Raw genomic sequence first — 55,092 nt, forward strand, 5'->3', positions numbered from 1 at the left:
CGGCCTCAGCTTCAGTAATACCGGCGTTCACCTGGGCACGTTTTGCCTGCAGGTCAGAGTTATTGATGGAAACGAGCAGCTGACCTTTGCTAACTTTGTCTCCCATGCTCACGTGGATGTCATCGATGAAGCCCATCATACGGGTGCTGAGGTTGGCGCTGTTCACAGCTTCAATTTGTCCGCTGGCAGTGAGAAAACGATCTCCCATCCCCGATGGTGTTTCCACCTGCACAGGTACAACGGGACCTTCATTGACCGCCTGTTTTTTATCATCGCTGCCGCAGCTCGTTGCGAATAATCCCAAGGAAGCTAATGCTATTGTGTATATCGTTTTTTTCATGTCTATATAGTTTGTTGTTTTTGGTTTGTTGACCTCTCGACTCCCTTTTTCCCCCCGGCCCCCTAAAGGTGGAGAAGGGCATTGGTATTTCAATTATTTTTTAGTTAAAGATCTTTCCGCCTCCCTTTAGGGCAGGGGTAAAGCGGAAAGGTTCACTATTCACTACTCTCAGTTAAGAATTCTACGTATGCTAAAGCATAGTTATACTCATACATCGTCTGGTAATACTCCAGTTGTTTTTCTGAAAACAGGGTTTCGGCTCCTAAGAGATCGGTGGTTTTTTCCAGGCCTTGCTCGTAACGATTGTTTCTTATTCGCAGGGCTTCCTCTGATTGTTCCAGGACCAGTTGGGTGAGGTGCAGTTTGTTCTCTGCATCCTGTAAAGCACGGGTAGCGCGGTTCAGTTCCATCTGACTCTGTTGTAGGTGCCGTTCCAGTTCAAGTTCTGCCTGTTTGAATTCGGCTTTGGATTGCTGGGTCTTTCCGATGCGCTTACTCCCGTCAAAAATGTCCCAAGTCAAAGCAACTCCGGCCATGTAACCGTTGGCATCTCCCTGGAAGATCTCGTCGTCATAAAGCTCATAACTTCCAAAGGCATTAAGGTGTGGCAGAAATGTCATCTTTGAAGCGGTATACATTTTCTTCCGTGCCTTTGCAGCCAGTTCCATGGCTATGATGTCGGCACGATCACCGGGAAGTTCAGAAGTGGTGACAGGATTCATTTCCACTGTTAAGGAATCTTTTGGGATGAGCACTACATCAATGGAATCTCCCATGAGGAACATGAGGTAATCGCTCGCATTCTTCACATTGCTCCTGGCGTACTGTAACTGGTTGTTCACCTCGGTCACACGGACTTCCACCGCCAGCACATCAGAGCGCTGCAGGTATCCCTGTTTAAAATTGCTCTCGGCTAATCGGAGGTTTGCCTGGGCTGTTTCCAGCGCCTGCTCCAGTACGGTCACAGTTTTGTGGGCGAGCTGTAGCTGCATATAGGCTTTTTCAGTTTCGAGTTCCATGGCGTCCCCGGTGCGCAAGTTCTGTAGCTCGGTCGCCTCCATCTTGTGCTTTGCAGCGCCACGCTGCCAGAAGCCGTCAAGATTAATAAGTGGTTGCTGAACTTCTACTTTGGTAGCGAAATTGTCGATCCGGTCAGGATCATTGAGTCTTGCCGGATCAAAATCGCTTTGAGTGACGCTCTCCTGGTTCAGTTTAGAACCAAAGGCCATGAGAGGATTATTAGTGGTCATCCCGGTGTGGGAGACGCTTATGTTTGGTAAAAATACCAAGTTGGTCTGCCGGTACTGTGCCCGGGCCGCCAGGAACTCCTGTTGAGAGATTTTTAGCTGACTGTTATTCTCCTGTACTCTTTCCAGCACTTCCTCTTTTCCAATGGAAACATTTTGTTGGGCTTGTATCCATAATCCTGGCATTAATGCCAGCATCATTAGCTTATATTTTATTTTCATTATAGTATATTAATAATGATTAAAAGTTTTTGAAGAACCAGAATTTTTCATCCCACCACTTTGAAAAATGTCCCCATTGCGCCGGGGTTTTCATTTTCACATCATTCTTCCCGGTAGCCGAAAATTTTCCACCGATTTCACTGGCTTTTCCTTCCCCGGCTTCGACAAAGTATTTTCCTTCGGGCACAAACGTTTGATCCGGTTCCTGGTTTACCATTTTCCTACCTATATTGTGGGCAACAACCGCTGCCTGCTGCCTTGCAAATACTCCGATCTTTGGTAGTACAGATCCGTTATCAGCGCTTAAGTGCGTGCTGTCACCTATTGCGTAAACATCTTCAAATTTGGTTTCCAGGGTGTGGTTATTAACTTCTATCCATCCAGAATTTCCTGCTAAACCGCTATTTTTGATCACCTCCGGTAGCTGGTGCTTTGGAGTGTAAGCAAGGAGATCATAAGAATAAGTTTTTCCATTGCTGAATTCCAGTGAATTTCCTGAAACAGCTTTGAGGTCGTGGTTTGGATAAAAATTAATTCCTTTCTTTTCCAAAAGTGCCCTTAGTTCTATGGAAGCTTCAGCGCCGGCGAATTCCATGGGTCCGGCTTCAGGAGTATAAACAGAAACAGTGGTATTTCTTTGGAGGTTATTTTTCCGTACGAAATCTTCTATAAGCATAGCTGCCTCATATGGTGCCGCCGGACTTTTGAACGGAAGGGAAGAAACTAAAATGGCTATTTCGCCTCCTTTAAAAATTTTCAATTTAGAATGAAAATCCTGCGCTCCTTTTAGTTTGAAGAAATTGAATCCATATCTACGAAGATCAAAAGCATCTGTCTGTGCAACACCCAAGGAAATTACCATGTGATCTCCTTTGAACTGCTTTCCTTTTACAGTTACAGTAACATTTTCAGGATCAATGTTTTCTATTTGCCCTTTAATAACCTCCAGGCCTGAAGCGTCAAGCTTATCTGTACGCTCGGTTATTTCCGCTTCTTTGCTTTTGCCAACCATCACCCATGGGAGAGAAGGAGAATACACATTGGTTTCTTCCTTTTCAAAAACCAGGATCTTTACCAGATTTATATCTTCCTCGTTCCCGCTATGTTTGATAAGTTCTCTGGCAGTTACAATTCCGCCTTGTCCGGCTCCTAACACTAAGATGGTTTTCATTATTGGTTATTTTTAGATTTCACATTATTTTGCTGCTGAATTACCCGAGTAAGTCTGGGACGTAAATCATCTTCAGAATATAAAGCCGTAGCAGAACAGCAATTTTTATTTTCGGTCTTGACGGAAACAGGATTTTTAAAATCCTCCCGTATGTCCTTCAGCAGTTTTTTAAGTCTATATATCAGTTGGTTCATGATTTAATATTTAAGAGATTGGAAAAATTCATTTTTTTAACACAGGACAAAATTAGAGGAAGGCTATCCTTCTGAAAGCTACTTTTGTTACACAAAGCCTCTGCTTATTACGCCTCATAGTGTAACATTTGTTACTGTCCTATGATCAAAATCATGTTTTCTTTGCAGCCATAAAAAAATGACAATATGGAATGGATTTTTGAACCCTGGCCTTGGTACGTCGCCGGGCCGCTAATTGCGGGAATAATGTTTTTGCTTCTTTTTGGAGGTAAGAACTTCGGAATGTCTTCTAACTTGCGTACCATGTGTACTATTGGAGGTGCAGGAAAAAAAGCTGATTTCTTTAATTTTAACTGGAAGAGTCAACGTTGGAATTTAACCGTCGTCGCCGGCGCTATCATCGGCGGATTCATAGCCGCAAACTTCCTTAGCTACGATACAGCAGTTGACATCGATCCCGATACGGTTGCTACCCTGGAAAACCTCGGTTTCGCTAGCGCAGGGCAAGCATATCTTCCAGATGAACTTTTTGCTACAGATGCTTTGGCAGATCCTATGTCTTTGGTCATTTTGCTCATCGGAGGACTCTTAATAGGTTTTGGAGCTCGATATGCCGGCGGATGTACCTCAGGCCACGCAATCTCGGGACTGAGCAATTTACAGCTGCCCTCACTCATCGCAGTAATCGGATTTTTTATTGGCGGACTGGTTATGGTTCACCTGTTGTTTCCTTTAATATTTTAAAATATGAAATATCTTAAATTTTTAGTCATAGGCATCATCTTCGGAATCGTAATGTTTAAAAGTGAGGCCGCGTCCTGGTTCCGCATTTACGAGATGTTCCAGTTTCAGTCTTTTCACATGTATGGGATTATTGGTTCTGCACTCACTCTTGGTGTACTGGGAACCTGGCTTATCAAAAAATATAAATTAAAATCCTTTGACGGGGAACCCATAAAATTTACTCCGAAAAATAAAAGCTTTAGCCGGTATATGTATGGCGGAATTATTTTTGGATTGGGTTGGGCACTCGCAGGATCCTGTCCTGGTCCCATTTATACATTAATTGGTGCCGGATATGTCTCTATTCTCGTGGTCCTGTTGGGATCTCTAATAGGAACTTTTCTCTACGGACTACTAAGGGATAAATTACCACACTAAAATACTTTAATTCGAATAATATTTTAGCTTTTTTACCAAAGCAGTACCAAGAAATAAAAGCATAAGTCATTCTCGAGCGAATAGATAAAAAAACTTTCCATTTTTTAGAACCTTTTGGTTGCAGTAATGTTAATGTAATCCAAATTCTGAAATCTGTAGTATGAATTTCAAGCTTTGTGCCAAGGCATCTACGCATCAAAATTTAATAAAACACAGCAAATAAAACCATTTTTTACTAAAATTAGTAAAGTGTGCGTAAAGTGCGCGTTTTTTTTTGTAGACTAAAATGAGGCGGTTCCTAAAAACAACAAAACCCCTGGATTTCCAGAGGTTTCGTGGTGATCGCGCCAGGATTCGAACCTGGGACCGCCTGCTTAGAAGGCAGGTGCTCTATCCAGCTGAGCTACGCGACCGTTTTTGCGGTTGCAAATATAAACCTCTTTGCAGATAAAACAATAGTTTTCGTTTAAAAAAATTAAATAAATCAGAAAATTTTTTAGTTGAATACCGAAGCGCCTTATTATCAGACAATAAAAAAGCGGCTTTAGGAGCCGCTAAAATTCCTGGAGCAATTGCTGTTCCAGATGTTGGGAATTTATTATAAGTTGGTTTACAAGACTGGGAGTTTGTTCTTCCTCTTTTACAACGCGATTAAACAGTTCGTTGAAGCGTCTAATTAATTCAAGCGTCTTTAGTGGTAACTGAAAAAAATCCCCCTTTGAATAGACCTCATCTATTAAAATTTTTACAGAAGCAATTTGATTGTATTCTTCTTCTGTTGTTTGTATGTAATTAATTTCCTGAATCAAAGCTGACATGATTAAAGTCTTAGCTAAGCAGGCAGTAAGGTGTAGATTTGGAGTTGTAAATATATATTTTATTTCCTTTTAATATAAGAAGATATAAGGATAATCTTTAAAAAACTATGTTTTCTCGATGAAAAGTATTTCCCTTTTTTTTATCCTACTTTTTTCTCTCAAATAGGACTTTAATAGCACCACTTATTGAAATAGCTTAATTTTTATGTGAGGATTTTTAAAGCTATATTTGGTTTGACTAAACAAATCAAAAAAATCTATAATGGCAGATTACCCGTTAAAATTCACACCAATTCTAAAAGAAAAGATTTGGGGTGGAAATAAACTAAAGGATATTTTGAACAAACATTCTGTAGTTGAAAATCTTGGGGAGAGTTGGGAGATTTCTGGTGTGCCAGAGAATGTTTCAGTTATTGAAAACGGCTCTTTTCGGGGTACTTCTTTAAAAAAACTAATAGAAGAGAAGAAGGGGGAATTGCTTGGACAAAAGATTTACGAACAGTTTGGTAATGATTTTCCTTTGTTAATAAAGTTTATTGACGCCAGCACAGAACTTTCAGTTCAATTGCATCCAAACGACCGACTGGCGAAGAAGCGTCATAATTCTTTTGGAAAGACAGAAATGTGGTATATCATGCAGGCAGATGAAAATGCAAAAATAAATGTTGGTTTTAAAGAAACCATAAGCCGTGACGAATATTTACAGGCTCTTGAGGCTGGAGAAATCACTAAAATTTTAAATTTTGAAGAAGTAAAAAAAGGAGATAGTTTTTTCATTAATACAGGGAAAGTTCATGCCATAGGTGCGGGGGTTTTACTGGCAGAAATTCAGCAAACCTCAGACATTACTTATAGGATCTATGATTGGGACAGGAAGGATGCAGATGGAAATGGACGTGAGCTTCATACAGCACTGGCAATAGATGCTATAGATTTTGAAAGAAAAGATGATTTTAAGCTTACCTACGAAAAAGATGTTAATAAATCTTCCAATATTGCCCGCTGTCAATATTTTACCACGAATTTCCTTCCGGTGAAAGGGAAGCTGAAGAAGGATTATTCAGAGTTAGATTCTTTTGTAATCTACATGTGTGTTAGCGGTGAGGCTGAAATAACTGCTAAGGGAAATACAGAAAACATTAAGCAGGGACAAACAATTTTAATTCCGGCAAAAATTAAGAAAGTAGATATAGAGGGAGAAAATTGTGAACTTTTGGAGGTTTATATAAACTAAGCAGAAGGTTTTCATCAGGCATCCCGGTTCTCGTTTCCTGCTTCAGTTTCAGATGGAGGCTTCAAAATGGCAATTATCGACCTGTTTAAAGTATGAAGTAAGAGGTACAAAGTCTAATTTCTTTTCTCTTTCCTCTCGAAGAGCGGTGCTGAAATTGGCAGTTATCAACCTACAGTTTAACCACTAATCCACGAATAATTTTGAAGTGCTTCCGTAGAAGGTCTTTCAGAGAATATCCTTACTCTTATCTCCTGTTTCCTGCCTTAGTTCAAAAGGATTACTCGAAAATTGTAATTTTCGAGCTGAAATTATTGGTAAGCTTTAATTTCTCCCTCAAATCCCGCAGAATAGTGGAAACTTTCCTCTCTTCACTTTCCACTATTTAAAATAAATGCTTCAAAATGGCAATTATTGACCTGAAGTTTCACCACGAATCTACCAAAAATTTTTTAAATGCTTCCGGAAAAGATATTTTGGCAATCATCCTGGTTCTTTTCTCCTATTTCATGATTCAATTTAAATAACTACCTCTCTAATTCCTTTGTAAGAATTACTTCTATTTGCTGCAATTCGGCTTCAGAAAACTTCAGGTTATTGAGAGCGGCGATGTTATCTTCAAGTTGTGAAACTTTACTTACCCCAACAAGGACAGAAGTTACCCTCTCATCTTTTAAGAGCCACGCTACAGCCATTTGCGCCAGACTCTGATCCCTTGATTCTGCTATTTTATTTAATTCTTGTACCTGTTTTACAACTTCGGGTGTGATTTGAGATTCGTCCAGATAGCTTCCTTTGGTTGCTGCACGCGAATCTTTTGGGATTCCGTTGAGATATTTAGAGGTTAAAATTCCCTGTTCCAGTGGGGAAAATACGATGCTCCCAATGCCTTGCTGTTCCAGTGTGTTCAATAGACCATTTTCCACCCAACGATCCATCATATTGTAACGTGGCTGGTGAACAAGAAACGGGGTTCCCTGGTTCTCCAAAATTTCTGCAGCTCTCGCTGTGTCTTTTGAGGAATATTGTGAAATACCTACATATAAAGCTTTTCCAGATCTTACGATTTGATCAAGTGCACGCATGGTTTCTTCCAGAGGAGTATCGGGATCTGGCCTGTGATGATAGAAAATATCCACATAATCAAGCCCCATTCTTTTAAGAGATTGGTCAAGACTGGCAATAAGATATTTCCTGGACCCAAAATTACCATATGGGCCTGGCCACATATCCCAGCCGGCTTTGGTGGAGATAAGTAGTTCATCCCGATATTGTTTAAAATCTTCATTAAAGATTTTTCCGAAATTTTTCTCGGCAGATCCGTATGGAGGTCCATAATTATTAGCAAGGTCAAAGTGAGTGATTCCGTTATCGAAGGCGGTTCTCAGGATTTTCCTGGCATTGTCAAAATCGTCGTTATCGCCGAAGTTGTGCCAGAGACCAAGGGAAAGTAGGGGAAGTAGAATTCCGCTTTTTCCGCAACGGCGATATTGCATTTTTTCGTATCGGTCTTTATTGGCAGTATATTTTTCCATTCTTTTATTTTCTGGTTGATTAGCTTAAATGTTTGTGTGACTTCAGGTACAGGATGTTAAGAAGAACCTTTAGTCGATAATGATCTTTACTAAATTACGAAAATTGCCGTTTTAGGGCATAACTTTTTCATTCAGCAGTATTAAGTGCGATTTTGATCATATTTGAAAAGGATCTTTCCCTGTCTTCAGCAGTTAAACTTTCCCCGGTTACAAGTGAATCAGAAATTGTTAAAACTGAAAGCGCCGAGACGCCGTGTTGTGCTGCCACGGTGTAAATTCCTGCAGTTTCCATTTCTACACAGAGAATGTCGAATTTTGCCCATTTTCGATATTCATTTTCACCTTCTTCATAAAAAGCATCAGCAGAAAGTATATTCCCTGCATGTACCGGAATATTTTCTGAATGAGCATAATTTGCCGCGTTTAGAAAAAGCTTAAAATCTGCCGTAGGGGAGAAGTGGGCCCCCGGAAACCTGGCGGTATTTATTCCCGATGTGGAAGAAGCCGCCATCGCAAGCACAATATCATTAATTTTTACTTTTTCCTGGTAAGAACCCGCTGAACCAACCCGAATAAGATTTCTTACACCGAATTCATTTATGAGTTCGTGACAGTATATTAGTGTGGAAGGAATTCCCATGCCCGTACCCTGTACAGAGACTTTTTTTCCCTGGAAAGTGCCAGTATAGCCCAACATTCCTCTAACATTATTGTATTGAACGGCATTTTCGAGAAATTCTTCTGCTATCCATTTTGCCCTTAATGGATCTCCAGGTAAGAGGACGGTTTCTGCAATGTCCCCTTTTTCTGCATCTATATGAATGCTCATAAATTTTTAAATTAAGGATATTCCTGAAGAGGTGCCCAATCTGGCCACTCCCAGTTTGATATATTTTTCTGCTGTTTCGGTGTCTTTTATTCCGCCTGAAGCTTTAATCTGAAGTTCTTCTTTAACCACAGACTTCATGAGTTTTACATCCTCAAAAGTGGCGCCCGAAGGTCCGAAGCCTGTGGAGGTCTTTACGAAATTAGCTTTTGCCTGTAGTGCACATTCACATGCCGCTACTTTTTCTTCTTCAGTAAGGTAACAGGTTTCAATGATTACTTTCAGGATTTTTCTTCCGATAGCTTTTTTTATAAGAGCAATTTCATTTTGAACGAGCTCTACATTACCGGCTTTTAGTTGCCCTATGTTAATTACCATATCGATCTCATCTGCTCCCTGTGCGATGCATTGTTCAGCTTCAAAAATTTTGGAATTCGTATCCATAGCTCCCAACGGAAAACCTATGACGGCAGCCAGTTTTATTTCAGACGTCTTTAGCGCCTCATGTGCAAGTTTTACGTAACAGCCGTTTACACATACGGCATAAAATTTATGCTCTACAGCTTCAGCACATAAATCTTTTATATCCTGCGGCGTTGCTGTCGGTTTTAAATTGGTGTGATCAATAAATTTATTCAGCTGCATTTAAATGATTATTTTAAATGAATATTAGTTTTGTAAATTTATTCATTATTCGCAGAATAAATTTTTATTAGGTTTTTAAGATGTTCGTTTAGCTATTTATCTGGTAATTCCTATTTCGGGTAAATTTATAAAGAGTTGGAATACTGGTTTAAAAAAGTCAGATGATTATTATCATTTTATATCTATTTTTATTTTTCTTTAAAAAACGATTAGTTTTAGCACTTGAATTTTAGGTAGGCGCTATGGTGTTCTGATAATATAAGAAAATTCTATCATTTGTTTCCAATTAAGATCATAGGGAAGTGGAAACGTATGAAAGTTTAATTTTCCATTACTTTTCACAGGATTACTTATAATTTAAATTTTGAGATTTATGTGGCAGTACGGGATAAGTAAATTTGTAAGGCACCTAATAAAAAGATTTTTTCTATTTTTTTTCCTGTTTATTATAGGATGCGTTGAACCTGTGGAAATTAAAGAAGGGAAGTTTGAAAGTGCTTTAGTAGTAGAATCTACAATGACAGATGAATTGATTACGCAAAAAGTAAAGATATCCAAAGCCTATCCTTTAAGTGAGGAGGGACCTTTAACAGAAGTTGGTGCTACGGTAGAAGTCACAGATAACGAAGGAAATACTTATTCTTTTACTGAAGAAGGAAATGGGGTTTATCTCTCCACTGCTCCTTTTGCAGTAGCACCCGGCATAACTTATCAGTTAGAAATTAATACTTCAAATGGAAACTCTTATAACTCAGCTCCGGTTGTACTTCCTCATTCTTCAGTACCTATAGCAGATGTATATCCCACTCAAACAAATTATCAGGGAGGGAATGGGATAGGACTCATTGTTGATATAGGATCTGGAGAAGAGACAAATTACTTCAAATATGAATATGAAGAAACTTATAAAATAGTTTCGCGTTTTCCCAAAAACAGGGAATTAGTAGTCAATGATGAAGGAGATCCGGAATTAGTTTTAAAGAATTATGAAGATGAGACCTGTTTTAAAACTGTAGCTTCCAATAATATTATATTAAGAAATACAAGCAATATATCTTCTAACAGTCAGGATGGTTTTCTTATAAGGTTTCTCGCCAGCGATGATCCTATTCTGGCTTACAGGTACAGCATCTTAGTTAAGCAGTATTCGCTTTCTCCCGAAGCTTATACATTTTATGAAACATTACAGAATTTATCAGAATCTGAGAATGTTTTTTCCCAGGTTCAGCCTGGCGTATTAAAAGGCAACATACATGCAGCGGAAGAAGATGAAACCGTTATTGGTTATTTTTCTGTAGCTTCCGTTTCTGAAAAGAGAACTTTTTTTAGTTATTCAGATTACTATGATCCTTCAACTGGTCGTCCAGTGCTTAGATCTTATTGTCCTACTTTAAGTCCAAATGGCCAGGAATTAATAGACCTAATCCAACTTGGCAACTATAGATTTTACTCATATGATCCACTGCAGGGTTATACTTTGATGTGGGCAGACTGTATCGATTGCAGAACCCTGGGCACCAATGTAGTTCCTGAATTCTGGATAGAATAAAAGTTATATCAACAATCCTTTTTACTGGTAAACTAAGAAAGGATTATTATCATTTTTATATTGATTTTTATTTTTCTTTAAAAAAAAGATTAGTTTTATCACTTAATACTGGGGATTCACATATGATATTTTTAATTACATGCAGAATATTCCAACAGTCGTATCAAATTTTATAATTAATGTTTCGATCAAATTTCTGGATATTACCCATCTTACTTTTCATTCCATCTTTCTTTATAACTGCTCAGAACCTACAAGCAGAGGAAGAGTATTTACAGGCCTATGATCGAGCGATAGGTTTGGAAAATACAGCACTTTTTAACGGAGTGGAATATGTTGAAGAATATCGTACCATCAATAACAAGCATCAGTTTTTCTTTTCGAGGGATTTTATTTTAGGAGATGTCCTTTATGATGCTGAAGTTTTTTATAATGTTGCTTTAAAATTTGACATCTTTAACAATCGGTTAATTGCAGAACTTGAAAGTGACAATACGAAAACAGTTTTACAGCTTATAACAGATAAAGTTGGCTGGTTTAAATTAGGTGGTAAAAAATTTATTAACGTAGGAACAAATGAGACTACTTCCGGTTTTTTAGAGCTTATTGCGGGGGATGAAACTTCAGGTATTTTTAAAAAATACGTCTTAAATCCTTCAGAAAAAAGAGACAAGCAGGTGATGTATTATGAATTTAATCCCAGGAAAAGTCGGTTTTTTTATTCAGAAGGCGATGGATTTTATCCTGTTGATTCCAGGAGAGACTTAATAAATATCTTTCCTGAAGAAAAAAAAGCCATATCTGAATTTTACAAAAGCAATAAATCTTATTTGAAAAATGATAAAGATCAATTTATGACCAGTCTTTACACGGAGTTGCTTCCTTTGTTAACAGCTAAAAACAGGGAACTTTAAATGAAAAAATCTCTGTTTTATTTTTTGCTGATTCTTTTTTTCAAAACTTATTCCCAGGAACAGCCTGTAGTAGTGAGCATTTCTTTTGAAGATGCTGAGATTATTGAAGTGTTACAAGATTTAGAAGATATTACTCCTTATAAATTCTACTTTATAGAGGAATGGTTAAAAGAGGAAAAAGTGACCGGGAATTATGAAAATGAACCAATTTCAAATATTCTTCAGGAATTATTTCAGGATACGCCTATCAACTACTACTTCCTCGACAATAAAGTTATTCTCACAAAAAATAATATTATCTATGATGATTTACCGGCTGCTTTTTTACCAGGCTCCAGTGAGGATGACCATCTTGAAAATATAAACAAACCTATATTTTATGAAGCGCCCGAAGCGAACCAAGGAGAAGAAATACAAACCGCAAGGATTGGGAAGGAAGACAGGAATTCGGCAAAAAGAAGATTCACCCTAAGTGGGTATATTTATGATAAACAAAGTGGCGAGCCTATTTCAAACCTTGCCTTAATCGTAAGGAATACAAATACTGGAACCGTAACCGATATAAATGGATATTACGAGTTAAGCCTGGCTGCAGGAGAATATATTCTCGAAACCAGATCTCTAGGGAGTGAAAATTTGTTACGAAGAGTTGTTATTTATAATGATGGTGCACTTAATTTTCAGCTAAATGAAAATTATGAAGCGCTTGATGAAGTTGTTTTAGAAACCAGTTCAGAAGCAAATGTGCGTAGTGTTGTCGCAGGCGTACAACTAATAAAAGCCAGTGAAATTAAAACTATTCCGCTTGTTTTAGGAGAAAGGGATATTCTAAAAGTCGCTACGATGCTACCAGGTATTTCCACCGCAGGAGAAGGTTCTTCTGGTTATAATGTGAGAGGTGGTAGAGCCGACCAAAATCTTATTTTACTTGATGATGCTGTGATTTATAATCCAAGCCATTTCTTCGGATTATTTTCTGCCATTAATCCTTTTACCGCAGGAGATGTAGAGATTTATAAAGGACATATTCCGGCCAAATATGGAGGTCGTTTATCCTCCGTTTTTGATATTCGTACAAAAGAGGGTAACGAACAGAAGTTTTCGGGAGAAGCGGCTATTGGCCCGGTGACCAGCAATATTGCACTGGAAATTCCCATTGTAGAGAATAAAGCTTCGTTAATAATGGGTGGAAGAAGCACGTATTCTGACTGGATTCTGAGATCTTTAGATGAAGAATCCCTGAATAACAGTACAGCTAACTTTTATGATGTTATTCTTAAGTATGGACACAGAATTAATGATAAAAATACGGTCAAAGCTACCGGATACTTTAGCAGGGATGTGTTTAGTCTTACTTCAGATTCGCTATTCAGTTATAATAACCTGGCTCTTTCTCTACGGTATGACCGCAAGATTAATAATAAAAATGATGCGAGTTTAATCTTCACTAACAGCAACTATAAATTCAACATAGAATATGATAATGAATTTGCAAATAGTTTTAATAGCGGATACAGAATTAATGAAACAGAAGCTAAATTAAATGTTCTATACAAGTATAACAGCAGACATAATTTTAACTATGGGATTTCCAGTAAACTTTACATGGTTAATCCCGGAGAAATAAATCCTTTAGGAGCAGATTCTAAGATAGAAGAATTTTATATTCCTGAAGAAAAAGGATTGGAATCTGCTTTATATCTTTCAGATGATTGGGAAATTACGGATAAGCTTATGCTTAGCACAGGATTACGCTATTCTTTTTATGCTGCACTGGGACCTGCCGATGAAAATGTATATGAAGAAGGTTTGCCCCTGGGGGAAAGTACAGTTACAGGACTCCGGAATTATGGAAAGAATGAAATAATTAAAACCTATGGAGGTCCGGAAGTAAGGGTTTCAGCAAGATATCTTTTAAATCCGGAGTTGTCTATAAAAGGAAGTTTTAATAATACCATCCAGTATATTCATACACTTTCAAATAATACCACTGTTTCTCCTACAGATATATATAAATTATCTGGCAGCTATATTAAACCGCAAAGAGCAACGCAATATTCCCTTGGAGCATACAAAAATTTTGAGGACAATATGTATGAGGTAAGCCTGGAAGGATATTATAAGAAAAGCAGGGATATGCTGGACTTTAAAGTTGGGGCTCAACTTTTTCTCAATGAAAATACGGAAGCCGAAGTCCTTCAGGGACAAGGAAAATCTTATGGTGTGGAATTTTTGCTAAAGAAAAATAGTGGTAGATTAAATGGATGGCTGGGTTATACTTATTCAAGATCGCTTCTAAAACTGGATGGTAATTTTAATGAAGAGATTATTAATGGAGGTGAATATTTTGCCGCAAACTTTGATAAACCCCATGATCTAAGTGTGGTAACAAATTATAAATTGACCAAAAGGTTTAGTTTTTCAGCCAATTTTGTTTATCAGACTGGAAGACCTATAACTTACCCTATAGGCAAGTATAATTTTGATAATGCAGAATATGTATATTACAGTGACAGGAACCAATACCGGATTCCGGATTATTACCGTTTAGATTTGAGCTTTAATGTAGAAGGCAATCATAAAATAGAAAAACTAGCTCACAGTTTCTGGAATATTTCTATTTACAATGTGCTGGGTAGAAATAATCCTTATTCAGTTTTCTTTGTAACAGATAATGGGGAAGTGGAAGCTTATCAAAGTTCAATTTTTTCCATTCCTGTTCCCACGATTACTTATAATTTTAAATTCTGAATATTATGTGGCAGTACAGGATAAGTAATTTTTTAAAGTCATTAGAGAAAGTATTTTTTCTGTTGTTTTTCCTGTTTATACTTGGATGTGTTGAACCTGTAGAAGTAGAAGAAGGAAAGTTCGAAAGTGCTTTGGTAGTAGAATCTACACTAACAGATGAATTTATAACTCAAAAAGTAAAGATATCCAACGCCTATCCTTTAGGTGAGGAGAGACCTGTGGCAGAAGTCGGAGCTACAGTAGAAGTCTCAGATAATGAAGGAAATTCGTATTCTTTTACGGAAGAAGAAAACGGAATTTATCTTTCAGAACGACCTTTTGCAGTAGAACCTGGTATATCTTATCAATTGGAAGTCAATACTGCAAGTGGAAAATCTTACAATTCAGATCCGGTTGTACTTCCTCATGCCGCAGTACCTATAGCAGATGTATTTTCAACTCAAACAAATTATCAGGGACAAGATGGAATAGGTCTTATTGTAGATATAGGATCTGGAGAAGAGACGAATTATTTTAAATACGAATATAAAGAAACTTATAAAATAGTTTCCCGCTTTCCTAAAACCAGGGAATTTATATTAAATGAGGATGGCGAACCAGAATTAGTTCTGAAGACCTATGAAGATGAGATCTGTTATAACACTGTAGCTTCCAACAATGTGATCTTAAGGAACACCTCCAATTTATCTTCTAATAGTGAGGATGGTTTTCTTATAAGGTTTCTTGCCAATGATAACCCTATTCTGGCCTACAGGTATAGCATATTGGTCAAACAGTATTCCCTTTCCCCTGAAGCTTATAAATTTTATGAAACCTTGCAAAATTTATCAGATTCTGAGAATATATTTTCCCAGGTTCAGCCTGGTGTACTGAAAGGGAATATAAATGCAACAGAAGAAGGTGAATTTGTGATCGGCTATTTTTCTGTAGCTTCCGTTTCTGAAAAAAGGACTTTTTTTAGTTATTCAGATTATTATGATCCTTCACAAGGTCGACCCGTCCTTACCTCTTATTGCGATACGATCTACGATCCTCCGCGTGATAGATTAATTGCCTTGATAGAGAATGGTGGTTACCTGTTTTATGCTGCTGATCCTGTGCCTTTCGCTCCTCCTATATATACGTTAATGTGGGCGCAATGTATTGACTGCAGAACCCTGGGCAGCAATGAAGTTCCTGAATTTTGGATAGAATAAAAACCTAATGAGAAAAGAATTTTATTTTTTTATTGTACTAATTCTTCTGCAGAGCGCTGTTTTACAAAGCCAGGAAGTACAGGATTTAACAGAAGCAATTCCGCAGGAAAAGATGTTTGTTCATTACAACTCCAGTCTTTTTCTTGCCGGTGAAAGTCTGAGATATAAACTGTACGCAATAAATGAGTCCACTAATAAACTGAGCGATATTAGTAAGCTTGGCTATGTGGAAGTAATAAGACAAGATGGAATCGCCCTTTTTCAGCAAAAAATTGATCTTGAGAGCGGTAGCGGGTACGGAGATTTCTTTATTCCGATAGACGTTAAATCAGGTAATTACAAAATTGTTGCTTATACGCAATGGATGAAAAATGCAGGTAAGGAAAACTTTTTTAAAGGAGATCTGGCTATTATTAATCCTTATACAGAAGACCAGGGAGCTATTTCCGACTCTACGGGAGCAAATAATTCTTCTTTTTACCTGGATGATAACTATAAAGATAAACGTGAAGTTGAAAATGCTTTAGTAACTATTTCCACTTCTGCTGAAAAATATAGAAAACGGGAAAAAGTTATTCTGAATATAACTTTTAAAAATGCAGATGCGGAATCTGGAAGTTATTCTGTGCTTGTCAGGAAATTAGACACTTTTGCAAAGCCACAGCACACAAGCGCTTCTAATTGGAGTTTAGAACAGCAGTCCAATAATTTGATTCAGAATTCAGACGGAATAAATTATTTTCCTGAAATGAGAGGGGAAATTATTAACGGAAAAATTCTGAATAAAATGTCTGCCAATGGATCGTTCGACAAGAGGATTGTAGCGTTATCAATTCCAGGAAGAAATGATATTCTAAAGTTTGCACAAACAGACGAAGAGGGTAATTTTCATTTTAATTTAAATGTTTCCAATTTTGAGGGAGAAAGTGCAGTGCTACAGGTAATGAATCGGGGAACAGAGAACTTTCAAATTCAACTTGAAGAGAAATTTGTTGACAATTATCAAGATTTTAATTTTAATAATTTCCGTTTTAAACCTGAAATGAGAGAATGGCTTAAAAAGAGAAGTATTTATAACCAAATAGAAAATTCCTACTTAGCCGAGAAATCAGACGAAATTATACTTTCTTCTGAAAGCACCTCTTTTTATGGTGAATTGCCTGAAGTTTACAATCTCGATGATTATAACCGTTTTCCAACGGTTAGAGAAACATTCGTAGAAATTATACGGTTTGGTGCCATTAGAAAAGGTAATGACGGGCAAAGCCAATTTGAGGTAAGAAGTTATAAATCCTCACTTAGTACCGGATTACCTACTTTACTCCTGGTAGATGGCGTATTAATTCAAAATCATGAGGAATTCATGGATTTTGATTCAAGAAAAATTCAAAGAATAGGAATACTACGGGATAAATATTTCTTGGGGCCACTGGTTTTCCAGGGAATTATTACTATAGAAACCAAACAGCAGAATTACTTTCCTTTAATTTCCAGGGAGGATATTTTAGAAACAAAACCTTTAAAGACTTCTCCCCAAAAATTATATTTCCATCCCGATTACGAAGCTTCCCAACAAGCAAGGATTCCCGATTTCAGGTTTGAGTTATATTGGAATCCAAATTTGAAATTTACAAAAGGAAATAAGAACATTGAATTTTATACTTCCGATGTTTCGGGAACTTATCAGGTTAGTTTAGAAGGATTTACGGGAGAGGGAAAACCAGTTTCCGCTACAACAACTATTGACGTGGTGGAATAGTAAGGTTTTGAATAGTCACTCTCAATTTAAATTATTTATCCTCAATAGGATAATCTTCATACCAGTCATCAAAAGTCTTTTCTGTAGAATATTTATCTGTTAGAACCTTGTAAACAGTAAATATAAATATGGCCTGACCTGCACAGGTTATATAAAAAACCATTGGAAAGGCAACATTATAAGAAACCATAACAGCGAGTGCCACAAGAATCAATGTAGTTATGGTTAAAAGGATCATAGCAGTATTTTTCATCTTTTTCTTTTTAAAGTACAAAATTAACGGTGCGAAGTCTCTTAAGGTTTCGCTAAAACTGCCCTAATGATTTTGTAGAATTCTTCTGAATATTTCCTTAAATTGCTTTCAGCTTGTAATTGTATTAAAAATTTAAACCAATTCTTTGCTTTTCGGTTCAACCGATAAACTAAATCCTGAATATGAAGAAAATTTTTTTCTGGTCCATAAGTGCAGCATTGGCCGGCTTTCTTTTTGGCTTTGATACTGTAGTGATATCAGGAGCAGATCAACAACTACAGGATTTATGGGGAACAACAGATGCTTTTCATGGTTCTGTGGTGATAGGTATGGCACTTTGGGGTACTGTGATTGGAGCTATTTTTGGAGGCTTTCCAACAAACAGGTTCGGAAGAAAAAATACACTTTTAGTAATTGGTATTCTTTATTTTGTGTCCGCACTTGGCTCTGCACTGGTAGATGATCCTGTTTCCTTTGCAATATTCAGGTTTATTGGTGGATTGGGAGTAGGGGCTTCTACCATTGCTGCTCCCGCTTATGTATCAGAAATAGCTCCTCGGGAAAATCGAGGCCAGTTGGTGGCTTTGTACCAGTTTAATATCGTTCTTGGAATCCTTATCGCTTTTCTTTCAAATTACTTACTCAGAAATACAGGAGAAGAGCCCTGGCGATGGATGGTTGGCGTAGAGGCCATTCCTGCTGTTATCTATACTGTTTTCGTTTTCTTTATTCCAAAAAGTCCAAGATGGCTTATTTCCAAATCACGAAATGAGGAGGCTATGGAAGTTCTTCAAATTATTGATCCTAATTATGATGTTGAAGCAAAAATGAAGGAGATAAAATCACAATCGGAGACGGAAATTAAAGGGGAAAATATCTTTATGAAGAAGTATCGTTTTCCTTTAATTCTCGCGTTTTTAATCGCTTTCTTTAATCAGTTATCAGGTATAAATGCACTTTTATATTATGCTCCGAGAATATTTGAAGCTGCCGGCTTAGGTGAAAGTACAGCCTTGTTAAGCAGTATAGGTGTTGGCATTATTAACCTGATTTTTACCCTTATCGGGGTATATTTAATTGATCGTGTCGGGAGGAAAAAGTTAATGCTGGTAGGTTCAATTGGATATATTATTTCCCTGTCGCTGGTAGCAGCTGCATTTTTTCTAAACTGGCAGGGATTGTGGGTGCCATTGTTTTTATTCATATTTATAGCAGCCCACGCAGTAGGACAAGGGGCCGTGATCTGGGTTTTTATTTCTGAAATTTTCCCCAATCATCTACGGGCTTCTGGTCAGGCATTTGGATCGTCCACCCACTGGTTACTGGCTGCTGCTATTCCTTCAGTTTTTCCTTATTTAACCGCCACCATAGGCCCGGCTTACATTTTCTCAATTTTCGCATTTATGATGGTGCTGCAATTGTTCTTCGTAATCTTTATGATGCCGGAAACCAAAGGAAAAACGCTGGAGGAGCTTGGAGAAGAACTTTCTGTAAGGAAAATAAGATGAAAATTGCCATTTTAGGTGTAGTGTCTAAAATAACAATTTTTGGCAAGTAGTGATGTACCGGCTGAATTTATCGGTTAAAAATAGAACATAATGGCAAAGGATATAAAGGCAGTTTGTTTTGGAGAGATCTTGTGGGATGTATTTCCTGATGAGGAACGTATTGGCGGTGCCCCACTTAACGTTGCTTCGCGAATGAGCAGCTTCGGAATTAAAACCGAAGTGATTAGTGAAGTGGGGAATGATAAAAAGGGGCATAAACTTATTTCCTACTTAAAATCCAATAATATTGAGGTAAAAAATATTGCCAAAGATGCCGAGCAATCTACTGGAGTGGTTAATGTGAGCCTTTCTCCTGGTGGCTCTGCAACTTATGAAATAGCATATCCCGTTGCGTGGGATAAAATTAAAATTTCAGAGGAAATGAAACATTCTGTAAAAGAAGCTGATGTTTTTATCTTCGGAAGTTTGGTTTGCCGGGATAAAGTCAGTCGCAATACTCTTTTTGAACTTTTGCACGAAGCCAAACTAAAAGTTTTAGATATCAATTTAAGACCTCCACACTATGAAGAAGAAGTTTTGCTAAAGCTGATTCAGCAGGCCGATATTATCAAATTTAATGATGACGAATTGTTTGAAATTGCAGGAATATTGGGTTCTCCTTTTCATTCCCTGGAGCAAAATCTCAATTTTATTGCTAAAGAAACTTCGGCAACATCAATTTGTGTCACTAAAGGACAGCACGGAGCAGTTTTTCTGCACGAAGGAAAATTGTACTATAATAGCGGATTTAAGGTAAAAGTGAAGGATACGGTTGGATCGGGAGATTCTTTTCTGGCCACTTTAATTGCGAAGCTTTTGAAGAAGGAAAATCCGCAAAAGGCATTGGATTATGCATGTGCTGTTGGCGCATTGGTGGCAGGAAAAGAGGGTGCAAATCCCGAGCTGTCCCATGGAAAAATTGAGGATTTCATGTATCCTCCAAAGGAAGAGTAATTATTTCTGATCCTTGGGCGGATCCTTGCAGATCATCAGTAAAAAATTCAATATCATCAGGAGCTAACCGAAAATATTTTTTCCTTCCGAAGAATTCTGAAACTGATTATCTATTTGATAAGGGATTGCTCTTGAAGATAATTTCTATATTTGTAATTGTGAAGATAGCAGCATTTATATTATCTTTTTACTTTCTGGGACTCAATTTTCTGGGTTGTGCAGACGAGGCTGAGACTTCCTGTTCAGATGCTGAAGTTTGTACAAAAACTTCAGTAGAAGGTGAAAGTCAGCAGGATTCTCCAGAAGATTTATGTCCGCCTTTTTGCCATTGCCACTGCTGTCACGTGCATATTGTTGATTTGCAGACCACATATTTTTTTATTTTTAGTCCCGAAATTTCAACGCTTATTTCCACCAGGTTGGAAGCACCGGAAAAAGATTTCTCCAGCTCTCTTCTTCAACCACCCCGCATTTAATTCAGACCTGGGATACTTACGTCCTGTCGCGAATGACTAAATTCAGTCATTCCTTTTTGTTTTTCTGAATTAAATAAAACACCAGATGTTAGATAAAATCATTGATTTTTCAATCAATAATAAGTTTATAATAGGCCTGCTGACGGTTGTCCTGATTGGCGTTGGGATATGGAGCATAACGCAGGTTCCTATAGATGCACAGCCGGATATCACTAATAACCAGGTGCAGGTAATATCACAGGCTCCAAACCTGGGCACTGAAGATATTGAACAATTTGTCACTTATCCTGTTGAAGTTGCGATGAGCAATTTGCCCGGTGTTTTGGAAATTAGATCGGTTTCCAGATTTGGTCTCTCTGTGGTGACCATCGTTTTTGAAGACGATATGGGCACCTATCTGCCAAGGCAATTAGTAGGTGAGAAATTAAGAGCAGTAGAAGAAGAGATTCCTGAAGGACTTGGTAATACGTTCATGGGCCCGATTTCTACCGGTCTTGGAGAAATTTACCAGTACACTTTAGAGGTAGACGAGCAATACAAAGAAGAGTATAGTCTTACAGAACTCCGCACAATTCAGGATTGGATCGTTCGCCGGCAAATGGCGATGGTTCCGGGAGTGGTGGAAGTTAACGGCGTTGGCGGTCGTATAAAACAGTACGAAGTGGCTGTTGATCCCGATGAACTCAGCGCAATAGGGTTGAGTATTTCAGATATTTTCACCGCATTAGAAAATAACAACCAAAACACCGGAGGAGCCTATATTGAACGAAACCACCAGGCTAATTTTATCAGGGGGGAAGGATTGGTCAGAAGTGTGGAGGATATCGAGAACATTGTCGTTGCAAATTCCGGAGGAGTTCCGGTTACCATTAGGGATATTGCAACGGTGCAGACAGGAAGTGCCGTGAGTTATGGAGCGCTCACCAAAAACGGACAGGGTGAAGCTGTGGGGGGAATGATTATGATGCTCAAGGGAGCTAATTCCAACGAAGTTATAGAAAATGTAAAAACGAGGATAGACGAAATCCAAAAATCCCTTCCTGATGGTGTTTCCATAGAACCTTTCCTGGACAGGAGTAAACTTATTGCTGAAACAACAGGAACAATTAGTGAGAACCTGATGATAGGTGGTTTAATTGTAATCTTTGTCCTGGTTTTGCTTCTGGGAAACTGGAGGGGCGGATTGATTGTAGCTTCTACAATTCCGTTGTCGCTTCTTTTCGCCTTTATTCTGATGAATGCTTTTGGTGTTTGGGCAAACCTGATGAGCCTGGGCGCTATTGATTTTGGAATCATCGTGGACGGTGCCGTTATTATCGTGGAGAGTACAGTGTTTTTAATTTATCAGAGGATTAGGAATAAGAAACAGCTAACGCAGGATGAGAAAGATGAAATCGCGTCCGGTTCTGCAAAGAAGATGATGAATTCTGCCTTTTTTGGGCAGTTGATCATTCTAATCGTTTTTTTGCCCATTCTTGCGCTGGAAGGCATAGAGGGAAAAATGTTCAGGCCTATGGCGCTCACATTTATGTTTGCTATGCTGGGTGCAATGATTCTTTGCCTTACGTATGTACCCATGATTTCGGCTTTATTTCTTAAAGCTCCTAAGACAGAAAGAAAATCCTGGGGCGACAAATTTGTATTCTGGCTTGAAAATAAATATCAACCCCTTCTGAAGAAATCCTTAAACAAAGGAAAGATTGTTTTAGGCGTCGGAGTAGCTCTTTTTGCTCTTTCGGTTTTTCTTTTTATAAGAATGGGAGGAGAATTTGTACCGCAACTGGACGAAGGTGAAATTGCATTCCACATTATAATGAAACCGGGAAGTTCTCTAACTGAAGGAACAGAAACAGCGAACAAAATAGAAAACCTCCTTCTAAACGAATATCCGGAAATTGAACAAATTGTTAGCAGGTTCGGAGTTTCTGATGTTCCAACTGATCCTATGCCGATGGATCTTGCGGATAGTTTTGTTATTCTGAAACCCCGTTCCGAATGGGTTTCTGCTGACCACAAAGGCGAGCTGATAGAGAAGATGAAAGAAACCCTGAGTATTATTCCCGGGGTAAGTTATGAATTCTCTCAACCTGTAGAGATGCGATTTAATGAGTTGATTACAGGTGTACGGGAAGATGTTGCTATTAAATTATATGGAGAAGATCTTAACATTCTTGCTGATAAGGCTGAAGAAATGGGAAATATTATTTCTACAGTAGAAGGAGTTGCAGATATGAAGGTGGAAGCAACCGCAGGCCTGCCTCAGATTACAGTGAACTACAACCGAAATAAAGTTGCACAATACGGATTACAGATTAGTAATCTCAATTCTCTGGTGCAGTCAGCTTTTGCCGGAGGAAAGGCCGGGGTTATTTTTGAAGGCGAGCGCCGGTTCGACCTAGTGGTGCGTTTAGATGAAGAGCACCGCGCAAATATTGATAACCTTCGAAACCTGTATGTTACGTTACCTTCAGAAAACCAAATTCCGCTTAGGGAGATTGCAGAGGTCAGTTACCAGCCCGGACCAATGCAAATAAGTCGCGATAATACCAACAGAAGAATAAATGTTGGGGTAAACATCAGGAACCGTGATGTCAAATCTGTGGTAGAGGATATCCAGAAAAAATTGGATGCGGAATTTGATCTGCCGACGGGATATTTCATCAGGTACGGGGGAGCTTTTGAAAACCTGGAAAGAGCGAGTAGCCGGTTGCAGGTGGTAGTACCAATTGCACTATTACTTATCTTCATCCTTATCTATTTTGCATTAAAATCATTTAAGCAGACTACAATGATCTATGTGGCTATTCCGTTGGCAGCTCTTGGCGGAGTTTATGCGTTGTGGTTGCGGGATATGCCTTTCAGCATTTCTGCGGGGGTTGGATTTATCGTCTTATTTGGAGTAGCTGTGCTTAACGGACTCGTTTTGATTAGCGGATTAAATGAGCTGAAAGAAGAAGGAGTCACCAATTTGGAGGAACGTATAAGCCGCGGTACACGCAGACGAATTCGCCCAATCCTGCTGACTGCGCTTACGGATGTTTTGGGCTTTTTACCAATGGCCATATCTTCATCGGCAGGGGCCGAGGTGCAAAGGCCGCTGGCAACAGTAGTAATTGGAGGTTTAATAACTTCAACTTTTCTAACGCTGTTTATTTTACCCATCCTTTACAAAATGGTGGAAGAACGTTCAACCGGAAGAAACTTTATTGGAAAACCTGTGATTGCTACTGTAGTCCTGGCTGTGCTTTGCCTGTTTCCACGTAATATTACAGCACAGGAAATGGATGAGTTACCAATCTTAACAATGTCTCAAGCAGAAGAGCTTGCCATTAAAAATTTTCCGCTGTTAATGTACAGGAAGCTGGAAATTGAACAGCAGGAAGTATTGCGGAAATCGGCCTGGGATTTTGGAAACACACAAATATTTACTGCCGGGGAAGAAATTGCAAATCGCCGCGGAGTCTATACCAGAATTGGAATTCAGCAGCAGGGAATTGATGTGTTAGGAATAGCACCAAAACTCCGGGTACAAAATGAGCAGATTTCCTTAGCAGAAAAAGCCTTTGAATTATCAGAACTGCAGGTAGCGCGGGAAGTGAAATCTGCCTGGATTGATGCTTTTGTGGCAAAAAGGGAATATACATTGTTTTCAGAACTTGATTCGATTTATCAAAGATTTGAAAATGCTGTTTCCATACGTTATGAGGTAGAGGCAATTTCCAGGTTGGAAATGATCACCGCCAGAAGCGAAGTGAACCAGATAATAATAAAAACTGAACAGGCGTATACAGATTATTTAACCGCTCTTGAAAGACTGAATCTTTGGCTGGGACAGGAAGAATATTACACAGTTACAGAGGATTTAGACCCTGCGTTTTTTACTGAAGAAGAAATTTTAGCAGAAAACCTTCAGGAGCATCCGGTGCTGGAAGTTTTCCGGCAAGACGTAGAAGTTGCTGAAGCAGAACACAAGGCCGCCAGAGCAGCTTTACTTCCGAAGTTAAATCTTCAGTATGGATTTCAGGAAATAAACGGCAACAGCGGATTTTACAGTTATCAGGCGGGATTGTCCATTCCGTTTCTTTCGGGAGAAACTTATGGAAATGCGCAGGCTGCGAAAATAGAAGCAGAAATAGCAGAGCGCACTTCAGATTTTGAAAAACAAAAACTGGAGTCCGATTTTTCCCAGGCACTCAAAAATTATCAGAAGTGGCAGGCTTCCTGGAATTTTTACAAAGAAGAAGCTTTACCCGTGGCCGCCGAACAGCGGGAAGGTTCACTACTTGCTTTTAACGAAGGAGCAATAGCATATTTGGCATTTATCGATATCCTGGACAATGTTGTACAGGTGGAGATAAACGCCCTGGATTCCCTTCAGCAGTATTTGGAAGCTTATGCAAAGCTTCAATTTTTTCTTAACGATTAACATTACTAAAATGACAATAAAATCAATAACATCTATTTTTTTACTGGCTTTTCTAACTTTCTCCAGTCTTATTTCATGTAAAGATTCTTCCGAAGAAAGTGAAATACATTCAGATGAACATACAGAAGAAGAAGAAGGAGGGCACGCCGAGATGGAGGAGGCGATGCTTTCCCAGCAACAGTTCGATGCTTTGGGAATGAAGATAGATACACTGCAGGAGCGAAATATGGCTGGTTTTGTGGAAGCGAATGGGCAGCTGGAAGTGCCACCTCAAAATGAAGCTTCGGTTACCACTGTAGTTGGAGCAAATGTGATAGACATCGAAATTATTGAAGGAGACGAGGTGGAAAAAGGGCAAATATTGGCCTATATTTCTCATCCGGATATTATTCAGATTCAAACAGATTTTCTCAACGCATCAAATCAGCTAAAATTTCAGGAAAAGGAATTCAACAGGCAGAAAAAATTGTATGACGCCGGAGTAGGTTCCGGAGAAACTTTTCAGAGAGCAGAAGCTGAACTTCAGAATGCCAGAGGCAGAGTACAGGGATTAAAATCACAGTTACAGCTACTGAACTTAAGTTCCGAAAATATCCAGGAAGGAAATATTAATCAGCGCATAGCTATTAAAAGTCCTATTAAAGGTGCCGTGCAGGAGATAAATGTAAAAACGGGCCAATTTGTAGAAGCACAAACCACGATGTTCGAAATAGTTAATACAGAAGATGTTCATGCCGATCTTATGGTTTTTGAAAGGGATATTTCTAAGATAAAAGTTGGACAGAAGGTTATCCTGACGGTGGAATCTTTGGGAGGAATGGAACTTAATGCGGAAATTATATCAATTAGTAAATCTTTTGACAGGGAAAGAAAAGCAGTTCATGTACACGCTGAAATCAACAACAGACCAGAAAACCTTATTCCCGGCATGTATGTTCGTGGAAGAATTTTAGTAGAAGAATCTTCCACCACCGCACTTCCTGAAGATGCTATTGGCCGGGATGGTGAAAATCAGTTTGCTTTTAGGGCCGAAAGGGAAGGGGATGCCTGGAGTTTCCAGCCGGTGAAGATCACTACCGGGACAAGTAGCGGAGGCTGGGTTGCTGTTAACTTTTTATCGGAAGTGGAGCCGGGTACCATGTTCGCATATAATAATGCCTATTATTTACTGGCTGAAATGCAAAAAGGTGAAGGTGGCCATAGTCACTAAGAAATCAGCGTATCCTGAAGAATGAAAGATCAACAAAGGGAAAAGAATCTTAAAAAGGGAAGAAACGTCCAGACCTTCAATATTATTTATGATAGTATCGAGGTTGGAGTTTCTTTGGTGGCAGGCTTTTCTTCAGGAAGTTCGGCCTTAATTGGGTGGGGATTGGACAGTGTTGTGGAAGTTATTTCCGGCAGCACTCTCTGGTGGCGGCTCAATGGTGAACTTAAGGATATAAGTGAGGAAAAGGTGAAGAAGAGGGAAAGAATAACTCTTTTTGTAATTGCTCTTTCTTTTCTTTTGATCAGTATTTTCATTACATACGATTCTGTTTTAAAATTAATCAATAAAGAAACTCCTGACTGGAGTACTTTGGGGTTAACTATTTTGCTGGTTTCCCTTGTCGTAAACCCCTTCCTGATCTGGTACAAATACAAATACGGCAAGAGGCTTAACAGCAAGGAATTGATTGCAGACTCCAAAGATACTTTTGTTTGCCTGTACCAAACAATTGCCGTTTTGGGAGGGATCCTGGCAGTGCATTTTCTTGATTGGTGGTGGGCAGATCCCGCCGCTGCTCTTTTGATCGTACCTTATGCCTTAAAAGAAGGTTGGGAAGCTTATAACAATGGAAAAAAAGTAAAAGCGCAATAAATTGTAGTCCAAGGCCTGGTGCTTAATTTGGCAATTTTCGATCTACAGATTTAATTTTTATAGAGTTTACTCTATTTCCTTTGTTTCTTCATCATTTGGCAGAAGTCGGAAATTTTCGATTTTTTTCCCTTTTAAATGGGACTGGTATTTTTCAAGAAGGGGTTGTTCCAATTTGAATTCCCTGTATTCGTCAGGATTCATTATTGGAATTCCTTTTACCATAGGATAAATCCTGTTGCAGCTTTTGCAAGTTAGGAAGCCTTCAAGAATATTTTCTTCAACATCCTTGGTAATTATGGTTAGCTTTAAATCCTTTTTATCAAAAGGACAGCATAATTTATTAATTGTCGCTATTTTCATTTTTTATACGCTTTAATTCTGATAAATATTCTCTGGTTGCCTGTTTAGGATTTTCGGAACTCATAATTCCCGAAACCACTGCAACACCTTCAAACTCTAAACTCTCTAATTCTTTAATATTTTGATACTGAATTCCTCCCGCAAGAAAGATGGGCATAGAGGTGATTTCTCTCGCTTTTTTTATTGTCTCAAAAGAAACTAATTCACAGCTATTACTGGTCTGAGACGGAAATATGGAACAGAAGGAAATATAATCCAGATTATTCTCGTGAGCCCATTTAATTACAGAAAGATCATTATTACAAGTCACTCCAAACATACAATCTGCCTTCAATTCATCTTTTATTTCGCTGAAATTTTCAGGAATTACATCAAAATGTATCCCATCTGCACGGGTGGACTTTTTCAGGTGCCAGTTGTTATTCAAAAAAACCGGTACATTTCTGGAATGGCATAAATCGCAGATCTCGTTTTCCAGTTCTACCTTATTTACGGATGGAGGGAAATTATCCCAGATCTGGACTACTGCTATTTCTTCTTCGAGGACTTCATTTAATTTCTTGAACAATTCATTCCTGTTCATGGAAGGATCCAGAACAAGATAAAGTCCGCCTCTTATTTTGGTAATTTTCGTCATTTCCAGCCTGCGTTAAATGCTTCAAAAAATGCTTTCCAATATGGATCTTCAGAAGGATAGGGAAGTTCTTCATTCACTCCATTTTTCATTATTTTTACACCTTCTTCCTTTTCAGTAATTTCCCCAACCACTGTGCAGGCGATTTTTTGATTTTGCAACCTTGCCATAACATCATGTTCACTTCCTTTTTTACAGGTAATTATCATAGAACCCGCACCAATACTAAAACGGGGATCTATAAAAAATAAATCACAGATCTGCTTTTGTACATGGCCTATTGGCAATAATTCATCATAAACCTGTGCTCCACTACCAGAGGCCTTAGTTAATTCATAAATTGCTCCTAAAACTCCACCCTCGGTCACATCGTGCATGGCTGTAACATCAGTATGCCGAATTTCTGTACCTGCCGCCGCCAAAGCATCTTTTAAAGATGATGTTTGATAAAAATTTCCGCAGGCTTCCTCATACACTTCTTTTCCAAGCTTCTTTTTAATAATTTCAGGAAAGCTCATAGCGAGAATAGAAGTAGAGGATAAAGCACATTTTTTGGTTACCAGGATCACATCTGTTGGTTTGGCATTACTCGAAACTAAAATATCCTTTTTTGGAGCTACAGTAGAAAAAGTACCTCCGCCCGATATTGTGGAATTTTGACCTTCGACAAAACCAGTATGTCCGCCAGTAATTGCTACACCTATGTCTTTACAATATTTATGGATATACTGCCAATAGGTTTTAAAGTCTTCCCTAGAAAAAGTTGCCGGCAGGTTCAGCACCATCTGGCCATACATGGGTGAAAATCCTGTAGTGGCCATATCGTTAGCCATTAGGTGTACAGATAACCAGGCAGATTCTTGCAAACCAAGTGAAGGAATTAGGGAGAGCGGATCGCTGGTGGATGCAAGAGCGAGTCCGTTGGGAAGATCTACAACAGATACATCCACCCCAAAAGCCGGACCAATACTCACTTCCTGTCTTGAACGTCCACAGTTATTAAAAATAATTTCTTCAAAAGTTTCATTTTGAATTTTTCCCAGTTCCTTACTCATTATTCCACATCTTTAAATTGCACATATAAGCCAAAGAAATCTCCATAAGGAATTCCCCACTGTTGTACAGGAAACCATTTTGGGAGGCCTGTACATGACCATTCTATAGTATATTCCCTACCTTTTAGTGCTTCATTAATAATAGCAGTTAGTTTTGCTGGTGTATAGAAAGTTGCAGTAAGGTAAAAAGGATTTTTTCCAAAAATTTCCTGAATCCTTCTCCGGACCACCTTAGGAGAATTTCTGTTCATCATCCCCATGGCTATTCCATATTTTCCGACTCTTGCTGCTTCACGAATTACTTTTACGGGATCTTTATAATATTCAAAGGTTGTAATAAAAGCCAGCGAGTCGAAAGTATTGTCTTTAAAAGGCATATGATGAGAATCTGCCATCACCAAATCTCCGTCGAAAAGGTTTACTGCCTGGGAAAGCATTAGTGGAGAAATATCGCCTCCTGTGGCTTCAATACCTATTTCTTTCCACCATCTGGTGAAGCGGGTAGTTCCACATCCAAATTCCAGTAAAGTTTTTACGCGGGTGTCCTGGGAAACAAGTTGTTCCATTACCTTTTTTTGCCAGACTTCGGCACGTTTATATCTTCCTTCATACCATTGCTCATAAGTATCAGTATGCTCCCGGTTAAAAAACCATTCCGGTCTTTCCTGCCAGTTCTGATGTGATTTGGGAAGCAGTTGAAAGTTGCTTTTCTCTATTTCCATTTTAGTTTATTTAAATAAAAAACTCCATTCTATGACTGGATTACCAGATAGAATGGAGTTTAAAATGGAAATATTTTAAAGCTGCATCCCTACGTTGGCATTATCCATATCAGGTAGCGGGTATTATCTCAGCCTTATGAGGCACCCCGTGCATTTAATGCAAAGTTAAGATTAATCTATTGGAATGTCTTTTTATTTAAGTAGTTTTTTAAAAGATGTGACGGGATCAAGGTAATAGTTAATGGCTATTCATAGAGTGCGGATCAAGTAAAATTATACACCTTCATCGGAAGCAAGACTATTAAGTATATGGAACATCATAGTATTATTGGATTTTATGGATTCTTTCTGTGTCAGTATCTCACTTTCAGATTGAATAAACTTTCCGGCTGTTAATTCTTCTTTCCCGTTTCGAAGCATTTCCCGAAGACTTTCTTCTGTGACTTCAAAATGAAATTGCAGGCCAAGAACATTTCTGTTATACAAAAAAGCCTGATTATTACATGCTTCAGAAAAAGCAAGGTTTTTAGCTCCTTCCGGAAGTTCAAAAGTATCTCCGTGCCAATGGAAGACCTTCATTTTTTCGTTCATTCCACTAAAAACAGGTTCTTTTTTTCCTTCTTCTGTTAGTGAAATGTTGAACCAGCCTATTTCCTTCTCAGGATTTTTATACACTCTGGCACCAAGAACATCAGCGATTAACTGAGATCCCAGGCAGATTCCCAACACAGTTTTGTTTTGCCGTATAGCTTCTTTAATTGCTGCCTTTTCTGCTTTGAGCCAGGAATAGTTTTCGTCATCAAAAATACTCATTGGTCCGCCCATGATGATTAGCCAGTCGTAATCTTCAGGAGCTGGTAAGTTTTCATCTTCAAAGAACCTGGTGTAATTTATACGGTGACCATTTTGAATACACCAATCTTTGATACACCCTAAATCTTCAAAATCTGCATGCTGAAAGCAATGGATTTTCAGGAATTTTTTATCTGTCATGCCCATATTTTTTTCCGGTAGAGCGTTTTTTCTGAAAGCTAATTTGTAAATTAAATGATATTTGCTTCTATAAAGCTAATTAAAAGACTCAATATTATGACCACGAGAAGAGATTTCATATACAAAACAATACTTACTTCGGCTGCGACTGTCGCTGCACCTGCCACAGTTTTTGCTTCCGGATCAGGAGTTACTTCTCCGCTAAAAAAAAATGTTTTACGCGAAAAATTTAAGCCAAAGATGAACTTCGGAATGGGTGGAGTAGGGGCCGGTAATGGTTTTCATGTAAATTCTGATGAAGAGATAAGGGAGACGATGGAGGCTGCCTGGAATAACGGCGTAAGACATTTTGATACATCTCCCTGGTATGGTTTAGGAATTAGCGAAAGACGAATGGGAAGTTTTCTTTTCAACAAAAACAGAGAAGATTATCTTTTGTCCAGCAAAATTGGACGTATTCTAAAACCTGCTCCAGATTTTGACAAGAATCCAGGGATATGGAAAGGAAAGCTCAATTTTGATTACGAATACGATTATTCGGCTGAAGGGGTGCGCAAATCTGTTGAAGATAGTCTGCACCGTATGGGAATTTCTTCGCTGGACATCGTTTATATACATGATCTTTCTCCAGATAATGGCCACATGAAGGAAGACTGGGTAAAATATTTTGAAGTAGCCCAAAAAGGAGCAATGCCAGAACTTACCAGGATGAGAGAAGAAGGTCTTATTAAAGGCTGGGGTCTTGGCGTAAACACTATAGAACCCATTCTTAAAGCTATTGAAGTCTCCGACCCCGACATTTTTCTCTCAGCTACCCAATATTCTCTAATGGAACATGAAGATGCTTTAAACAGACTTTTTCCTGTTTGTGAAAAAGAAAATATTTCTCTGGTCATAGGAGCACCCTTAAATGCAGGTTTTCTTGCCGGCAAAGATCGGTACAATTACAGTGAAGGAATACCTGATGGTTTTCTGGAGAAGAGGGAGAAAATGAATAATATCGCACAAAATCATAACGTGGATTTACGAAGTGCAGCTTTACAATTTTCAGCTGCACCTGAGGTTGTTGCTTCTGTAATTCCCGGAGCAAGTAAACCTCATCAATCTTCTGCCAACGCAAAGTCTATGAGCGAAACCATTCCGGCTGATTTCTGGAAGGAATTAAAATCAGAAAATTTAATCGAACAAAATGCCCCGGAGCCGCAAGCATCTTAATTGAATGGTTTTTAAACCGAATGAAATATACTGAAAAATAGATTCTTATTAATTATAGTATATGATTCTTTCTTCAAAGGATGTCCATTGGTTAAAAACGGGATAGGGTTTGGGTAAATCTTTGTCTTCAGCAATACGGAATTGAATTTTATCTTTATCGAAAGGGTTCCTGATAAAAATGCTCAATGTTTTTAATTCTAGGCAATCGGAGCACTCTTCAAGAAGGATATTCCTTGCGGAAAGATTAATGAACTCCAATTTGTAAACATTGGATTCCGTGTCTTTTGAAACTTTATATTCCCTTCCGGTTATTTCCCATTCATGCGATGCATTTTCCGGTTCTTCGGCATACTGCGCCCATAATCGAATACCTGATTCACTTTCTTCAGAAAAGTAAATATGGACCCGCCCACGAGGGAAAGCATTCTCAGGAACTGATTTTGTAAAAGTTCTGTTCCTGAAATTTTCCCTGAAATGGTTAGCTTCTTCAGTGGTAACTGGTTCAAAATCTGGTTGTGAATCCTCTTCCTTATCACAGGATAAAGTACTAAAGAGAATTAACAGTATAATAAAAGCTTTACAATTCGACATATAATGATTTTCGTTTTAGATGCATTAACAATAAAATGGTTGCGTTCCCTATATATAAATTTCAATGATTTATTATAAAAATCGTAGAAATATAACCAATAAGGATTTTTCATTTTCCATAAGTTTTTTTCGAAATTATATGAAAAATCCACTACAATGTTATATTTGTATTAAAGTGTATCTTTCACATTTATTCTAATTTCTAGAATTTGGCAGGACAATTGAATTAAAATCAGTAGAACTAAACAAAACAAACTTTATGAAACTACTTAAACTATCTTTTGCTTTAATTTTCATTTTCTGTGGATTTACAGCGAATGCACAAGAACATCAATATGACAATCCCTTGGCCCTGCAAAGGGCAGATCCTTTTGTTACCAAAGCTGAAGATGGTACGTATTACTTCATTGCTACAGTACCTGAATATGACCGTATCGAAATACGCCGTTCTGAAACTATAAATGGTATTAAAGAAGCAGACCCGGTGGTGGTATGGCGTAAACACGAGGAGGGGCCTATGAGTGAACATATTTGGGCTCCTGAATTACATAGAATTGATGGAAAATGGTATATCTATTTTGCAGCCAGTGAGGCCGATGACAAATGGAAATTGCGTATGTATGCTTTATCTAATCCGTCTGGAGACCCTACAAAAGGGGAGTGGACTGAGGAAGGACAAATAGAAAGCAACAGGGACATTTTTGCTTTGGATGCCACCACTTTTGAACATGAGGGCCAGCGTTACCACATCTGGACCGACAGAGCTTCAGATGAAGTAACAAATACAGGACTTTTTATTGCAGAAATGACTAGTCCAACTACCCTAGCCGAAAAACAGGTAGTCATTACACAACCAGAATATGATTGGGAAATTCAGGGGCACAGAGTAAATGAAGGTCCTGCAGTACTTATCCGGAATGGAAAAATTTTCGTTACGTTTTCTGCCAGCGCAACAGATCACAACTATAACATAGGGTTATTATGGGCCAATCAAGATGCCGACCTTCTTGATCCTGCTTCATGGAATAAATTACCTGAACCTGTATTTTTTACTAACGAAGAGCTGAAAAGATACGGACCTGGTCATAACAGCTTTACAGTGGCTGAAGATGGTGTGACAGTTGTAATGATTTATCACGCCCGTGACTATAAAGAAATTGATGGTGAGCCCCTATACGATCCAAATCGAAACACACATGCCAGGGTAATTAAATTTACCGAAGATGGAATGCCTTATTTTGGTCAGGAATTGAGAGATAATGAGATGGCAAATAAAGAACTGATAAAGAAATAACAATTAGTAAGTTTTTTATTCATTTCGTGATTTAAAAGATTTAGGGAAGATCAGGAAATACATTTAAATGGGCAGAGGAATTAAAATCCCCTGCCTTTTTATTTCACAGAATTCTTATTTAGGAGCTTTTGGAATTTTAAAAAAGAAAAGAATAAAGTCCAGAAGAATAAAAGTTTCCTGTTATTCGTTAATTAGTCCAATAATTGACAAAATTCAGCAAAGACTTTTAAAATCTCCAATACCAGAAAATATTCAGTAAGTTTTAATATGCAACCTGTAGTTGCATTAAAACCCTGCTGTGATCATACTGCGCAGAATTGGGAATATTGTCCTGATAATTGTTAATCACTCCTACCAGTGACAATTTTACATCATACATATTAGCGAAAACCATACTTATTACCGGAACGTAAGAATTAAGATCATTGTTGGGGATTGTAGTGTCACTATTCAGGTATTCATGTCTGAAACTTAATTCCAGCGCCCGTATTCTGGGTTTATTAATATAATAGCGTAGCTGGTAAAGTGAATAAATGCCTTCCATTTTGTACATATTTAAATCTGGATGTTCTTCCAAAGAAGATCTATAAGCTAAAAAGTTGGTTCCTTTTTTGTACTCTACATTCATATCAAAATCAAGCCTGTTGCTTACAGAATATCTTAGCTGTGCATCTAAACCAAATGCATATCCTCTTTGTTTATTATAATTTGCTGTTCCTCCGTTTATACCTAATTTCAATACAGAAAAAGGATAATATTCGATTCGCAGCGTATAATTTTTGGAGCTGTCACTATCCATCAATTGATTTTTATTGTTTCCGTTATAAACTGTAAAATAATAGTACAAAGGAACTTCTACCGGGGCTAATGAACCAAAGAATGCAGCTCCCAATTGGAAACTTTGCCAGCCATTGCGGCCAAACAGGCTGTATTGATTTGACCAGGCGTAGGAGTTATTCAGTTGAAAAGGATGAAGGTCCTCCAGTCCAAAGAATGGTCTAAATTGGCCGAATCTAAGATTTAAGTATGGGTTGTAAGAATAGTTAATGAAGGCATTTTCCAGCACTTTTTCAGAAACATTAGGATGTTTAAAATCTGCTAAATTTAATAATATAGAAGAGGTAATCCTGTCTGTTATACCAAAGGTAGTGGAGAGGCGTACATACTGCATCTCAAAAGAATTGCTTACTATTCCTTCTTCTTGACTATAAAAGTGCTTACCTGTAACATCTATATTTTCATTTAATGAAGCGGAATACCTCCCCACAATCAGAGCATTAAGCCGGAAACTTTTTTGAACAACAGGAGTTGTATCTTCAATAACTCTACCTTGAGCCAGGCACTCTTTACCATATATGAGGAAGAGAAGGAGAAAAAACAAGCACCAACTTTTAAGGCACATTCGATAATAGCCAGTCATAAAGTTATCTGTTTTGTTTAACAAAGTTACACCGGAGTATAAAGAAAAGACCTGATGAAAATCAGTAGATCTGTTATTCATCTAAATTTTTATCGAGATTTTTTCCTGTTAAATTCAGGAATTATAATAAAATTCCTTATCAGCCGGTTTGGGTAAATAAAGGGATAATGAAGTAGTCGTTTACATCACCTTTATCCAGCTGTAAAACTTCGTTAATAGCTGATAATTATCATAATTAAACCCTGTTCTATTTATTACTTTTAATATGCTAATAAGTTGAATATGTGTTTAAAACATATACTTCAAATAGTGAAAGAGAGTAAACCTGAATTTTAAGGTTTTTGAAACTCCAGACGAAATTTTCCCACGATAAAAGATGTACTTACCCAGGACGTCTGGATAGAAAGATAGCATGAGGATAAAAGATTAATAGGAGCAATCCTGAAGAGTATAAATGTATCTGTAATTCTTAAATCATGTGTCATGGAAACTAAAAAAAATCCCAAAGTAGATCTTGGCAGAGGAAGCGTTATCTTCTTTCAGATTGGGCTGATTCTCATATTGTCTTCCACCTATTTTGCCCTGGAATGGAAGACCTATGAAAAAGATAATTATGATAAGTTTAGAATAGAAGTTCCCCAGGAACTCCAGGAGGATATTCCAATAACTCAAATGAGTTCGCCTCCGCCGCCCCCTCCGCCTCCGCCACCTGCTATTCCTGAAATTATTTCTGTAGTTGAGGATGAACTGGATATTGAAGAAGATCCTATAACTTCTACAGAGAGCAGCCAGGATGACAAATTAGAAAAAGTCGTTCAGGTTGCTGAAATTAATGACGGCGAAGTAGAAGAGGTTGTTGAACAGGTACCATTTATTCTTGTCGAACATGTGCCAACTTATCCTGGTTGTGAAAATGAAAAGGATAATGAGGCAAAGAAAATCTGCTTAACAAAAAGAATAGATGCCTTTGTAAAACGTGAATTTGATACTTCAATTGGTGCCGAATTAGGTTTAAGTGGGATAAACAGGATAATTGTTATGTTTAAAATTGATGAGGTTGGTGACATTGTCGACATTAAGTCGAGAGGCCCCCATAAAATGTTGGAAGATGAGGCTGAACGAGTTATAAATATGTTACCAAAAATGACGCCCGGAATGCAGCGAAACAAGCCTGTAAGAGTTCAGTATTCTTTACCTATAGTTTTTGATGTACGTCAGAAAGTGTAAGCCAGCTAATTAATTATACGATATAACTTCAATCGTTTTCGCTTTACACGGTTGAAAATTAAGGATCTAAAGACTGATTATTATCATGTTTACCCTTTGAATTGGTTGTTAAATTTATACCAGATAAAAAGGAATTTTAAAAGCAATTAATTTAAAACTAACTGGTCATGAAAAACATACTTATTCCCTTCGATTTTTCCAGAGCCTCTTTAAACGCGCTGGACTATGCAGTTGAATTTATAACTAAAGAACCCTCTATTTTACTCTATCTTCTTCATATAAAAGCTGATGGAGATAATGAAGAAGAACTTCAGAAAAAAATGAATAAAATAATTTCAGAATATAAGGATACATCAGTTTCAAAAATCAAAACCCTTATATGTAGTGGAAAATTAATTCCAACCATTCTGAATTATCGTGAAGAACTGGAAATAGACCTTGTGATCATGGGCACCAAAGGAGCCGCACTTGATGAGGATGATATACCAACAAGAACTTCAAAATTTGTACAGGAAGCAAATCTTCCGGTTTTGGTAATCCCTGAAGATGCCAGTAAATTCAAATTAGGAACTATTATCCTTACGCTTGGAAAGGAGAAAATAGCCGATAAAGACGCCCTGTATACTTTGCTGGATGTCTCCCGCAGGTTTGGTGCAGAAGTACATATTCTTACTATAAAAAAAGATAAAGCTACTATAGGCTATTCTGAAGATGATGAACAAAATGAAAACATATTGCAGTACTTCCTGGAAAATTTTTACTCTCATCGCTCTTTCCTTGAAAATGAGGATATCGAAAAAGGTATTATGGAATATCTCGAAACACATGATGCAGATATGCTGGCGATAATGCCTAATACACATTTAGACAGCGGTAAAGCATCCCGGGGGGAATTAACCAGGATTTTGACCCTGCATACTAAAACCCCCTTATTGGTACTGGATTAATAACTAGAAATCATCAAAAATGTATATTCTGCTAATTATACTGTTTATTACCCTTGGATTATTTGTTTGGGATAAATATCCGCCAGATGTTGTAGCGTTAATGTCTATGTTGGCTCTTTTCCTTACCGGCATACTTGACCTTACAGAGACCCTAAGTGGCTTCAGTAATCCTACCGTAATAATGATTGCCGCCTTGTTTATAATTGGGGAAGGACTTTCCCGAACCGGGTGGACTGCTCTTGCCGGACAAAAATTTGTAGCCATGGCGGCTAAAAGTACTAATAAGCTACTGATTCTATTAACCCTGGGTTCAGGTTTGCTTTCCGGATTTGTTAGTAACACAGGGGCTGTTGCCGCTTTAATGCCGATGACAGTTTCTGCCGCCTGGAATGCAGGAACCTTACCATCTAAGATGCTTATTCCTATGGCATATGGATCCAATACAGGGGGATTATTAACATTAACGGGTACACCCCCAAACATTATTGTTAGCGATGCCTTAACCCAGAGGGGTCTGGAAGGATTTTCCTTTTTTGAATTCAGTTTGATTGGCGTGCCTTTGCTAATTATTACACTCTTATATTTTAGATTCTTTGGACATAAATTATTGCCCAGCAGAGAGGCTGCAGCTAAACCCGTTAACATAGATTCTGAAATGCATAAGTGGATTGAGCATTTCAGTATAGGAGATAATCTATACCGTCTACGAATTAGATCTATGTCCCAGCTTTTAAATACCAGGATAAAAGACTGGAACCTGGAGGAAAAATATAATGTTTCAATAGTGAGATTACGCAGGAGGCATCCAAATCCATTTAAAGGTATTCAACCTTATGTTGAATTTCCCGTACAGGAAACCACGTTGCTTTATCATGATATTCTTACAGTAAAAGGAAGTGCAGAGGCAGTAGATAAGCTGATGCTTTTATTTAACCTGGCGATTCTTCCTTTTCCTCCTGACGAAAAAGCTTTAAAAGATGAACTTATCAACCAGGAGGTTGGAATGGCAGAGATGTTCGTCACTCCGGGTTCACGAATGGTAGGGCAGGACGTAGGTATAGGGCGATATTTGCAGAATAATAATATTCAGCTATTGGGTGCAAATCGTGGTAGTAATGTATTAAAAGATCAAAACTTTAAATTACAGGCAGGAGATGCCTTATTGGTAAGAGGTTCCTGGGAAAATATAGAGTCCCTAAAAGCTATGCACGAAAATCTGGTAATTGTAGGAAGTCCTGAAAGTATGAGTAAGGATGTAGATGTGCTAAGTCCTAAATCTTATATTGCTATGGGAGCTTTAGTTGTAATGATCCTTCTACTCGTGCTGGATGTATTTCCAGGTGCGGTTGCCGCCCTTATTTGCGCCGGGGTGGTGATGCTAACAGGATGTGTACCTATTACTAAAGCATACAGTAATATAAGCTGGACAAGTGTAGTAATGATTGCAGCCATGATACCAATGGGTGCCGCATTGCAAAAAACCGGATTGGCGCGAATTACTGCCGGCGCCCTTGTAGATAGTCTGGGACAAATACACCCTACAGCATTACTTGCAGGGTTCTTTTTGGTGACCTCGTTATTCAGTCAGGCAATCAGCAATTCGGCTACTGCAATTTTAATGGCCCCCATAGCACTTATCGCCTCTACAACACTGGATGTTTCACCGGCTCCGTTTCTAATAACAGTTGCAGTAAGTGCTTCTACTGCATGCCTTACCCCTGTTGCTACACCAACGAATGCCATGGTAATGTCTGCTGGTAATTATAAATTTTTCGACTACTTTAAAGTAGGAGGCCCCTTACTTCTGTTATTGTTCGCAACCACCATTCTACTGGTACCCCTAATTTGGCCTTATTAATATTCACCTTAAATTCAACAATTATGGAAAATCTTTTAAACCGTCCAAAAGCCAAAAATCTGAAAAAGTATGGCTTAAGTGATAACGTGATAAACTGGAACCTCAGTGGTGAGGAGCTTCAAAAAATCACTATTGAAAAAGGAATGGGAAGGGAAACTGCAAACGGAACTCTTGCAGTTAATACCGGAAAATTTACCGGAAGATCACCACAGGACAGATTTTTAGTCCGGGATGATTACACCAGTAATGTTTGGTGGGGAAAAATTAATAAACCCATTTCTCCTGAAAACTTTAATTTGCTTTACGATAGAGTAGCGGATTACCTTTCCGGAAAAGAAGTTTATGTACATGATGGATATGTTTGTGCTTACCCTGAATACCGCCTAGACGTGAGAACAATTACCGAATATCCATGGTCAAATTTCTTTGTGAAAAATATGTTCCTTCGCTTAAATGAAGAAGAGCTTAAAAATTTTGAAGAAGATTGGCTGATACTTTGTGCACCGGGATATATAGAAGAGAATCCTGAAAAATATGGTTTGCGTCAGGGCAACTTCAGTATTTTAAACTTTACCAGAAAAATAGCACTCGTTGGAGGGTCTGCTTATGCAGGAGAAATGAAAAAAGGAATATTTTCGGCTTTAAACTTAATCCTTCCAACAGAGAAGAATGTACTTCCCATGCATTGTTCTGCTAACGTGGGACAGGATGGCGATACAGCAATATTCTTTGGACTCTCCGGTACCGGTAAAACAACCCTTTCTGCAGATCCTGAAAGAAAACTAATAGGGGATGATGAACACGGTTGGACACCAGATGATGTAATTTTCAATTTTGAAGGAGGTTGTTATGCAAAAGTAATTGGCCTTACCGAAGAAAGCGAACCAGATATCTACCGCGCCATCAAACCTGGAGCAATGCTCGAAAATGTTGTTTTTAACGAGAACACTGGAGAAGTGGATTTCTTTGACACCACAATTACACAGAACACCAGGGTAAGTTATCCTATAGATCATATTGATGATATCCAGGAAGGTTCTTATGCTGGAAATCCAAAAAATATTTTCTTCCTTACCTGTGATGCTTTCGGGGTGCTTCCTCCGGTTTCAAAACTTACTCCGGGTCAGGCGGCTTATCATTTTATTTCGGGGTATACCGCTAAAGTTGCGGGAACAGAGGCTGGAATAAACGAACCTGTCCCATCTTTTTCTGCCTGCTTTGGCGAACCTTTTATGCCACTACATCCCACTGCATATGCAGAGATGTTGAGCAAAAAAATGCAGGAGTCAAATGTAAATGTATGGCTTATCAACACCGGTTGGAGTGGTGGCCCCTATGGTGTAGGTTCAAGAATTAAACTGAAGTATACCCGACGAATGATTTCCGAAATTCTTAATGGTAACCTGCAGGATGTAGATTATGAAATACATCCCATCTTCGGATTAAAAATGCCTAGATATTGTCATGATGTTCCTTCTGAAATGCTGAACCCGATAAACACCTGGCTTCAGAAAGGAGCATATATTCAGAAATCAATTCAACTGGCACACTCTTTCCATTTGAATTTTGAAAAATTTGCAGAAAAAGCTTCAAAAGAAATTGTGGAAGGAGGACCATTAATTGATGAACATCATAAAATTACTTCCGATTTATAAAAATTGAAAGTAAAGATTTGATTTGAAGAGATCGTAATCCTAAAAATAGAGGATTACGATCTTTTTTATAACATAGAATAAGTACGCTCTAAAATTCTTTGTGTGGAGTAAAATTGTATCCCTGGACCATAAAAATAAGCAAAGCTAAGTTTGTCACTTTTAATTATAAAAGTTGAATGGATAATTCGTATTTTTAATTGATATGCAACTAATGAAAAAATTAAATAGTACTTTCTTGAAAGGATACATTTATCTTTTAATCCTTTTCTTAGGCATTTCTCTTCAGGCACAAGATGGAGAAAGTCTAAATCCATCATCCTCTTCTATTTCTGAAAGCGAAAACGAACTTGAAAAATCTTTCTTAAAGCGCTTTTCATTTGATCAATTTAAAATGGAGGAGCAAAATCTTGCACTGGGATACAAATCTTACAACCGAAATTATATTTACTATGAAAGTGACAAAATCCATTTTCAATTTGGAGCAGGACTGGTGCATCAAAAATCATATTTAAATCATTTAGAGCCAGATGTACAGCTTGGAATAGATGCTCTCTTTGAATATTCTTTGAACAAAACTTTTTCACTTTATAACTTTGGGAGATATGTCTCAAAATCTTTTACTAACGACAGCCAAAAGACCACATATCTTTTAGATCCTTTCTTTCTAAAGTCTGAGATTGGTGCGGGTATTAGGGGGAATTTTAATAATTTCCAGATAAATTTGGGAACCAGAACTACTTTAGATTCTCATTTAAACCAAGCTGGCCCACAAACCAGAATTAATTCTTCTTTTTCTTTAGATTTTTAAATGTGCTATTAAGGCATCTTAAGGTTTAAGTTTTAATAGTAAAGATGATTTGTTAATTTTCTAAATAGATATAGGAATATCTATTATAAAAGGAAATGAAGAAATTTTTTAATTTATTTCATATGATATCGTTGGATATCAGTAAAAAAAACACTGAAAATCAAGCGATTAACAGTGTTTTGTGTCCTTTTGCTATAAGATTTGTCGGGGTGGCAGAACTAAATTACCACTAGACAATATTTTAATAACCAGACACTTACACTGTTTCAATAAAATCAGGTAACCGGATAGGTAACCTTTGCACCGATTTTATTCGTAAATGCAAAGATATATGATTATCTTAAACTAAAAGACAATAAATAGAATCAAATTCTATTTGGTTCCCCCTTTGTGCAACAATTCTTAAGTATTTTGAACAGGCCTAATGTATTATTGAAAATCTAAAAATCTGGGGAAGAACCTAAAGCAGCGAATAGTGATGCTCCATTTGACTTCGAAAGAAAAGCGAACTCCCTGGTAAGCCGAACTTTCGATTTTTATAATTATCGGCTTATTCCTGAAGATGTACAAGCGGAGTGTTTGATAAAAGCAAAGAACTACTAATGGAACAAAAATAACTATTGGATGATCGGGGACATAATTATTGTATTTTGTTTGTTCATTGTTGTATAGATTTTCGCGATTATTTCAAGATTTGAAATAATTGAATATACTTTAAAAACATACTCATTATATCATTGCACAATCTGTGCATCACAATTTTATTATCTTTGCAGGGTGAAAATATTAACTATCATATTATCCGTTTACTTTTTGGTACTCAATGTTGTGCCGTGTGATGATAGTGAAGTTAGTTTATATGATTTTCAAAATGACTTACAAACACAGTTAAATCATAATTCAGATAATACCGAACCGCCGGTATGCATCAATTTTTGCCTTTGTAGTTGTTGTCACGTAAATATTGTAAATGTCGATGTGATTCCATTTTTTGTGCCATCACTTGATTATTCTTCTGAAATATTCTTTTATTCTGATGGTTTGGGAAAAAATTTCCCCCTCTCCTTTTTCCAGCCTCCACAGGTTTAATTCAGTTTTCATAGGATAATTATAGCTTTATCCTTCTTAGACCTTCTTAGGTCAATTCTAATTCGATATGATTTTGCACACAGCAAATTCGTACTGAAAAGTTTCAATGAATTAAACCCTTCTTTATATGATTAACAAAATCATAGCATTCTCTATAAATAATAAATTTATAGTGGGCCTGCTAACATTGGCTCTAATAGGAACCGGAATCTGGTCGATGATGACCGTGAATCTGGGATCGGTTCCTGATATTACAAATAACCAGGTTCAAGTTATTACCCAATCTCCAAGTTTAGGTACTGAAGACATTGAACAGTTTGTCACTTATCCGGTCGAACTGGCTATGGGTAATCTTCCCGGAGTGACTGAATTAAGATCTGTTTCCCGCTTCGGACTTTCGGTGGTAACTATCGTCTTTGAAGATGATATGGGTACCTATTTGCCCCGGCAGCTGGTTCAGGAAAAATTGACCGAGCTGCAGGAAACCATTCCGGAAAACTTTGGCAGCCCATCGATGGGTCCAATTTCTACCGGGCTGGGCCAGATTTATGAATATACAATTCAGCCGCAACCTGGCTATGACACTGATTATACTCCTGTAGAGCTTCGCAGTATTCAGGACTGGATTGTAAAAAGGCAATTAACCTTGCTGGAAGGGGTTGTGGAAGTCAATTCGTTTGGTGGCTCTATCAAGCAATATGAAGTAGCCATCAACCCGGAAAAATTAAATGCGCTGGATGTAAGCATCTCTCAGGTTTATGAGGCCTTAGACAGAAACAATGTGAATACCGGTGGAGCCTATATAGAAAAGAACAGAATGTCCAATTTCATTCGTGGAGAAGGCTTGATCCAGTCCTTAGACGACATAAGAAAAATAGTTGTTACCAATGAAAATAACACTCCTGTTACCATTGGGAATGTAGCCGAAGAAGTGAGTTTCGGAAGTCAGGTGCGTTATGGGGCTTTTACCCAGGATGGAGAGGAAGCCGTGGGGGGTATTATTATGATGCTCAAAGGTTCCAATCCTAATGCAGTGATACAGAATGTAAAGGATAGGATGGCAGAGGTAGAAGAATCCTTGCCGGAAGGACTTGAAATCAGGCCCATCATTGACAGAAGTATGCTAATTGGCAGAACAACCGATACTGTGACTAAAAACCTGCTGGAAGGAGCATTGATCGTAATTTTCGCTCTGGTGTTCCTATTGGGAAGTTTGCGCGGGGGACTTATTACGGCCACAACAATTCCCTTATCCTTGCTTTTTGCCTTCATCCTGATGAAGCAGTTTGGCGTTTGGGCAAACCTGATGAGCCTGGGTGCCATCGACTTCGGGATAATCATTGACGGTGCGGTTATTATCATAGAAGGTGCCGTTTATGAAATCCATAAAAGGATTAAAGCCGGAAAAGCCAAGTTTAATCAGGCTGTAATGGATGAAGTAGCTTACGATTCTGGAAGCACTATGATGGGGTCAGCATTTTTTGGCCAAATTATTATCCTTATTGTGTTTGCACCTATTTTATTCCTTACCGGGGTGGAAGGCAAAATGTTCAAGCCAATGGCTTACACTTTTGGTTTTGCAATGATAGGTGCCATCATCTTGTGCCTTACCTACGTTCCTATGATGACAGCCTTATTTATGAAGCCGATTCAAAACAAGAAAAACTGGTATGGCAAGTTAGAGCGCTGGCTGGAAAAAGTTAGTGATAAAATCATTGGTGGTATCCACCGGGCCTACCTTCCGCTATTAAAGGCTTCCCTCCGCCTCAGAGCAGCGGTGATCATAGGATCTATCGTTTTATTAGGGGCTGCAGGCTATGTTTTTTCCACGATGGGGGGAGAATTTATTCCGCAGTTAGATGAAGGTGACATTGCCATGCAAGCTTTGATCAGGCCCGGTAGTTCGCTGACTGAATCCATAGAAGTTTCCAAGAAAATAGAAACTTTGCTATTGGAAAACTTCCCTGAAATTAAAACCGTAACAGCCCGTGTTGGGGTGGCCGATATTCCTACTGATCCCATGCCTATGGACATAGCAGATATGTATTTGATACTCGAAAAAGACAGTGACAAATGGGTTTCTGCTGAAACCAAAGAAGGACTCATTGAACAAATCCAGGACCTACTCAATAAAAACCTGACAGGAGTCAACCTGGTTTTCACCCAGCCGGTAGAGCTGAGGTTTAATGAACTTCTGGAAGGGGTAAGAGAAGATATTGCCGTAAAACTCTATGGGGAAGATTTAGAAGTTCTTTCTACTAAAGTTCAGGAAATGGCAGAAATTATTGAGACGGTACCCGGTGCCGGAGATGTTAACCCTGAGAGGACGTCAGGGCTGCCACAAATGACGGTGCGTTATAACCGGGATAAACTCGCTCAATATGGGCTGGATATTCAAAAAATCAATGAATATATAAGTACCGCATTTGCAGGCGGAGTAGCCGGGGTTGTTTTTGAAGGAGAAAGGCGTTTCGACCTGGTGGTTCGCTTTGACGAAGCACATCGACAGAGTATTGAAGATCTAAGAACTTTGTACATCGACCTTGATAATGGTACACAGATTCCTATCAATGAAATAGCCGATATAGGATATGTGCCCGGACCAATGCAGATATCACGTGACAATACCTATCGAAGAACTTATGTTGGGGTGAATACCCGGGGGCGCGATGTGGAGTCGGTAGTAAATGACATCCAGGCAAAACTGGATGCCGAACTGGATTTACCCCCGGGATACTACATTGAATATGGTGGAGAATTTGAAAATCTTCAAAGTGCAAAAAATCGACTCTCCATTGTTGTTCCTATCGCCCTCTTCCTGATTTTTGTACTACTTTATTTTGCACTTGGATCTTTTTCGCAATCTATCATGATTTATATGGCCATCCCATTAGCTGCCATTGGGGGTATTTTCGCCCTCTGGCTCCGGGACATGCCGTTCAGTATTTCGGCAGGTGTAGGTTTTATCGTGCTCTTTGGAGTTGCAGTATTAAACGGACTTGTGCTGGTGAATCGCTTCAATTCATTAAAAGAAGAAGGCGTAACCAGTATCAAAGACCGGATTTTTATGGGTACCAAGGAAAGAATTAGGCCGATTATGCTTACAGCGGTAACAGATATTTTAGGGTTCATGCCTATGGCCTTTTCCACATCAGCAGGAGCAGAGGTGCAGCAGCCATTAGCTACAGTAGTAATTGGAGGTATGCTCACAGCTACCCTCCTCACTTTGGTGGTACTGCCTGTACTTTATACATTAGTAGAAAATATGAAAAACAGAAGAAATAGTAATAATAATGGCCTTGCACCAGCACCGGCAATATTGGTGGCATTGCTTTCTGTCGGAAGCCTTTTAGGTTTTAGCACCCCTGCAGGGGCACAGGAAAACAATTCTTTACAGGAAAATATTCCGGTGCAGTCTGAGACAGTTCAGCAGCAGGATTCACTACAAAGCTTAAATTTAGAAGAGGCCAAAAAACGTGCTGTAGAAGCTTTTCCGAGGATAAAAGCCGCTGCCCTGGAGATAGAAAGCCAGAAAGCCTTGAAAAAGACGGCCTGGGACCTTGGTAATACGCAGCTATTTACCGGCGCAGAAGAAATTAGCGACGGTTCGAGTAATGCTGACCTCGGTGTTTATACACAAATCGGGATTAAGCAACAAAATATCGACATCTTCGGGATTGCCCCGCGCCTGAAGTTGCAGAAAGAAAAAGTGGCCCTGGCAGAAGAAGCCCTTGATCTTTCCATTCTTGAAGTAGAGCTGGAGGTAAGTCAGGCCTGGGCATCGGTGTATGCTGCTAAAAATGCATATGAAACACTGCGGAGTCTGGACTCCTCATTTACGGATATTGAAAGAGCTGCACAAATAAGGCTGGAAACAGAAACGATCTCCAGGTTGGAATATTTGGCCACCGTAAATCAAGGGAATGAGGTTGAAATTCAAAAAGAGCAGGCATACAGGGATTATCTTAAAGCTTTTCAGCGATTCAACCTGTGGTTTGCCAGTGACACACTTTATACGGTACCTAATGTTCCTGCCGAAGAGTTTGATGAGCCCATTTCCGAATTACTACAACCTCTCGGCAATCATCCCCTCCTGGATGTATTTGAGCAACGGGTAGAAGTGGCTGATGCAACTTTAAAGGAAAGGCGGGCGCAGTTTCTTCCAAAATTCCAGGCGCAGTACGGTAGACAAAAAATCGACGGGCAGACAGGCTTTTATCAATATCAGGTGGGTATCAGCATTCCTTTGTTCTTCGGGCCCGAGTTGGGAAGGACACAATCTGCCAGGATAAATCGTGAGATAGCTGATGCAAATCTACAACAAACGCAACTGGAGCTTAAAACAGCTTACACCGGAGCGCGCGAGGAATACCTTAAATGGCTTAACTCGTGGAGATATTATCAGGAGGAGGCGCTTCCATTAGCCATCGAACAGCGGGAAGGAGCAATCATTGCGTATAGAGAAGGAGCAATTGATTATGTCACTTTTCTACAAAATATCAGGGATGCTGTACGAATAGAGATTGGTGCCTGGGAGGCATTGGCAAGTTATCTCGACAGCCGCTCCCAACTTGAATATTATATGAACACTTCAGAATAAATCGGTACTAATAGCTAAAGAATAAAAAAATGAAAAATTACATTATAAAATTGTTCACCCTAATCATTGTATCAACTTTTTTTCTTGCCTGTAATGGAGGAGGAGGCGAAGAAGGGGAAACTGTAGCTCAGGAAGAGCAGGCTGTAGAAGAAGGTGGTGAGGAAGAAGAAGAAGGCGGAATGAGAGAGGTTCACCTCTCCGAGCTCAAGTTTAATAGCCTGGGCATAAAATTAGACACCCTGCCCACCCGGCCGCTTTCCGAGGTAGTGGAAGCTACAGGCAGACTGGAAGTACCACCACAGAATGCGGCTACCGTAACGGCTATATTAGGAGCCAATGTTACTTCCATTAAAGTAATTGAGGGAGATAAGGTAAGAAAAGGACAGGTACTGGCCTACCTTTCCCACCCCAACCTTACCAGGGTACAAACTAGTTATATTACTGCTTACAGCCGTATGCAGAACCTGGAGCAAGAATTTAATCGCCAACAAAGACTTTACGAAGAAGAGATAGGTTCAGGCAAATTGTTTCAACAGGCGAAATCAGATTTTCAGGTTGAAAAAGCTGAAGTACAAGGTCTTGAATCACAGCTCAGACAATTAAACTTAAATGTGGAGAAAATAAGAAGTGGGGATATTTATGAGTATGTACCAGTGGTAAATCCTATTGATGGCACTATTACGGAAGTTAGAATACAGGTAGGACAGTATGTAGACCCTCAAACCGAGATGTTCGAAGTCATCAATACAGATCATGTGCATGCCGACCTGATGGTTTTTGCCAAAGATGTTTACAAGGTGAAAGAAGGGCAAAAGGTAACTCTTTTGATGGAATCAGTACCCGGTAAGACGTTTACCGCTGAAATATATTCAGTAGGTAAAAAATTTGAGCAGAACCCTAAAGCTGTTCATGTACATGCAGAGATACAGGAAGAGGCAGATATGCTCGTTCCGGGCATGTACATCAACGGCAGGATTATTACAGGCGCCGGTACGGAGGTGACGGCTTTACCGGAGGAGGCCATTATTGAAGAAGAAGGAAAATCCTACATCTTCACCGCTGAAAAGCACGAGGAAGATGGGAAAACCGAATGGTCGTTTAAACCGGTGGAAGTGATCACAGGAGAAGAAAATGAAGGCTGGGTAGAAATTAAGTTATTGGAGCCTTTGCCTGAAGATGCAAAGGTGGCGTGGAACAGTGCCTATTACCTGATAGCAGAGATGAAAAAAGGGGAAACAGGAGATGACGATTAAATCTGATTAACTGTAAAGCTGCCTAAGAACAGTTGTTATAGTCATTCGTGCTTTGCCAACTGCTTCTTTGCCCTTTGCAATATCTATTAAATACCTAAAAAGACTAAAAAAATGAAAGAAATAAAAGCATTTGTAAAACCGAACAGGATACAAAGAGTCATTGAAGCCCTTGGCGATAACGGATTTAAAAGTATGACCCTATCACAGGCCGAAGGGACCGGAGCGTTCAAGACAAAAGGTGCAAGACCGTCACTCGATTTTCACGTAACTGACAGTCCCGTGATTAAATTGGAACTTGTCTGCCAGAACGAAGAGGCTCAGAAGGCTATAGATATTATAACCGAAAACGGTAAATCTCCTGAAAAGGGGGACGGAATAATTTATATAACCAGTATAGACGATGCCTTTAAAATCAAAACTGGTGAATCTCTCAAGAGGTATGACTTATAAAACCTGATGTAAAAATGGAAGACATAGTAAAAAAACTGGAAGAAAAGGGCGTTAAACCTACTGCTATGCGCCTGTTGACCTACAAACATTTATCAAAAATGGAAGTAGCAATAAGTTTGGGAGAACTCGAAAAGCATTTTAAAAGTTCAGAGCGTAGCACCCTTTTTCGTACTATGAAAACATTTGAGGAAAACAAATTGGTACACGCCATCGAAGACGGTACTGGCTTTGTAAAATATGCCCTTTGTGATGAAGATTGTCAATGCGAAGTGGGCAATGACCTTCATTTGCATTTTCACTGTAATAAATGTGATGAAACAATTTGTCTCACAGACCATAAAATACCCCAAATCAACTTACCCCAAGGTTTTAAGGCAGAAAACATCAATTTGATCGTACAAGGGATATGTGTAAAGTGTGGCAATGAAGGTGCAGATTCACGATGACTTTAAGGTATTACAAATTCAAAAAAAATAAAATGATGACAATAACAAAAAAAAACAATACCCTCTTCCTTATTGCTAAAGGTGTGCTTGACCCCAATGACTGCGAGAACTTTTTTTTGGAGCTGAACAGACAAATAAATTCTGCTAAAGATGTCCGTTGTTATTTTGAAATAAAGGATTGCCAGGGCTGCACACCAGAGGTGTTTGAAATAGATTATTTTCAGAACCTTGAAAAAGAGAAACACCTTGAGAAGGTTGCGATTGTAGGTTCTTCTAAATATCAAGAAGAATTCACTAAGCTCTTAATGCCCTTTTCTAGAGCACATATCAGATATTTTGAAAGTAAGGATTCCCTTACTGCAAAAAAATGGATTGAGGCTTAAACAGAAAATTAATAAACATTTAAAAACAGATATTATGAAACAGATTAAAAATGCAGGTATTCTAATGGTTTTGGTGGCTTTTATGATGAGCTTTCAGAGCAATGCACAAAACACAGACAAAATTTTAAAGAACCCTGAAAAAAGGGAACGGGTTATGACGGCCATTATTAACAATCCCGAAATGAGAATGGGAATGATGGAAAAGGACACCGCGATGTCCAAGAAGATGAAAGAGAGAATGGCTACAATGAAAAAAGAAAAAGGGATGAAGTGTGAATGTGAGTGTAAAAATGAAGATGGAAAGTGCCAATGTAAAATGGAGGAGAATGATGAAAATAAAAATGAAAAGCAATGACTTAAACTAATCGAATAAATCTGACGATTTGGGTAATTTGTTAATTAGAAATTGAAAAATTATGGAAAAGAACAAAATAGGTAGAAGGAACTTCATTAAGCTTGGTAGCCTTGGAGCAACTGTTGTTATTACCTGGCCATTGTTGAATTCCTGTAACGGTTTTGCTTCAGAAAAGAAAAACACCGTCAATCCCTATTTTCAAGCAGATTTAGACTTAGAATTGACAGCCAAAGAAACAGATATTCAATTGTTTCAAGGAAATACAACCAAGGTTTGGATGTTTGAAGGAAACGTTCTTGGCGGAGACAAAACAGCAGTACAAAAATTAGGGAAGAGCTATTTGGGACCTATAATAAGAGTACGAAAAGGACAGAAAATAAGGGTTCGCTTTACCAATCAATTACCTGAAGAAAGTATTGTGCATTGGCACGGTATGCACGTTCCAGAAGAAGATGATGGCCATCCTAAAGATGTAATAGCTAATGGTGAAACTTATGTGTATGAATTTGAAATAATGAACCGTGCCGGCACCTATTGGTTCCACCCACATCCCCACGGACGTACCGGGCCACAGGTATATAATGGTCTTGCAGGGCTTTTTATTGTTACGGACGATGAAGAACAACGGTTGAAATTGCCATCAGGCGAATACGATGTTCCCGTTATACTGCAAGATCGCCAGTTCGATGGCAATAATCAACTGGTATATCTCAACCGTGGACGTATGGATAGGATGAATGGTTTTTTGGGCAACCGTATCCTTGTCAATGGGAATCCGGATAGGAAACTTTCACTTAAAAGTGGGTGTGCCTATAGACTACGCTTTCTAAACGGCTCCAATTCACGTTTTTATAAACTAGCGTGGGAAGACGGTACCCCACTTGTTATCATAGGCAAGGATGGTAGTTTACTCGATAGTCCTAAATCTAAACCTTATGTAATGTTGGGCGTTGCGGAAAGAATCGATGTATGGCTCGATTTAAAGAACAGGCCAAAAGGCTCACAAATGGTTTTGAAGAGTTTGTCGTTCTCTCCTGGGATGATGGGCAGGGGTCGAAACAACCTTCCCCTGGGTGGTGAATATGAAATTTTGAAAATTTTCATCGATAAAGCAGGGAACAACAACTTCCAGCTCCCACAAAAACTTGCAGTATTCAATAAACTCGATCCTGCCACTGCCGTTAATAGGAACAACCCAAGGACTTTCCGTTTTTTTATGAGGCGAATGCAATGGACTATCAATGGCCGGACTTGGGAAATGACGGGGTTTACCGATGAAGAAACCGTAAAGCTCAACACTACCGAAGTTTGGGAAATTGTAAACAGCGGTGGTAGAATGATGGGAGAAAGAGGTTGGAGGCGTGACCGTGGAGAAATGGAAAGAGACAGAGGAATGATGGGCGGGGGAATGCAAATGCCACACCCTTTCCATATTCATCATTTACAATTTAATATTCTGGAAAGGGACGTTTCCGGGGTTGACAGCAGGATTTGGAATTCGGTTAAGGATGGATTTATAGATGAGGGTTGGCAGGATACGGTTCTGTTAATGCCAGGTATGAGTGTTAAACTAATTATGCGCTTTGAAGATTTTAAAGGCCTCTTTTTATACCATTGCCATAATCTAGAACACGAAGATATGGGGATGATGCGCAATTTTAAAATTGAATAAAAGATGGCTAGACATAGTATTGCACCGCTTGGAGTATAATTGATTTTTGAATGACTTTAATGACAACAAAAACAGAAAAAACATTATTGTCCAAAGGGATACGCCCTACTGAAATGAGGTTGAAAATTTACAAATACCTCCAGAGGAAGACCTATGCAGTAAGTTTAAACGAAATGCAAAAAGTCTTTATCGCTAAAAGCGAAGAAAACAAAACGGCAAACAGAACTACCTTTTATCGAAACCTAAAAACTTTTGAAGATAAAAGGCTAATTCATCAGATTAATGATGGGACCGGAGTGGCAAAATTTGCGATTTCCGATAAAAAGGCCAGAGGTAAATACGGTACAGATTTACATATGCACTTTTATTGTACCAAATGTGGAAAAACAAGCTGTTTACCGAATAAAATATCGGAAGATATCTTGCCAGACGATTATGAAGTAAACGATTTGAACCTGGTATTAAAAGGGGTATGTAAAAATTGTAATAAAAAATAATAGGTGGGAGTGCCTTAAAATTGAACCCTTACGCCCAATGGTCAGCTTAAGGTTTCCCCCCACCTTATTTAATTTAAAAATATACGAATATGGAAAAATTCGATGTAACTATAATAGGCTCTGGCCCTGGCGGGTATGTAAGCGCTATACGTTGCGCCCAATTAGGATTAAAAGTAGCCATTATTGAAAGGTACAGCACGCTTGGCGGCACCTGCCTTAACGTGGGCTGTATCCCGTCAAAAGCCTGGCTTGAAGCCTCTGAGCATTATTACAAACTCAAACATCAATTCGAAAATTTTGGGATTGATGTAAAAGAAGCCAATGTCGATATCAAAAAAATGAACCAAAGGGTTCAGGATGTGGTACAGGAAATCATCAATGGCGTTGGGTATCTGATGAAAAAGAACAAAGTTACCGTCTATGAAGGCCACGGCACCATCAAGGACAAAAACACGATTGAGATTAAGGCCGAAGCTAAAACGGAAACTATAGAAACCGATAAAATTATCATTGCCACAGGGTCCAAACCCGCTTCCTTGCCCAATATTAAAATCGATAAAAAAAGGATAATCTCTTCCACCCAAGCCCTTGCCCTACAGGAAATTCCCGACCATTTATTGGTCGTTGGTGGAGGCGTTATCGGGGTTGAGATAGGTTCTGTTTTCGCCCGCCTGGGCTCTAAGGTGTCTATTGTGGAATATTTTGATAGCCTCATCGCCACTATGGATGGCGCACTGGGACATCAATTGCATCGTTCCCTAAGAAAACAGGGAATTGAGTTTTATTTGGAACATAAAGTGACCAATGCAACAGCAACGGACAACAAAGTTGAATTGAAAGCGGAAAACCTGTCCGATAAAAAAGAAATGAATTTAGAAGGCGACTATTGCCTTATGGCCATTGGCCGGAAACCGTACACCGCCAATTTAGGCCTTGAAAACATTGGCGTGGAAACCAATGAGAAAGGACAGGTAACGGTAAATGAGAACCTTGAAACCAATGTCAAGGGTGTATATGCCATTGGGGATGTAATCCGAGGGGCAATGCTTGCCCATAAAGCCAGTGAAGAGGGCGTTTTTGTAGCCGAAAGGATAGCAGATCAAAAGCCACATATCAATTATTCGCTTATTCCTAATATTGTTTATACCCAGCCCGAAGTGGCCGGGGTAGGCTTAACCGAAGAAGAATTGAAAGAAGCAGGAAGAAGTATTAAAACAGGCTCTTTTCCTTTTAAGGCCAACGCAAGGGCGAAAATAAGTATGGACACCGACGGCTTCATAAAAGTAATCGCAGATAAAGAAACTGATGAGATATTGGGAGTGCATATGATAGGGCCACGCATTGCAGACAGCTATACCGAAGCGGTGGTAGCGATGGAATTCAGGGCATCTGCCGAAGATGTTGCAAGGATGTCCCACGGGCACCCAACTTTTTCAGAAACCTTTAAAGAGGCCTGTCTGGCAGCCACCGAAGACAGAGCGTTGCATATTTAACGGCCTTAATTTAATTGTAAAATCGGATTAGGCAGTTTTTAATCATTTCATAAGACTTAAATCAGTTTGTATTAAGTTTAAGTTTATGGTCTAAAAAATAAAATAAATATTTTAAAAATGTAAAGAGCATGAGAACTATTCCGAAAGACAAAAACATCGATAGTAGTTTGACGCTACTTCGTGACGGCTATGAATTTATTCAGAAAAAGCGTCAAAAGCTTTGGTCCGATATTTTTAGAACCCGTTTGATGTTAAAGGAAACGATCTGCATGAGTGGAAAAGAAGCCGCGGAGGTTTTCTATGACACTGAAAAGTTTCAGCGAAAAGACGCTGCTCCTAAAAGAGTGCAAAAAACATTATTCGGCCAGAAGGGCGTCCAGACACTGGATAATTCAGCACACAGGCAAAGAAAAGAAATGTTTATGTCTTTGATGAAACCGGATAGCCTTCGGAGGTTCCTGGAAATTCAAAAAAGCTACTGGAAAAAATACATTAGTAAATGGGAGAAAGAAGAGCAAATAATATTATTTAACGAAGTACAGGCGCTACTCTGTCGTGCAGTCTGTTCGTGGTCGGGCGTGCCGCTGCGCGAAGAAGAAGTGCAACAAAGAGCAAAGGATCTTGGGGCTATGGTAGATGCCTTCGGAGCCATCGGTCCAAGGCACTGGCGAGGAAAGCAGGCGAGGAAAAGAGCTGAAAAGTGGATTGGTAACCTTATTAAGGAAATCCGTAACGGCAAAATTCATGTAGAAAAGGGTACTGCCGCCCACTCAATTGCTTTTCACCGTGAGCTTGATGGCAAATTGTTGGACACACAGGTTGCAGCAGTAGAACTGATCAATGTATTAAGGCCCACCGTAGCCATAGCTACCTACATTACTTTTACTGCCCTTGCTTTACATCAATATCCACAATACAAAAAAGAAATACAGACAGGGAAAGAGAATCTGACAGAAATGCTGGTACAGGAAGTACGAAGGTTTTATCCATTCACCCCAG

48 protein-coding genes, 1 tRNA gene and 1 riboswitch (1 of these 50 cut by a window edge) are annotated in these 55,092 nt (G+C 38.7%); of the genes, 32 read left to right on the forward strand and 17 right to left on the reverse strand.

Features of this window, described 5'->3' with window-relative positions; genetic code table 11:
* From RM549_RS14240 to RM549_RS14255, 4 genes are all read right to left on the reverse strand, one after another.
* Positions 1 to 340, reverse strand: the start of a protein-coding gene (locus RM549_RS14240) for an efflux RND transporter periplasmic adaptor subunit (protein WP_311685981.1). Its footprint begins 743 nt before the window's first position; the window shows 340 of its 1,083 coding nt (coding positions 1–340); it begins with the start codon at positions 338 to 340; its stop codon lies off the left edge, out of view.
* Positions 341 to 495: 155 nt separating this feature from the next.
* Positions 496 to 1,809, reverse strand: coding sequence for a TolC family protein (locus RM549_RS14245; RefSeq protein WP_311685983.1), 1,314 nt, complete (start codon positions 1,807 to 1,809; stop codon positions 496 to 498).
* A gap of 19 nt (positions 1,810 to 1,828) precedes the next feature.
* Positions 1,829 to 2,980, reverse strand: a complete 1,152-nt coding sequence (locus RM549_RS14250; protein ID WP_311685985.1) for an NAD(P)/FAD-dependent oxidoreductase — start codon at positions 2,978 to 2,980, stop codon at positions 1,829 to 1,831.
* Positions 2,980 to 3,174: a hypothetical protein gene (locus tag RM549_RS14255; RefSeq protein WP_311685987.1), complete on the reverse strand. Its 195-nt coding sequence runs from the start codon at positions 3,172 to 3,174 to the stop codon at positions 2,980 to 2,982. Before RM549_RS14255 ends, RM549_RS14250 begins: the two co-directional genes overlap by 1 nt.
* Positions 3,175 to 3,360: 186 nt before the next feature.
* Here RM549_RS14255 and RM549_RS14260 point away from each other — a divergent pair, with 186 nt between their 5' ends.
* Both RM549_RS14260 and RM549_RS14265 read left to right on the forward strand, forming a co-directional pair.
* Positions 3,361 to 3,918, forward strand: coding sequence for a YeeE/YedE family protein (locus tag RM549_RS14260; protein WP_311685989.1), 558 nt, complete (start codon positions 3,361 to 3,363; stop codon positions 3,916 to 3,918).
* A gap of 3 nt (positions 3,919 to 3,921) precedes the next feature.
* The gene (locus tag RM549_RS14265) at positions 3,922 to 4,335 is read left to right on the forward strand and encodes a DUF6691 family protein (protein ID WP_311685991.1); all 414 of its coding nucleotides are present in this window, start codon (positions 3,922 to 3,924) and stop codon (positions 4,333 to 4,335) included.
* Between the two features lie 336 nt (positions 4,336 to 4,671).
* Here the strand turns inward: RM549_RS14265 and RM549_RS14270 are convergent.
* Positions 4,672 to 4,748: transfer RNA gene (locus RM549_RS14270), tRNA-Arg, on the reverse strand.
* Positions 4,749 to 4,889: 141 nt separating this feature from the next.
* Positions 4,890 to 5,153 carry a hypothetical protein gene (locus tag RM549_RS14275; protein WP_311685993.1) on the reverse strand — a complete coding sequence of 88 codons (264 nt, stop codon included), beginning with the start codon at positions 5,151 to 5,153 and terminating at the stop codon, positions 4,890 to 4,892.
* Between the two features lie 262 nt (positions 5,154 to 5,415).
* Here RM549_RS14275 and RM549_RS14280 point away from each other — a divergent pair, with 262 nt between their 5' ends.
* Positions 5,416 to 6,387, forward strand: coding sequence for a type I phosphomannose isomerase catalytic subunit (locus RM549_RS14280; RefSeq protein WP_311685995.1), 972 nt, complete (start codon positions 5,416 to 5,418; stop codon positions 6,385 to 6,387).
* Positions 6,388 to 6,911: 524 nt separating this feature from the next.
* Here RM549_RS14280 and mgrA read toward each other — a convergent pair.
* From mgrA to deoC, 3 genes are all read right to left on the reverse strand, one after another.
* Positions 6,912 to 7,919: an L-glyceraldehyde 3-phosphate reductase gene (gene mgrA, locus RM549_RS14285; RefSeq protein WP_311686000.1), complete on the reverse strand. Its 1,008-nt coding sequence runs from the start codon at positions 7,917 to 7,919 to the stop codon at positions 6,912 to 6,914.
* 127 nt (positions 7,920 to 8,046) lie between these two features.
* Positions 8,047 to 8,748, reverse strand: coding sequence for a purine-nucleoside phosphorylase (gene deoD, locus RM549_RS14290; RefSeq protein WP_311686002.1), 702 nt, complete (start codon positions 8,746 to 8,748; stop codon positions 8,047 to 8,049).
* 6 nt (positions 8,749 to 8,754) lie between these two features.
* Positions 8,755 to 9,390 carry a deoxyribose-phosphate aldolase gene (deoC, locus tag RM549_RS14295; RefSeq protein WP_311686004.1) on the reverse strand — a complete coding sequence of 212 codons (636 nt, stop codon included), beginning with the start codon at positions 9,388 to 9,390 and terminating at the stop codon, positions 8,755 to 8,757.
* A 466-nt stretch (positions 9,391 to 9,856) separates the two neighbouring features.
* Between deoC and RM549_RS14300 the strand changes: the two genes are divergently transcribed.
* The 5 genes from RM549_RS14300 (at position 9,857) to RM549_RS14320 (ending at position 17,559) form a co-directional block, all read left to right on the forward strand.
* Positions 9,857 to 10,939, forward strand: coding sequence for a DUF4249 domain-containing protein (locus RM549_RS14300; protein ID WP_311686006.1), 1,083 nt, complete (start codon positions 9,857 to 9,859; stop codon positions 10,937 to 10,939).
* 179 nt (positions 10,940 to 11,118) lie between these two features.
* The gene (locus tag RM549_RS14305) at positions 11,119 to 11,853 is read left to right on the forward strand and encodes a hypothetical protein (RefSeq protein WP_311686008.1); all 735 of its coding nucleotides are present in this window, start codon (positions 11,119 to 11,121) and stop codon (positions 11,851 to 11,853) included.
* The gene (locus RM549_RS14310; protein ID WP_311686010.1) at positions 11,854 to 14,604 is read left to right on the forward strand and encodes a carboxypeptidase-like regulatory domain-containing protein; all 2,751 of its coding nucleotides are present in this window, start codon (positions 11,854 to 11,856) and stop codon (positions 14,602 to 14,604) included.
* A 5-nt stretch (positions 14,605 to 14,609) separates the two neighbouring features.
* On the forward strand, positions 14,610 to 15,800 hold the full coding sequence (locus RM549_RS14315) for a DUF4249 domain-containing protein (protein ID WP_311686012.1): 1,191 nt from the start codon (positions 14,610 to 14,612) through the stop codon (positions 15,798 to 15,800).
* Positions 15,801 to 15,807: 7 nt separating this feature from the next.
* Positions 15,808 to 17,559 (forward strand): hypothetical protein, encoded by a 1,752-nt coding sequence (locus tag RM549_RS14320; RefSeq protein ID WP_311686014.1) that lies wholly within the window; start codon positions 15,808 to 15,810, stop codon positions 17,557 to 17,559.
* Between the two features lie 31 nt (positions 17,560 to 17,590).
* Here the strand turns inward: RM549_RS14320 and RM549_RS14325 are convergent, their stop codons facing one another.
* Entirely contained in the window at positions 17,591 to 17,812 is a 222-nt protein-coding gene (locus RM549_RS14325; RefSeq protein WP_311686016.1) for a hypothetical protein, read from the reverse strand.
* Positions 17,813 to 17,994: 182 nt separating this feature from the next.
* On the opposite strand from RM549_RS14325, the gene RM549_RS14330 reads away from it, so the two are divergent.
* The 6 genes from RM549_RS14330 (at position 17,995) to RM549_RS14355 (ending at position 27,076) form a co-directional block, all read left to right on the forward strand.
* Positions 17,995 to 19,320, forward strand: a complete 1,326-nt coding sequence (locus tag RM549_RS14330; RefSeq protein WP_311686018.1) for a sugar porter family MFS transporter — start codon at positions 17,995 to 17,997, stop codon at positions 19,318 to 19,320.
* A gap of 90 nt (positions 19,321 to 19,410) precedes the next feature.
* Positions 19,411 to 20,313 carry a carbohydrate kinase family protein gene (locus RM549_RS14335; protein ID WP_311686020.1) on the forward strand — a complete coding sequence of 301 codons (903 nt, stop codon included), beginning with the start codon at positions 19,411 to 19,413 and terminating at the stop codon, positions 20,311 to 20,313.
* Between the two features lie 158 nt (positions 20,314 to 20,471).
* Complete coding sequence (locus tag RM549_RS14340; RefSeq protein ID WP_311686022.1) at positions 20,472 to 20,789, forward strand: DUF6660 family protein; 318 nt, start codon at positions 20,472 to 20,474, stop codon at positions 20,787 to 20,789.
* Between the two features lie 85 nt (positions 20,790 to 20,874).
* Positions 20,875 to 25,215: a CusA/CzcA family heavy metal efflux RND transporter gene (locus RM549_RS14345; protein WP_311686024.1), complete on the forward strand. Its 4,341-nt coding sequence runs from the start codon at positions 20,875 to 20,877 to the stop codon at positions 25,213 to 25,215.
* Between the two features lie 10 nt (positions 25,216 to 25,225).
* The gene (locus RM549_RS14350) at positions 25,226 to 26,425 is read left to right on the forward strand and encodes an efflux RND transporter periplasmic adaptor subunit (RefSeq protein WP_311686026.1); all 1,200 of its coding nucleotides are present in this window, start codon (positions 25,226 to 25,228) and stop codon (positions 26,423 to 26,425) included.
* A gap of 21 nt (positions 26,426 to 26,446) precedes the next feature.
* The gene (locus RM549_RS14355) at positions 26,447 to 27,076 is read left to right on the forward strand and encodes a cation diffusion facilitator family transporter (RefSeq protein WP_311686028.1); all 630 of its coding nucleotides are present in this window, start codon (positions 26,447 to 26,449) and stop codon (positions 27,074 to 27,076) included.
* A 66-nt stretch (positions 27,077 to 27,142) separates the two neighbouring features.
* Here RM549_RS14355 and RM549_RS14360 read toward each other — a convergent pair whose 3' ends face one another.
* The 5 genes from RM549_RS14360 to RM549_RS14380 all read right to left on the reverse strand — a co-directional run bounded on the left by RM549_RS14360 (position 27,143) and on the right by RM549_RS14380 (position 30,840).
* Positions 27,143 to 27,436: a Trm112 family protein gene (locus RM549_RS14360; RefSeq protein ID WP_311686030.1), complete on the reverse strand. Its 294-nt coding sequence runs from the start codon at positions 27,434 to 27,436 to the stop codon at positions 27,143 to 27,145.
* A complete protein-coding gene (locus tag RM549_RS14365) occupies positions 27,417 to 28,073 on the reverse strand; it encodes a thiamine phosphate synthase (protein WP_311686032.1) in 657 nt (218 codons plus the stop codon). The genes RM549_RS14360 and RM549_RS14365 overlap by 20 nt, the downstream gene beginning before the upstream one ends.
* Positions 28,070 to 29,125, reverse strand: a complete 1,056-nt coding sequence (locus RM549_RS14370; protein WP_311686034.1) for an AIR synthase family protein — start codon at positions 29,123 to 29,125, stop codon at positions 28,070 to 28,072. Before RM549_RS14370 ends, RM549_RS14365 begins: the two co-directional genes overlap by 4 nt.
* Entirely contained in the window at positions 29,125 to 29,847 is a 723-nt protein-coding gene (locus tag RM549_RS14375; protein WP_311686035.1) for a class I SAM-dependent methyltransferase, read from the reverse strand. The genes RM549_RS14370 and RM549_RS14375 overlap by 1 nt, the downstream gene beginning before the upstream one ends.
* Positions 29,848 to 29,916: 69 nt before the next feature.
* A riboswitch (TPP riboswitch) is annotated at positions 29,917 to 30,006 on the reverse strand.
* A 114-nt stretch (positions 30,007 to 30,120) separates the two neighbouring features.
* The gene (locus RM549_RS14380) at positions 30,121 to 30,840 is read right to left on the reverse strand and encodes a type 1 glutamine amidotransferase (RefSeq protein ID WP_311686036.1); all 720 of its coding nucleotides are present in this window, start codon (positions 30,838 to 30,840) and stop codon (positions 30,121 to 30,123) included.
* A 96-nt stretch (positions 30,841 to 30,936) separates the two neighbouring features.
* Here RM549_RS14380 and RM549_RS14385 point away from each other — a divergent pair, with 96 nt between their 5' ends.
* Positions 30,937 to 32,055, forward strand: a complete 1,119-nt coding sequence (locus RM549_RS14385) for an aldo/keto reductase (protein ID WP_311686038.1) — start codon at positions 30,937 to 30,939, stop codon at positions 32,053 to 32,055.
* 48 nt (positions 32,056 to 32,103) lie between these two features.
* Here RM549_RS14385 and RM549_RS14390 read toward each other — a convergent pair whose 3' ends face one another.
* Positions 32,104 to 32,646, reverse strand: coding sequence for a hypothetical protein (locus tag RM549_RS14390; protein WP_311686040.1), 543 nt, complete (start codon positions 32,644 to 32,646; stop codon positions 32,104 to 32,106).
* A 259-nt stretch (positions 32,647 to 32,905) separates the two neighbouring features.
* On the opposite strand from RM549_RS14390, the gene RM549_RS14395 reads away from it, so the two are divergent.
* Entirely contained in the window at positions 32,906 to 33,940 is a 1,035-nt protein-coding gene (locus RM549_RS14395; RefSeq protein ID WP_311686042.1) for a glycoside hydrolase family 43 protein, read from the forward strand.
* Positions 33,941 to 34,202: 262 nt separating this feature from the next.
* Here the strand turns inward: RM549_RS14395 and RM549_RS14400 are convergent, their stop codons facing one another.
* The gene (locus tag RM549_RS14400; protein ID WP_311686044.1) at positions 34,203 to 35,360 is read right to left on the reverse strand and encodes a porin; all 1,158 of its coding nucleotides are present in this window, start codon (positions 35,358 to 35,360) and stop codon (positions 34,203 to 34,205) included.
* Between the two features lie 483 nt (positions 35,361 to 35,843).
* On the opposite strand from RM549_RS14400, the gene RM549_RS14405 reads away from it, so the two are divergent.
* From RM549_RS14405 to RM549_RS14475, 16 genes are all read left to right on the forward strand, one after another.
* Positions 35,844 to 36,587 carry an energy transducer TonB gene (locus tag RM549_RS14405; protein WP_311686046.1) on the forward strand — a complete coding sequence of 248 codons (744 nt, stop codon included), beginning with the start codon at positions 35,844 to 35,846 and terminating at the stop codon, positions 36,585 to 36,587.
* Between the two features lie 167 nt (positions 36,588 to 36,754).
* On the forward strand, positions 36,755 to 37,534 hold the full coding sequence (locus RM549_RS14410; RefSeq protein WP_311686048.1) for a universal stress protein: 780 nt from the start codon (positions 36,755 to 36,757) through the stop codon (positions 37,532 to 37,534).
* Between the two features lie 19 nt (positions 37,535 to 37,553).
* Positions 37,554 to 39,392 carry an SLC13 family permease gene (locus RM549_RS14415; protein WP_311686050.1) on the forward strand — a complete coding sequence of 613 codons (1,839 nt, stop codon included), beginning with the start codon at positions 37,554 to 37,556 and terminating at the stop codon, positions 39,390 to 39,392.
* A 23-nt stretch (positions 39,393 to 39,415) separates the two neighbouring features.
* A complete protein-coding gene (gene pckA / locus RM549_RS14420) occupies positions 39,416 to 41,047 on the forward strand; it encodes a phosphoenolpyruvate carboxykinase (ATP) (RefSeq protein WP_311686052.1) in 1,632 nt (543 codons plus the stop codon).
* Between the two features lie 235 nt (positions 41,048 to 41,282).
* The gene (locus RM549_RS14425) at positions 41,283 to 41,855 is read left to right on the forward strand and encodes a hypothetical protein (protein WP_311686054.1); all 573 of its coding nucleotides are present in this window, start codon (positions 41,283 to 41,285) and stop codon (positions 41,853 to 41,855) included.
* 777 nt (positions 41,856 to 42,632) lie between these two features.
* Complete coding sequence (locus RM549_RS19535; RefSeq protein ID WP_431196088.1) at positions 42,633 to 42,944, forward strand: DUF6660 family protein; 312 nt, start codon at positions 42,633 to 42,635, stop codon at positions 42,942 to 42,944.
* Between the two features lie 127 nt (positions 42,945 to 43,071).
* Entirely contained in the window at positions 43,072 to 47,544 is a 4,473-nt protein-coding gene (locus RM549_RS14430; RefSeq protein WP_311686056.1) for a CusA/CzcA family heavy metal efflux RND transporter, read from the forward strand.
* A gap of 29 nt (positions 47,545 to 47,573) precedes the next feature.
* Positions 47,574 to 48,797 (forward strand): efflux RND transporter periplasmic adaptor subunit, encoded by a 1,224-nt coding sequence (locus tag RM549_RS14435; protein WP_311686058.1) that lies wholly within the window; start codon positions 47,574 to 47,576, stop codon positions 48,795 to 48,797.
* A gap of 111 nt (positions 48,798 to 48,908) precedes the next feature.
* Complete coding sequence (locus RM549_RS14440; RefSeq protein ID WP_311686060.1) at positions 48,909 to 49,247, forward strand: P-II family nitrogen regulator; 339 nt, start codon at positions 48,909 to 48,911, stop codon at positions 49,245 to 49,247.
* A 14-nt stretch (positions 49,248 to 49,261) separates the two neighbouring features.
* On the forward strand, positions 49,262 to 49,693 hold the full coding sequence (locus tag RM549_RS14445; protein ID WP_311686062.1) for a Fur family transcriptional regulator: 432 nt from the start codon (positions 49,262 to 49,264) through the stop codon (positions 49,691 to 49,693).
* The gene (locus RM549_RS14450) at positions 49,690 to 50,076 is read left to right on the forward strand and encodes a SpoIIAA family protein (RefSeq protein WP_311686064.1); all 387 of its coding nucleotides are present in this window, start codon (positions 49,690 to 49,692) and stop codon (positions 50,074 to 50,076) included. Before RM549_RS14445 ends, RM549_RS14450 begins: the two co-directional genes overlap by 4 nt.
* A 34-nt stretch (positions 50,077 to 50,110) precedes the next feature.
* Positions 50,111 to 50,431: a hypothetical protein gene (locus tag RM549_RS14455; RefSeq protein WP_311686067.1), complete on the forward strand. Its 321-nt coding sequence runs from the start codon at positions 50,111 to 50,113 to the stop codon at positions 50,429 to 50,431.
* A 61-nt stretch (positions 50,432 to 50,492) separates the two neighbouring features.
* Positions 50,493 to 52,103: a multicopper oxidase family protein gene (locus RM549_RS14460; protein ID WP_311686069.1), complete on the forward strand. Its 1,611-nt coding sequence runs from the start codon at positions 50,493 to 50,495 to the stop codon at positions 52,101 to 52,103.
* 59 nt (positions 52,104 to 52,162) lie between these two features.
* Complete coding sequence (locus RM549_RS14465; protein WP_311686071.1) at positions 52,163 to 52,600, forward strand: Fur family transcriptional regulator; 438 nt, start codon at positions 52,163 to 52,165, stop codon at positions 52,598 to 52,600.
* Between the two features lie 89 nt (positions 52,601 to 52,689).
* Complete coding sequence (lpdA, locus tag RM549_RS14470; RefSeq protein ID WP_311686072.1) at positions 52,690 to 54,093, forward strand: dihydrolipoyl dehydrogenase; 1,404 nt, start codon at positions 52,690 to 52,692, stop codon at positions 54,091 to 54,093.
* Between the two features lie 128 nt (positions 54,094 to 54,221).
* A partial coding sequence (locus tag RM549_RS14475; RefSeq protein ID WP_311686075.1) for a cytochrome P450 family protein occupies positions 54,222 to 55,092 on the forward strand: 871 nt, incomplete at its 3' end.

Source organism: Autumnicola patrickiae (genome assembly GCF_031846525.1).
Lineage (GTDB): Bacteria > Bacteroidota > Bacteroidia > Flavobacteriales > Flavobacteriaceae > Autumnicola > Autumnicola patrickiae.

Excerpts from the sequence above, each read along its gene's own strand:
- RM549_RS14245 (WP_311685983.1), bottom strand. The coding sequence starts at position 1,809 with ATGAAAATAAAATATAAGCTAATGATGCTGGCATTAATGCCAGGATTA.
- RM549_RS14250 (WP_311685985.1), bottom strand. The coding sequence starts at position 2,980 with ATGAAAACCATCTTAGTGTTAGGAGCCGGACAAGGCGGAATTGTAACT.
- RM549_RS14255 (WP_311685987.1), bottom strand. The coding sequence starts at position 3,174 with ATGAACCAACTGATATATAGACTTAAAAAACTGCTGAAGGACATACGG.
- RM549_RS14260 (WP_311685989.1), top strand. The coding sequence starts at position 3,361 with ATGGAATGGATTTTTGAACCCTGGCCTTGGTACGTCGCCGGGCCGCTA.
- RM549_RS14265 (WP_311685991.1), top strand. The coding sequence starts at position 3,922 with ATGAAATATCTTAAATTTTTAGTCATAGGCATCATCTTCGGAATCGTA.
- RM549_RS14275 (WP_311685993.1), bottom strand. The coding sequence starts at position 5,153 with ATGTCAGCTTTGATTCAGGAAATTAATTACATACAAACAACAGAAGAA.
- RM549_RS14280 (WP_311685995.1), top strand. The coding sequence starts at position 5,416 with ATGGCAGATTACCCGTTAAAATTCACACCAATTCTAAAAGAAAAGATT.
- mgrA (WP_311686000.1), bottom strand. The coding sequence starts at position 7,919 with ATGGAAAAATATACTGCCAATAAAGACCGATACGAAAAAATGCAATAT.
- deoD (WP_311686002.1), bottom strand. The coding sequence starts at position 8,748 with ATGAGCATTCATATAGATGCAGAAAAAGGGGACATTGCAGAAACCGTC.
- deoC (WP_311686004.1), bottom strand. The coding sequence starts at position 9,390 with ATGCAGCTGAATAAATTTATTGATCACACCAATTTAAAACCGACAGCA.
- RM549_RS14305 (WP_311686008.1), top strand. The coding sequence starts at position 11,119 with ATGTTTCGATCAAATTTCTGGATATTACCCATCTTACTTTTCATTCCA.
- RM549_RS14310 (WP_311686010.1), top strand. The coding sequence starts at position 11,854 with ATGAAAAAATCTCTGTTTTATTTTTTGCTGATTCTTTTTTTCAAAACT.
- RM549_RS14315 (WP_311686012.1), top strand. The coding sequence starts at position 14,610 with ATGTGGCAGTACAGGATAAGTAATTTTTTAAAGTCATTAGAGAAAGTA.
- RM549_RS14320 (WP_311686014.1), top strand. The coding sequence starts at position 15,808 with ATGAGAAAAGAATTTTATTTTTTTATTGTACTAATTCTTCTGCAGAGC.
- RM549_RS14325 (WP_311686016.1), bottom strand. The coding sequence starts at position 17,812 with ATGAAAAATACTGCTATGATCCTTTTAACCATAACTACATTGATTCTT.
- RM549_RS14330 (WP_311686018.1), top strand. The coding sequence starts at position 17,995 with ATGAAGAAAATTTTTTTCTGGTCCATAAGTGCAGCATTGGCCGGCTTT.
- RM549_RS14335 (WP_311686020.1), top strand. The coding sequence starts at position 19,411 with ATGGCAAAGGATATAAAGGCAGTTTGTTTTGGAGAGATCTTGTGGGAT.
- RM549_RS14345 (WP_311686024.1), top strand. The coding sequence starts at position 20,875 with ATGTTAGATAAAATCATTGATTTTTCAATCAATAATAAGTTTATAATA.
- RM549_RS14350 (WP_311686026.1), top strand. The coding sequence starts at position 25,226 with ATGACAATAAAATCAATAACATCTATTTTTTTACTGGCTTTTCTAACT.
- RM549_RS14355 (WP_311686028.1), top strand. The coding sequence starts at position 26,447 with ATGAAAGATCAACAAAGGGAAAAGAATCTTAAAAAGGGAAGAAACGTC.
- RM549_RS14360 (WP_311686030.1), bottom strand. The coding sequence starts at position 27,436 with ATGAAAATAGCGACAATTAATAAATTATGCTGTCCTTTTGATAAAAAG.
- RM549_RS14365 (WP_311686032.1), bottom strand. The coding sequence starts at position 28,073 with ATGACGAAAATTACCAAAATAAGAGGCGGACTTTATCTTGTTCTGGAT.
- RM549_RS14370 (WP_311686034.1), bottom strand. The coding sequence starts at position 29,125 with ATGAGTAAGGAACTGGGAAAAATTCAAAATGAAACTTTTGAAGAAATT.
- RM549_RS14375 (WP_311686035.1), bottom strand. The coding sequence starts at position 29,847 with ATGGAAATAGAGAAAAGCAACTTTCAACTGCTTCCCAAATCACATCAG.
- RM549_RS14380 (WP_311686036.1), bottom strand. The coding sequence starts at position 30,840 with ATGACAGATAAAAAATTCCTGAAAATCCATTGCTTTCAGCATGCAGAT.
- RM549_RS14385 (WP_311686038.1), top strand. The coding sequence starts at position 30,937 with ATGACCACGAGAAGAGATTTCATATACAAAACAATACTTACTTCGGCT.
- RM549_RS14390 (WP_311686040.1), bottom strand. The coding sequence starts at position 32,646 with ATGTCGAATTGTAAAGCTTTTATTATACTGTTAATTCTCTTTAGTACT.
- RM549_RS14395 (WP_311686042.1), top strand. The coding sequence starts at position 32,906 with ATGAAACTACTTAAACTATCTTTTGCTTTAATTTTCATTTTCTGTGGA.
- RM549_RS14400 (WP_311686044.1), bottom strand. The coding sequence starts at position 35,360 with ATGACTGGCTATTATCGAATGTGCCTTAAAAGTTGGTGCTTGTTTTTT.
- RM549_RS14405 (WP_311686046.1), top strand. The coding sequence starts at position 35,844 with ATGGAAACTAAAAAAAATCCCAAAGTAGATCTTGGCAGAGGAAGCGTT.
- RM549_RS14410 (WP_311686048.1), top strand. The coding sequence starts at position 36,755 with ATGAAAAACATACTTATTCCCTTCGATTTTTCCAGAGCCTCTTTAAAC.
- RM549_RS14415 (WP_311686050.1), top strand. The coding sequence starts at position 37,554 with ATGTATATTCTGCTAATTATACTGTTTATTACCCTTGGATTATTTGTT.
- pckA (WP_311686052.1), top strand. The coding sequence starts at position 39,416 with ATGGAAAATCTTTTAAACCGTCCAAAAGCCAAAAATCTGAAAAAGTAT.
- RM549_RS14430 (WP_311686056.1), top strand. The coding sequence starts at position 43,072 with ATGATTAACAAAATCATAGCATTCTCTATAAATAATAAATTTATAGTG.
- RM549_RS14435 (WP_311686058.1), top strand. The coding sequence starts at position 47,574 with ATGAAAAATTACATTATAAAATTGTTCACCCTAATCATTGTATCAACT.
- RM549_RS14440 (WP_311686060.1), top strand. The coding sequence starts at position 48,909 with ATGAAAGAAATAAAAGCATTTGTAAAACCGAACAGGATACAAAGAGTC.
- RM549_RS14445 (WP_311686062.1), top strand. The coding sequence starts at position 49,262 with ATGGAAGACATAGTAAAAAAACTGGAAGAAAAGGGCGTTAAACCTACT.
- RM549_RS14450 (WP_311686064.1), top strand. The coding sequence starts at position 49,690 with ATGACTTTAAGGTATTACAAATTCAAAAAAAATAAAATGATGACAATA.
- RM549_RS14455 (WP_311686067.1), top strand. The coding sequence starts at position 50,111 with ATGAAACAGATTAAAAATGCAGGTATTCTAATGGTTTTGGTGGCTTTT.
- RM549_RS14460 (WP_311686069.1), top strand. The coding sequence starts at position 50,493 with ATGGAAAAGAACAAAATAGGTAGAAGGAACTTCATTAAGCTTGGTAGC.
- RM549_RS14465 (WP_311686071.1), top strand. The coding sequence starts at position 52,163 with ATGACAACAAAAACAGAAAAAACATTATTGTCCAAAGGGATACGCCCT.
- lpdA (WP_311686072.1), top strand. The coding sequence starts at position 52,690 with ATGGAAAAATTCGATGTAACTATAATAGGCTCTGGCCCTGGCGGGTAT.